At 33.6% G+C, this 44,666-nt stretch carries 31 protein-coding genes; 8 read left to right on the top strand and 23 right to left on the bottom strand.

Annotation, left to right across the window (positions count from 1 at the left end; genetic code table 11):
• Positions 1 to 1,196 precede the first annotated feature (1,196 nt).
• The 6 genes from KQI85_RS12190 to KQI85_RS12165 all read right to left on the bottom strand — a co-directional run bounded on the left by KQI85_RS12190 (position 1,197) and on the right by KQI85_RS12165 (position 9,977).
• On the bottom strand, positions 1,197 to 1,616 hold the full coding sequence (locus tag KQI85_RS12190) for an HIT family protein (protein ID WP_216576354.1): 420 nt from the start codon (positions 1,614 to 1,616) through the stop codon (positions 1,197 to 1,199).
• An 899-nt stretch (positions 1,617 to 2,515) separates the two neighbouring features.
• Positions 2,516 to 4,669, bottom strand: coding sequence for a 1,3-beta-galactosyl-N-acetylhexosamine phosphorylase (gene gnpA, locus KQI85_RS12185; protein ID WP_216576353.1), 2,154 nt, complete (start codon positions 4,667 to 4,669; stop codon positions 2,516 to 2,518).
• 12 nt (positions 4,670 to 4,681) lie between these two features.
• Positions 4,682 to 5,731: a glycoside hydrolase family 105 protein gene (locus tag KQI85_RS12180; protein WP_216576352.1), complete on the bottom strand. Its 1,050-nt coding sequence runs from the start codon at positions 5,729 to 5,731 to the stop codon at positions 4,682 to 4,684.
• Between the two features lie 594 nt (positions 5,732 to 6,325).
• The gene (locus KQI85_RS12175; RefSeq protein WP_216576351.1) at positions 6,326 to 8,029 is read right to left on the bottom strand and encodes an extracellular solute-binding protein; all 1,704 of its coding nucleotides are present in this window, start codon (positions 8,027 to 8,029) and stop codon (positions 6,326 to 6,328) included.
• Positions 8,030 to 8,075: 46 nt separating this feature from the next.
• The gene (locus tag KQI85_RS12170) at positions 8,076 to 9,005 is read right to left on the bottom strand and encodes a carbohydrate ABC transporter permease (protein WP_253293879.1); all 930 of its coding nucleotides are present in this window, start codon (positions 9,003 to 9,005) and stop codon (positions 8,076 to 8,078) included.
• Positions 9,006 to 9,020: 15 nt separating this feature from the next.
• Positions 9,021 to 9,977: a sugar ABC transporter permease gene (locus KQI85_RS12165; RefSeq protein ID WP_216576350.1), complete on the bottom strand. Its 957-nt coding sequence runs from the start codon at positions 9,975 to 9,977 to the stop codon at positions 9,021 to 9,023.
• 496 nt (positions 9,978 to 10,473) lie between these two features.
• Here KQI85_RS12165 and KQI85_RS12160 point away from each other — a divergent pair, with 496 nt between their 5' ends.
• Both KQI85_RS12160 and KQI85_RS12155 read left to right on the top strand, forming a co-directional pair.
• Positions 10,474 to 11,412, top strand: a complete 939-nt coding sequence (locus KQI85_RS12160) for an AraC family transcriptional regulator (protein WP_216576349.1) — start codon at positions 10,474 to 10,476, stop codon at positions 11,410 to 11,412.
• Positions 11,413 to 11,441: 29 nt separating this feature from the next.
• Complete coding sequence (locus tag KQI85_RS12155; RefSeq protein ID WP_216576348.1) at positions 11,442 to 13,259, top strand: GDSL-type esterase/lipase family protein; 1,818 nt, start codon at positions 11,442 to 11,444, stop codon at positions 13,257 to 13,259.
• 155 nt (positions 13,260 to 13,414) lie between these two features.
• Here the strand turns inward: KQI85_RS12155 and KQI85_RS12150 are convergent, their stop codons facing one another.
• Positions 13,415 to 13,810 carry a transcriptional repressor gene (locus tag KQI85_RS12150; protein ID WP_216576347.1) on the bottom strand — a complete coding sequence of 132 codons (396 nt, stop codon included), beginning with the start codon at positions 13,808 to 13,810 and terminating at the stop codon, positions 13,415 to 13,417.
• A 459-nt stretch (positions 13,811 to 14,269) separates the two neighbouring features.
• On the opposite strand from KQI85_RS12150, the gene KQI85_RS12145 reads away from it, so the two are divergent.
• On the top strand, positions 14,270 to 14,812 hold the full coding sequence (locus tag KQI85_RS12145) for a rubredoxin-like domain-containing protein (protein ID WP_216576346.1): 543 nt from the start codon (positions 14,270 to 14,272) through the stop codon (positions 14,810 to 14,812).
• Positions 14,813 to 15,057: 245 nt separating this feature from the next.
• Here KQI85_RS12145 and KQI85_RS12140 read toward each other — a convergent pair whose 3' ends face one another.
• The 3 genes from KQI85_RS12140 to KQI85_RS12130 all read right to left on the bottom strand — a co-directional run bounded on the left by KQI85_RS12140 (position 15,058) and on the right by KQI85_RS12130 (position 20,104).
• On the bottom strand, positions 15,058 to 16,917 hold the full coding sequence (locus tag KQI85_RS12140; RefSeq protein WP_216576345.1) for a zinc ribbon domain-containing protein: 1,860 nt from the start codon (positions 16,915 to 16,917) through the stop codon (positions 15,058 to 15,060).
• Positions 16,918 to 17,439: 522 nt separating this feature from the next.
• On the bottom strand, positions 17,440 to 18,201 hold the full coding sequence (locus KQI85_RS12135; RefSeq protein WP_216576344.1) for an AIM24 family protein: 762 nt from the start codon (positions 18,199 to 18,201) through the stop codon (positions 17,440 to 17,442).
• A gap of 313 nt (positions 18,202 to 18,514) precedes the next feature.
• Positions 18,515 to 20,104 carry a DEAD/DEAH box helicase gene (locus KQI85_RS12130; protein ID WP_216576343.1) on the bottom strand — a complete coding sequence of 530 codons (1,590 nt, stop codon included), beginning with the start codon at positions 20,102 to 20,104 and terminating at the stop codon, positions 18,515 to 18,517.
• A 397-nt stretch (positions 20,105 to 20,501) separates the two neighbouring features.
• Here KQI85_RS12130 and KQI85_RS12125 point away from each other — a divergent pair, with 397 nt between their 5' ends.
• Positions 20,502 to 21,170 (top strand): hemolysin III family protein, encoded by a 669-nt coding sequence (locus KQI85_RS12125; protein ID WP_216576342.1) that lies wholly within the window; start codon positions 20,502 to 20,504, stop codon positions 21,168 to 21,170.
• A 659-nt stretch (positions 21,171 to 21,829) separates the two neighbouring features.
• Here the strand turns inward: KQI85_RS12125 and KQI85_RS17000 are convergent.
• From KQI85_RS17000 to KQI85_RS12100, 5 genes are all read right to left on the bottom strand, one after another.
• Positions 21,830 to 22,696: a peptidoglycan DD-metalloendopeptidase family protein gene (locus KQI85_RS17000; protein WP_216576341.1), complete on the bottom strand. Its 867-nt coding sequence runs from the start codon at positions 22,694 to 22,696 to the stop codon at positions 21,830 to 21,832.
• Positions 22,697 to 22,798: 102 nt separating this feature from the next.
• Positions 22,799 to 23,857, bottom strand: a complete 1,059-nt coding sequence (locus KQI85_RS12115) for a SpoIID/LytB domain-containing protein (protein ID WP_216576340.1) — start codon at positions 23,855 to 23,857, stop codon at positions 22,799 to 22,801.
• A 258-nt stretch (positions 23,858 to 24,115) separates the two neighbouring features.
• Positions 24,116 to 26,578, bottom strand: a complete 2,463-nt coding sequence (locus tag KQI85_RS12110) for a glycogen/starch/alpha-glucan phosphorylase (protein ID WP_216576339.1) — start codon at positions 26,576 to 26,578, stop codon at positions 24,116 to 24,118.
• A gap of 142 nt (positions 26,579 to 26,720) precedes the next feature.
• Positions 26,721 to 29,876, bottom strand: coding sequence for an isoleucine--tRNA ligase (gene ileS / locus KQI85_RS12105; protein WP_216576338.1), 3,156 nt, complete (start codon positions 29,874 to 29,876; stop codon positions 26,721 to 26,723).
• A gap of 389 nt (positions 29,877 to 30,265) precedes the next feature.
• Complete coding sequence (locus KQI85_RS12100; RefSeq protein WP_216576337.1) at positions 30,266 to 32,260, bottom strand: class I tRNA ligase family protein; 1,995 nt, start codon at positions 32,258 to 32,260, stop codon at positions 30,266 to 30,268.
• Between the two features lie 296 nt (positions 32,261 to 32,556).
• Between KQI85_RS12100 and cls the strand changes: the two genes are divergently transcribed.
• Positions 32,557 to 34,026, top strand: coding sequence for a cardiolipin synthase (gene cls, locus KQI85_RS12095; protein WP_216576336.1), 1,470 nt, complete (start codon positions 32,557 to 32,559; stop codon positions 34,024 to 34,026).
• 194 nt (positions 34,027 to 34,220) lie between these two features.
• Here the strand turns inward: cls and KQI85_RS12090 are convergent, their stop codons facing one another.
• The 3 genes from KQI85_RS12090 to KQI85_RS12080 are packed head-to-tail and all read right to left on the bottom strand — an operon-like array spanning position 34,221 to position 37,092.
• Positions 34,221 to 34,955: a 1-acyl-sn-glycerol-3-phosphate acyltransferase gene (locus KQI85_RS12090; RefSeq protein ID WP_216576335.1), complete on the bottom strand. Its 735-nt coding sequence runs from the start codon at positions 34,953 to 34,955 to the stop codon at positions 34,221 to 34,223.
• A 53-nt stretch (positions 34,956 to 35,008) separates the two neighbouring features.
• The gene (locus KQI85_RS12085) at positions 35,009 to 35,575 is read right to left on the bottom strand and encodes a D-alanyl-D-alanine carboxypeptidase family protein (RefSeq protein ID WP_216576334.1); all 567 of its coding nucleotides are present in this window, start codon (positions 35,573 to 35,575) and stop codon (positions 35,009 to 35,011) included.
• Positions 35,576 to 35,634: 59 nt separating this feature from the next.
• On the bottom strand, positions 35,635 to 37,092 hold the full coding sequence (locus tag KQI85_RS12080; protein WP_216576333.1) for a nicotinate phosphoribosyltransferase: 1,458 nt from the start codon (positions 37,090 to 37,092) through the stop codon (positions 35,635 to 35,637).
• Between the two features lie 427 nt (positions 37,093 to 37,519).
• Here KQI85_RS12080 and KQI85_RS12075 point away from each other — a divergent pair, with 427 nt between their 5' ends.
• From KQI85_RS12075 to KQI85_RS12065, 3 genes are all read left to right on the top strand, one after another.
• Complete coding sequence (locus KQI85_RS12075; RefSeq protein WP_216576332.1) at positions 37,520 to 38,164, top strand: ECF transporter S component; 645 nt, start codon at positions 37,520 to 37,522, stop codon at positions 38,162 to 38,164.
• A 107-nt stretch (positions 38,165 to 38,271) separates the two neighbouring features.
• Entirely contained in the window at positions 38,272 to 39,462 is a 1,191-nt protein-coding gene (coaBC, locus tag KQI85_RS12070) for a bifunctional phosphopantothenoylcysteine decarboxylase/phosphopantothenate--cysteine ligase CoaBC (protein ID WP_216576331.1), read from the top strand.
• Positions 39,463 to 39,603: 141 nt separating this feature from the next.
• Entirely contained in the window at positions 39,604 to 40,095 is a 492-nt protein-coding gene (locus tag KQI85_RS12065; protein WP_216576330.1) for a hypothetical protein, read from the top strand.
• 257 nt (positions 40,096 to 40,352) lie between these two features.
• On the opposite strand, the gene KQI85_RS12060 is transcribed toward KQI85_RS12065, so the two are convergent.
• The 5 genes from KQI85_RS12060 to KQI85_RS12040 form a co-directional block, all read right to left on the bottom strand.
• Complete coding sequence (locus tag KQI85_RS12060) at positions 40,353 to 40,802, bottom strand: DUF1934 domain-containing protein (RefSeq protein ID WP_216576329.1); 450 nt, start codon at positions 40,800 to 40,802, stop codon at positions 40,353 to 40,355.
• 21 nt (positions 40,803 to 40,823) lie between these two features.
• Positions 40,824 to 41,642 carry a glutamate racemase gene (murI, locus tag KQI85_RS12055; RefSeq protein WP_216576328.1) on the bottom strand — a complete coding sequence of 273 codons (819 nt, stop codon included), beginning with the start codon at positions 41,640 to 41,642 and terminating at the stop codon, positions 40,824 to 40,826.
• A gap of 13 nt (positions 41,643 to 41,655) precedes the next feature.
• Positions 41,656 to 42,723, bottom strand: coding sequence for a D-alanine--D-alanine ligase family protein (locus KQI85_RS12050; RefSeq protein ID WP_216576327.1), 1,068 nt, complete (start codon positions 42,721 to 42,723; stop codon positions 41,656 to 41,658).
• 183 nt (positions 42,724 to 42,906) lie between these two features.
• The gene (locus KQI85_RS12045) at positions 42,907 to 43,629 is read right to left on the bottom strand and encodes a stage II sporulation protein R (protein WP_216576326.1); all 723 of its coding nucleotides are present in this window, start codon (positions 43,627 to 43,629) and stop codon (positions 42,907 to 42,909) included.
• A gap of 225 nt (positions 43,630 to 43,854) precedes the next feature.
• Positions 43,855 to 44,529, bottom strand: a complete 675-nt coding sequence (locus KQI85_RS12040; RefSeq protein ID WP_216576358.1) for a GntR family transcriptional regulator — start codon at positions 44,527 to 44,529, stop codon at positions 43,855 to 43,857.
• Positions 44,530 to 44,666 lie beyond the last annotated feature (137 nt).

Genomic DNA, 44,666 nt, shown 5'->3' with positions numbered 1-44,666 from the left:
ATGTGAAAATCAATTCCCCAGTTAATTTTATATATTAAGTTCTTCGTTTTGCCTTATTTTCTAAGGCTTTGCCTCAACAGCAAGATAGATGATATCATACCATACAAGTTATGTCAACCTCTTTTTTAACTTTTTTTATTTATTTTTTAATATTCTATTTTTAAGATGATTAATTGACAAGACATCTGAGAAAAAACAGTATCGAAAGATACAACACAAAAAAGATGTAACACTATACTATGTATATAATTTTTCATTTTTCCCTGTTCACTCTCATAGACAATCCTGCATGATTTTTACTGTCAGGTTTAGTTTGTAATCATACATTATTCTCAGGCTTTCAACTACAGATATATATAAATTTTTTTAACTAAGAGCTTTTATTACCAAGCAATCCAACGTTCTCATTATTATATTCAAATTCTAGGTGTGCTTTGGTAAATTTCTGTCTTTCAACCTAGAAGTATAGCCAACCTTTCTAAAATATTATTATTATAAGATTCATTCCTGATTACAAATCATCACTGTAGAATTTGTGTATAATATTGAAGTTCCAGGCGAAACTCTAACTGATAATGGAAATAACAAAAATAAAAATAAAAATTCTCTATGAATAAGAACGTAAAACAATCGTTTATAGGAATTTCACCTATGAGATTATTCATTGAAATGATGCAATATAAAGCTCAGAATGTTGGACTTAATGTTATTCTAACCGAGGAATATTTGACTTGTTGTTGTTCTAACTTAAGAATATTTGACTTGTTGCTATTCTAACTTAAGAATATTTGGCTTGTTGTCATTCTAACTGTGGAATATTTGACTTGTTGTTATTCTAACTGTGGAATGTTATGCAAGTGGAAGAAGGTTTTTAGAGAATAATGAGAGCCAGTTAAAGCTATACAAGACATGTACGATAATAGATAGCTAGAAAGTTTTTAGAGAATGATGATCCGGTTAAAGCTAATTACAATAAGGTTTGCATAATATATAGAAGTTTGTTTGTAACAAAAGGATAAAGATAAATGTCTATGTTAATGGTTCTTATCGGATTATTCAGTTTCTTATATTACAGATAGTTGCAAAATACTAATTAGGCATAGTCTTTTACAACTATCTGTTTAGAATTTATATTATGTGGTAGGGCTTATTGTGAGCTACCCATCACCTAAAGGTAGTGGGTTTTACGCTCTAGCTTATAAATTTTCTTTTATCTTTGCAATAATCTCGTCATATTCTTCATCTTTAAGATATACTCGATCTGGATTCATTAAGAATACTCCTCCCCATTCAAATTCATCTTTGTATTTTGGTGTAAGATGAAAATGAAGATGATGTCCTGTATCTCCATATGCTCCATAGTTGACTTTGTCTGGATTGAAAGCTTTCATAATAGCTCTTGCTACTCTTGCTACATCTTCAAAGTATGCACTTCTCTCCTCGGCTGTAAGTTCATTCATATCGCCTACATGTTTCTTGTGTGCAACGATACATCTGCCTTTGTGGCTCTGTTCTTTGAATAAATATACTTTTGAAGTCTCCAATTCACAAATTTTAATTCCAAACTTTGCTACAAGTTCACCTTCAACGCAATATGCGCAATTGTTATCTACCATAATGTTTTTTCCTTTCAAGAAAATTATTTTACAATTACATTGTAAGTGCTTACATTATAATTATATACATTCTGCCATTACAATTCAACTATTTTTATCATTTCTTATATTACAAGTTAACCTGTCTGTTCATATCATGCTCGTACTATCTCTGTTGTATCTGTGTCATGTATTGATATGTTTATTTATCAATATCAACTTACTGTTCATGTCTTTTCGACACTATTTTTGTCACTCACAAACAAACTTCTATATCTTCCGCGAACCTTATTGTAATTAACTTTAACCAGCTCTTTCTTGTCTAAGCAAGAAAATTTGCATGGTTGTAGAAATTCTTTGATTTATTTGAAATCAAGAATTTTTTAGTAACTGTACCTAGTTTTCAAGTTTTTTCTTTTGCTTAGATGTTGAAACTCTGATGTAAAGATACTTTTTTCTCTAGATATCTTTATTTAGCATTTTGTAAGCATTATTGGTATCATAATCATATCAAAGAATTAGTATAGTGTCCTTTTTCTATGCTAATGCGATACATATTCTTAAAAAATAAATCCCAGGCTTCAAAAAACCTGGGATTTACGGTAAAATATTAGTATGCTACTACGTAATAAATTACAAAAAGTTTATAATTCAAATCAGTCACTGCCTGTTCATAACGAGCTATTCGTTTCTGTAGTGAACTACCCATCACCTAAAGGTAATGGACTTTTAAGGAGCTGTGCTCCTATTTAAGAAATTACAAAAGGTTATAATTCAAATCAGTCACTGTCTGTTCATAACGAACCATTCGTTTCTGTAATAACTCACAAAAAGGTTATAATTTAAACCAAAGTGGATATCAACTAAATTTTGTCTTTATTATCGCTTTTACAATTCTATTATCTTTGTATCATAAGCTTTTACAATTCTATTATCTTTGTATCATAGGCTTCTACTTCTACTGTAACTTTTCCACCCTCTGTATCTATGCTTGTGTTCTGTGTTGTGTTACTGTTATTGATTACTACAAGCATATTACTTGCCGGATAATATGCACATTCTGTATTGCTGTTATCTGTTAAGTATCTGCCATTAAGTCCTTCTCCTGATGCAAGTAGTATTGTATTAAGAAGCATTCTTGTATTGGCAAGGTTTATTTCATAGGTAGAGAGATATACTCCTTTTCCTTTTCCAAATTCATTTATTGTGAATGTCGGGATTCCTTTTTCTTCTTTTAATACTTTGGCTTTTCCATCTGTAAGATACATTTTTTTGTTGTTAGTCTTTACATAAGCTCCTGTTGGGAAAAGTCCTGTTTCTTCTTCGATGTCATAATCCCATCTTCCATGGCATACTCTCTCTCCTGTATCTTCATCAACTCCAAGAACGTGTGCCATTCTAAAGTATGTATCATAGCCTTCTACTGCTGATGGTTCGTTTACACCGATGAATGCACCGCCTTCATATACCCATTGTGTAAGTATTGTGACTGCTTCATCATCTTTCCACATGTCTCCGCCGCTCCATGCACTTTTTGCATAACCTGCGTTGATTACTACATCTACATCTTTTAACGCACCTTTTTTGATGTCTTCCATATTAATGAATCTGACTGATACAGGTAGTCCTGACAATGATTCGTTGATATGAATAAGATCGTGCATATATGTCTCATGGAAGTGTCCCGAAAGTGTCCATGAGCGTAACTTGCCCCAACTGTGAAGTACTGCTACTTTTGTCTTAATCTCGTATGGTGCGCCTTTTTTGTGGAAGTCTTTTACTGTTCTGAATTCATCTGCCACTTTCTCAATGTAATCGCAAAAATCTGGAAATGGTTCTACAAGGTGAAGATATCCTCCAAGTCCTATTCTGTCTACCGGCTGGCGTAAAAGTGCTCGCCTTATACTATTCCAGAACTTTTTAGCTTCAAGTGTAGGATCTCCTCCTTCCATAAATGTTGGTGCACCTCCAAGTCCTACTGGAAAGAGGTATGGATGAAGCCTTAATTCGTGGGTTGCAACTTTTGCTCCGGCACAGAGTCTCGCTTCGTATCCGGAAAATACACATTTTATCAACCCGTCAAATCCAAAATCTGTAAATCTATCGCTGTATGGTTCTACACCTACCCAGCTGTCATCATAGAATACATAGGCTTTTTTGCCATACTTGTGAACTATGTCTATTAATTTTTTACCAAATGTTACTACGAAGTCATTAATGAACTCCATCCAGTCTGTTTTTTTCTTATTGCCCGGCATATGTGTTACATGTAACTTGCCCTGATTTATAAAATCTTCTGCGGTAAGGGTATAGCCGTATTTTTGTGAAAATTCATCAAGAGCTTTCGGACTTACTGTAAAATCATACGATGCCCAATCTGAAAAAAGATTTCTGTTGCGTTCACTGCTGCCCCATATCCATACAAAATTATAAAACATTGATGTGAATCTTACTACAGTTGTCGCAGGATGTGTCTTACACCATTCTTCCATCCATTCTGTCATATATTGCTGTGTTTCTATATATCTTGGATCAATCTGCATAAGATGTTCTTTGTCCCAGTTATTGGTTGTATGGTTGTACATTGATATCTCTTCCCATATTCTATATGCAAGGAAACTTACTGTATATTTATGGAAAGGTGTTATATCCTTAATTGTTACTGTGCCTTTTTCTGTGTCTACTGTATAATTGGCTGATGAGATCAGCTTATTGGATGTTCTGTCATATACTTGCATATAGCGTAGTGCTTCTTCTGTATAATTGATGCTAAACTGCTCTGCGAAAAAATCTTTCATAAGTTCTATGGTAAGTTCTCTTTCTGTGCTTACCTGTGGGCTTGTCATAAGGAATGTCTGCTGAAGTTTGTCCATATTCTTCTTAGCCCATTCATTATGATCTCTTATTATGCAGATCGTTGAGTATATTCCGTACCCTGCATTGATTATCTCATCCGAGAGTACTGTGCCATCGCTGTCTCTTATTACATCTGCTCCCCATTTTTTTGCCATCTTTAATGTTAAATCTTCATATCCGGATTCACCTGGTAAAGTGAAACTGCCTTTCATTCCCATTGCCTCTTCCTCCTATAATGCACCGTCTCTTACAAACTGGTCTGCGCCAAGTGCTCCTGCAAATAATGCAAGTGCAAGTCCCTGTCCCCAGCCCTGGATCCAGTCTCTTGATATGTTTCTGTATCCGTCTCTGTCTTTCATTACTGCTGTTCCACCAGATACATTCATTACTTTTCCGTCAGAATTAACATTATCTAGCACTCCTCTTATAGCTTTATTGATATATTTGCTATGAAGTGGATTACCTCTTGTTAACATTCCGGCTGCAATTCCGGCTGATGCTGATACTTCTTCATAGGATTCTTCATCATCAAGAATTGTTCTCCATAATCCATTTTCTGTCTGCAATGTCTTGATTGTTGATAACTGTTCTCCGAGACTTCCTGCTACATCCATATATTTTGGATAGAGATAACATTCAGGTAATCTTCTTCCTACCTGTGACATTGTATATGTTGCCCATGCATTGGCTCTTCCCCAATAGAATCCTGACATATGATCTTTATTTATGTTGTTATATCCATGATACCAAAGTCCTGTTTCAGGATCCTGAAGATATTTGATATGCCAATAATACTGGTTAAGTGCATCATCTATAATGTCTTTATCATCCTTCATAACACCAACTCTTAATAAGAAAAATGCTGCCATAAATAATGTATCTGCCCACGCCTGTTCCGGAAAATCATTATTAGCTGATACTGTATGTTGAAGAACATTGTCACCAAAACGTAGTGCTTTTGTTCTTAAGTATTCTACTTTGCTATCTATAATATCCATGTACTTCTGATCTTTTGTTGCCTCATATAATGTTATAAGGCAATGTCCCATTGAACATGTATTGACTGTCCATGTTGGAAGTCCAAGTTCTATAAGTTCATCTACTCTATCTTTTAATAATTTGAGATATTCTTCGTTCTTAGTAAGGTCATATACTTCACATATTCCATAGTATGCAACGCCACATGGCCAGTCCCATACCATATCCATCTTCATTGTTTTTCTTACTATTCTATCTACTGCTTCTTCTACTTCTTTTCTGTCAAATTCCAGTTTTAACATAATATTCCCTCCTGATTTTTATATATTTATTTCTTCGTGTTAAATATATCCTGTCTATATTATCAATATAAAATTGGTAATATTATAGTTTTAGTTTTGTTAGTTCTTGTTTTATTAGTTCTCGCTTTGTTAGTTCTTGCTTTTACTAATTTTTATTACCTTGTATTTTTCAATTTGTTATTCTCTTATATTTCTTTTTTTCTTTATAGCTGCAGTATTTCATATTAATATTGTTCTATTAATATTCTTCTATTAATATTTTCTATTAGTTTTTTTGTTAGTTTTTTCTATTAGTATTTTCTGTTAGTTTTCATATATTATTTTTACTATTTTTCTTTTGTATTTTCTTTTATAAAAAGCCCCTGGCACAGATGCAAGGGGCTTTTTATTTTTAACATATCGCTCTGTATTTACCCCAGACGATATTGTCTATTTTGATTTAGTTGTTTAACTATTTCTTTTGATTTAGTTTTTTAACCATTTCTTTTAATTTAGTTTTTTACTATTTCTTTTGATTTGGTTTTTTAACTATTTCTTTTAATTTAGTATTTTAACTTAGTTTGTCAAATTGTTTGAGCATTTGCAATTAATATACTAGTTTGGTTTGTTTGCTACATTACCATCTTTTAATGCTTCAAGTCTCTCATCAATGATCTCTTTGTAACCTGCGTCTAAGTATTCTTTGCTATATTTCTCATATAAGCTATCGAATTCTGATGGATCACATTTTACAAGTTCTGCATAGTATTCCTGATATAAGCTTAATAATGTTGCATTGTATTCACTTTCTGAATCAATTACTACTGTAAAGATTGGATCTGTATAAGCTCTTCCTGAATCAGCAATATCTTTTAATTCATAGTAATTATCAATGATGTCCTGTGTAAAGTCCTGAGGAAGTCCCTTAGGTGAGATTGCTTTGATTGCATCTTCAATTGTGTTACCAATTGTCTTTGAAGCATGTACGATACATGTCATATCAATGTTACAGTTGTGGTTAAGCATGTCATCGCCTCTGTATGAAGCATCTACTTCTGGAATTCCATCAACCATTGTATATGTCTTGCCTTCGATACCATTTTCAAGTGTGAATAATACATCGTCCTGGCTCATCCATTCCATGTACATCCAAGCTGCTTTTAACTGATCTTCTGTTGCAAGTGAGCTGAAACCAACAATCATACCAAATGGGTTATCTGCTCTAAGTGTTGCTTCTGCTACACCTTTTTCATTAACTACATAGTTGCTTGCAAGTGCAAGTTCTGCACCTGGGTTGTTCTCATAGAATGCTGTTAACCAATCTACCTGTGCTGACATATATCCAGCATAGCTGAATGATTTACCATTAACGAAATCTGATTTTACATCTTCGTCTTTTGCAAGGTCGAATTCTTTTGATGTATATCCTTTGTGATATTCATCATTAGCTCTCTTAATCATTGCTTTTGTTGCATCCCATGTAAAGCAAGGTGTACCAAGTGATGAGTACTGTGCCCATTCTTCTTCATCTACAGGATAATCTCTGAATGAGAAGTTATTAACATAAGCTGCTGTTGGTAATGCTGTACTTACTGGTGCTTTGTCTGTAAGTCCTGCTGCAATAATTGCATCTAAGCAGTCACAATATTCTTCGTATGTTGTAGGTACTTCTTTACCTATTTTGTCTAACCAGTCTTTTCTTACGAATGTACAGTATGTATAACTTGTTTCATTATATGCTCTTTCTGATAATACAAAATATGATTTTCCATTTAAATCTGTATACTGTAACTGATCATTTTCTACCATCTTGTTATAGTATGTAGGTGCTACTTTTGCGAATTCATCAAGGTCGATTTCCTGCATTGCACCATCATTAGCCCACTGAGCTACTTTTGGGAAGTCATATTCCATAAGGATTGTTGGTGTCTGCTCAGCTGCGATTAACATTGAGTATTTTGTCATAACATCTCCACGAGGAATTGCTACATAATCTACTTCGATATTATATTTATCACCAAATTCTGACTGTACCCATTTTGTCCAATAGTTATCATCGACTGCTGGATAACCGTCTTTACTTCTGTCATAAACTGGAACTGTGATAGTTACTTTATCTGAGAATGGTTCCCATGAATCCATTCCTGTTGCACTATCATCTTTTTTGTCATCGGCTTTTGACTCTTCAGCTTTTGACTCTTCTTTTGTGTCTTTTTTGTCATCTGTCTTAGTCTCTTTGCTTCCACATCCTGCGAAACTACCAAGAATCATAGCTCCTGTCAATGCTAAAGCTACAGTTTTTGTGATTTTCTTTCTCATAAAAATATCCTCCTTTAATATGCCATACCCTTTTATATACTAAAGATTAGCCCTTAACGGCACCAATCATAGCACCTTTAACAAAATATTTCTGTAAAAATGGATAAATACAAATAATTGGTATTGTTGCGAACATTACTGATGCTGCCTGTAATACTTCCGGTGTACTTACAACTTCTGCTGCCTCACTAAAACTTACTGCATCTGATCCACTATTAAGTACCATATTTGAAAGTAATAACTGTATTGGCTGTAATGCTTTTTTAGTTATGTAGTATTTTGCATCTGCATATGCATTCCAACGACCTACTGCATAGAACAATGAAAGTGTTGCTATGATAGGTTTTGAAAGCGGAAGTACAATTCTTGTAAGTATCTGGAAGTTAGTTGCTCCATCAAGGAATGCGGATTCTTCCAAACTGTCAGGAATTGATGACTGTAAGTAACTCTTCATAATAAGCATGTTATATGGAGAGAAGATAAGTGGTAAAATAAGTACCCACATATTATCAAGTAAATGTAAGTCTTTCATAAGTAAGTACTCTGGAATAAGACCTGCACTAAAATACATTGTGAACATAAGAGCAAGTGAGAAAAAGTTTCTTCCTTTTAATCTCTTCTTTGATAATGGATATGCCGCACATATTGTAACTACCATACCAAGTATTGTGAATATTATTGTTACAAGTACTGAGTACCACATTGAATGTACAAGCTGTCCGTCTTTAAATACTGTATTATAGGCATCCCAGTTAAATCCTTTTGGCCATAAGTAAACTGATTTTGCAAGTACTGCCGAGTTACTGCTGACTGATTTGGCTGCTAAGTGTAAGAATGGAATAACACATGTCATACACAAAAGTGCTATAATTATCATAATTATAATGTCGCCAATTTTTATTTTATTAACGCCATGAGAATCTGAGCGTTCAACTTCTGCATCTCTGGCTACTGCTACTGTCTTTTTTGCCATCATCTTTTCACCCCCCGATTATATCAGTCCATCTTCACCAAGTGCTTTGGCAAATCTGTCTGCTGCGATTACAAGAACAAGTCCAACAAGTGACTGGAACAGACCAACTGCTGTTGCTCTTGAGAAATTCATTCCTGCAAGACCTTTTTCATAGATATATACAGCTAACTGATACTGAAAATCTTTAACCTGAACGTTACCGAATGAATCAAGTCTTTCGAAGTTACTTCCCATTACTCGTCCAAGATTCATAATAAGAAGAGTTACTGTTGTTGTTCTGATTCCAGGAAGTGTAATATGTTTTATCTTAGCCCATCTTCCTGCACCGTCTACTGTTGCTGCTTCATATAATTCTCCATTAATACCTGTGATTGCTGCTAAGTATATGATAGTTCCCCATCCCATTGACTGCCATACACCGATAAGCAGATAACTTATTGCCCAGTGCCATTTTTCTGTAAGGAATGGAATACCTGAATCTATAATGCCATTCTTTACTAATAAGATATTAACAAGACCACTTTCAGGTTTGAATAGTGTATATCCTACACTTGCTACGATAACCCATGATAAGAAATGTGGTAAGTATAATATTGTCTGTGTTACTTTTTTGAACTTTGGAAATCTAAGTTCATTTAAAAGAATTGCCAGTATGATAGGTACTGGGAATCCAATGAATAAATCTAAGAAATTAAAGATAATTGAATTTTTAAGTGCTCTTAAGAAGTCTTTATCTTTGAATATCTTCTTAAAGATTTCAAATCCTACGAATTCGCTTCCTGCATATCCCTTAGCAGGTTTGTAATTGTAAAATGCCATTCTCAATCCCGGATAAGATGCATACTTGAATACCACTACAAGTAATACCGGTACAATAAGCAGTAAGTATAACTGCCAGTCCCTTTTCAGTGCAACTTTCCAGGATGTTGTTGTTTTTGCCTGAACTGCTGCCTGATTGTTTTTGTTCTTTCCCATACTTTGCCTCCTCGAATTTTATCGTCCCGAAAACTATTGGTAATTTTTGCTAATTACTTTTTTTGTTTTCCGTTTCATTACATATATATTACACAATTTTTTAAAATATTTCTATGCAATTTTGTTAAAAAACTATGCAAAAATAACCATCTTTTTAAAAAAGGCAGAAAAACAACGACTTTTTTTGTTGTTTTTTATGTTTTTCTTTGTCAATGTCTTGGATTGTTTCGCTTTTTTGCATAATTTGTTGTATTTTTTTTGCAATCCTATGGTTGAAATTACTATTTTTTCGTATTATAATATGGTTACAATTGAATACAGACAACAAAACAAACACAAACGCAGATTTTAATACTTATATTGTGGTTTTGTAATCTTTCATAGGATTATGGTTTCTTTAAGCTTCATCAAAAGCACCAGTCCTAAGTCTTTGAATGTTATTAATATGAAATGATTACTTGTTTTTATATTCTTTTGGTTATAGGGAGGGAAAAATATGCCAAAACAGAAAATCATAACTGAGTATCGCCACTATACACTGCCAATAAGCTTTCCTGTTCTTATATTAGATGAGGATCGCTTAAAGATCTCTGATGAAAAAGCAGAATATCTGCATTTTCATAATTGTCTTGAAATTGGTATATGTCATTCTGACAGCGGATATCTTGAAGTTAATGGGAAGGTCTTCGAGTTTAACGCAGGTGATATGATATGTATTCCAAGAAACTTTGTTCACACAACTTATAGTAAACCTGGTGTAAGAAGCGAATGGTCATATATATTCCTTGATACAGATGAGTTATTCAAGGGATTATTAGCTAATTCTGACTTTTTTGATCAGTTTACTACTATGGCTTCCAATTTTAAATGTATTATATATAGAGATGAATATCCTGAACTTCATTATCTTGTTCATTCTATTTTAAAAGAGAATAAGCATCAAAAAACCGGATATCTTAGTAATATCAGGGCTTTTCTCTTAGCTACATGCATAGAGATAATGCGAATTCAGGAAACATATACAAAAGAAAATATTAATAATGATGTTGTACATAATGATAACTTACTTGTTATCTCGCCTGCACTTAATTACATATATAGAAATTATAATCAACAGTTTCATGTAGAACTTCTATCTGATATGTGCCACTTAAGTGCCACACACTTTAGAAGACTTTTTAATCAGATGGTAGGAACTACTCCTCTTGATTTTATCAACAGCATAAGGATTAACAAAGCATGTCAGTATCTTCGTGGTACTGAGTATTCTATTATAGCTGTCTCAGAGCAGGTTGGTTTTCATTCAGTATCAAGTTTTAACAGATATTTTATCAAAGTGATGGGGATATCTCCAAGAGAATGGCGACACAGAGCTAAGCAAAGTGATGCTAAACCAGATAAATTAACTGTTCTTGAACTTGCAGGATGGCAATAATTACTAATAATTATCAGGAGGATATTTCTATGTATTGCAAAACTTTTGCGTTTAGCTCTGCTCTAAACGGATATGATCATCTTGTAAAACCAGATGAACTATATAATGATGAGACCGGTTATGGTTTTTATACCGAAGAATTACGAAAAAAAGATGAAAAATTCACTTACCCGGAGATAAATAGTGGATTTGAGCCTTATTATTGGTATACCGGTGAAAAACTTACTTATATTAAAGAATATGCACATGGTGTAACTATAACTAATGAGAAAGCAAGAGAGGGGATGATTCCCCTCTCTTTCAAAGTTAAAGTTCCTCATGCCGGTAACTACCTTGTCGAAGTCACTATTCATAATGACGATAAAGCTATAAATTCGCCTATGCTTTTCTTAGGAAGAAGAAAATTATATGACTGCAAAGATATTATAAAAGAAAACGAAAATTATACCTTTCGTTCACTTATGAATGTATGCAGTATAATCCCAAGGAATCAGACTAAAGCTTATGCTGATGACACAATAGATATTACACTTACAGGCAATCTTCCTAAACTTACTTCTGTTACAATCAGGGAAGTTAAGTGTAATACTATATATATCGCCGGTGACTCTACTGTTACTGATCAACCGGCTTCATATCCTTATATTCCTGTAAAAAGTTATTGTGGATGGGCACAGATGCTTGGTATGTATCTACATGACGGATATTCTATATCAAACCACTCACATTCAGGACTTACAACCGAATCTTTTCGTTCTGAAGGTCACTACCAGATTATTAAAGATAATATAAAAGCAGGTGATTATGTTCTATTCCAGTTTGGTCATAATGATCAAAAACTGCCAAAACTTGCTGCATATACAGGTTATTATTCTAATCTGAAAAAATATATAGAGGAGATTCTCTCCTATGGTGCTAATCCAATTATCGTGACGCCTATCGGAAGAAATACCTGGAAAGGCATTGATAATAGTTACAATGATCTTCTAGAAAACCATGCCAATGCCTGCATTAGTGTAGCAAAAGAAATGAAAGTGCCACTTATAGATCTTCACAAACGCAGTATTGATTTTATCAAAACTCATGGACTTGATGACTCTAAACGTTATTTCTTCTATAATGATTTTACACATACTAATGATTATGGTGCTTATGTAATGGCAGGTTTTGTCGCCAAAGAACTAAAAGGAGATGGGCTTCCATTCTCAGATTATATTGATACTTCTGTATATGAATTAACGCCACCACCTTGTAACGAAACTGCACATCCACCAAAAGGATATGAAAATATAACCCTTCCATCTGATATGGAGCCATTCAAGCCTCATTTTACTGATATAGATAATATACCAGAAAAAGAAGATATTATAAGACTTGCCAAATCAGGAATTATACCTTGCGATGACGTCTTTCGTCCTAATGATATAATCACAAGAGTTGAAGTCTTATCAATGGTTACTAAATGTGTCAATTTCGTTCCTGTCAATGTCTATAATGATATGTATAGTGATGTTGTAGGACATGAATGGTATGCCGGCACTGTTGAATGTGCATATATGAATGGTATCGTTGATAAAGCACTTATTGATGGCGATAAATTTCTTCCTCTGTCAGATACTACTAACGAGATGCTTATATCATATATAATTAATGGACTTAAGAGCCGAAAGACTTTTGATTTTGCTAGTAGCTGCGATACATCTTATAACTGCAGCAAATGGAGTGAGCAATATATATATACTGCCAAAAAGCTCGGCTTAATTAATAAGACTTTTGAACCACTTAAAAAAACAGATAGAAAGACTGCTGCTTCCTATCTGTGTAAACTTCGTGATATGATATTATAATAGTAAGATATCCATATCAAGCATTTGCTATATAAAACACTAACTTAATATCAAGCATTTGCTATGTAAAGCACTAACCTAATACCAAACTTATTACATATTTGAATTATGGATTGTTAGACAACCTGTTCAAATATGAAGTTAAGCATTATAGTCTAATTATCAGCTTTATTCATACATTCCGGGCACAGTCCATAGAAAAATGTACTGTGTCCTTCTATTTTGCCTAAAAAATTCTTAGCTGCTACTTCATTAATATAATCTATATCTTCCATCTCAAGATCTATTACGCTATTACATCTTGTGCATACAAAATGATAATGTGGCATAACATTGCCATCAAAATGTTCTGCGCCATCACTTGTTGGCACTTTAATCGCTTCACCAATATCTACAAGAAGAGAGAGATTCCTGTATACCGTACCAAGACTTATATTAGGATATTCTTTTCTAATATTATTGTAGACTACATCTGCAGTCGGGTGATCTTTTCTTGTCATAAGAAAAGTTTTAATTGCTTCACGCTGTCTGCTATATTTTAAATTTGCCATATATTACCTCCTATTAAATAGATATACTCTCGGAATCTTCTTTAAGCAAATAATTCTAGCTATATTTGCGATATGCTGCTTCCATTTTCTCGTCGTACACACTGCGAAAATGTTATTGCATATCAAAAATTTATCTCAGAATTCTTCATTTAGAAGATTCCGAGAGTACATATAGCTTATTAATAAGTAATTACTAAATACCTTTTTATAATAGTATTTCCTAATAAAAACATACAATCTTAGGAATACTAATATCGTATATTAGATTTCCACTCAATAATAGTAACTGTTATCATTATATTACATTACATTTGCTTTTATGTCAATCAGATTTGTTCCGATAATTATTACAAATACTGTTGACAAATGATTTTATTTGTGATATTTTAATATCAGTAACAATTACTATTATTATTTTAAAGGAAATAAAAATTTATATAAGAAAAGGAGATATAACGTATGAGTAAATTTGTATGTCAGGTATGTGGTTATGTATATGAAGGAGAAGAAGCACCAGATTTTTGCCCACAGTGTAAAGCTCCAAAGTCAAAATTCACTGAGCAGTCAGGTGACAGAACATGGGCTGCAGAACATGTTGTAGGTGTTGCCAAAGGTGTAAGTGAAGATATTATTGAAGATCTTCGTGCTAACTTCCAGGGTGAATGCAGCGAAGTTGGTATGTACCTTGCAATGGCAAGAGTAGCTTACAGAGAAGGATATCCTGAAGTTGGTATGTATTATGAAAAAGCTGCTTATGAAGAAGCTGAACATGCTGCTAAATTTGCTGAATTACTTGGAGAAGTTGTAACTGATTCAACTAAGAAAAATCTCGAATTAAGAGTTGAAGCTGAGAATGGTGCAACTGCTGGTAAAACTGATCTGGCTAAACGTGCTAAAGCTGCTAATCTTGATGCAATCCACGATACAGTTCATGAGATGGCAAGAGATGAAGCAAGACATGGTAAAGCTTTTGAAGGTCTATTAAAAAGATATTTTGGCTAAAAGATTCTTTGACTAAGAGTGGCTTTGGCTAATCATAAGAAGTAATCCCTGTGATTCTCTTATAATCGGCTGTGGCTCTAGGCCTATAATAACGCAATATAACATAGATAGATATGTTATTAATAATTATGGTTACTATTAACAATTGTATACTTAGATTAAAAAGAGAAGGATAGCAACATTAAGTCTGCTATCCTTCTTCTTTTGGGCTCTTTGTCAAGAGCGGGGGAAATTATGTCTATTTACTATTCGATTGTCTCAATTCCATCAAACTTAAGAACACTTCCATCTTCAAGACTTATTCCCGGTTCAAATTGAATCACTTTATCTTTATATCTTATTTTTACTCTTACTGATGGTACTATATCACTTGTATTACAACATATACTCACTGGTTTTTGTGATGCAGTTAAAAGTTCTGTCTCTCTAAGGTTGCCATTATCATCAAGTTCAACATGGTATACTTCAATAATTGTATCCTGATATTTTGGAATAACTACATACCATTCTTCATTATATGCATCCTCAACTTTATCAAAATCTACATCTTTCATATTGTATTTTTCACAAAAAGCTACCATATTACTTGCCTTCTCATCATCACCATAACCTGCAAAATACAGACTTGCATATATGTCATCCTTATTACTGTCAATTGTTGTATAATAATCATTTACTGTTTTAACATCGTCTGTCTTCTCTTCTATATTGTCATCATATTCATAGCGTTCATAGTTATATCCTATTATCGCATTAAATGCTTCTGCAATATCATTATATCCATCAAATGTATATGTTGTATATTCTGAATTTTCTTCATAGTAATTAAAAGTTGCATTTTTTATAGGCAGCTTGATATCATCACAATCAACCGTTGCTTTTCCTTCACTATCAATCAATACATCTTTAAACTCAACTGATGTATAATATACTTCTGTCTTATTAAGGTTCTCATCAGGATTATTAATATTAGCAGTTACAGCATATATCATATATACAAGATTATTATCATAATAATTGCTCTTTTCTTTCAGACGAAAGAAGTAATTGCCTTCATAAGTTGCTGATACATATGAAGTATGCTCACCATATTTTGCTACATTCTCTCTTATCTTATTAATACTTGCATCAAGCATCTTCTCTTTGGTACTCTCTGGTATCTCATCATAAGTCTTAGCATAATATGAAAGTCCTTCGACTTTGAATTCCTTAGTTGTCTCCTTTGGTGTACCACCAATCAACTCTACAATATCATCTCTGCCTGCGTTATTAAATGTCACAGTAACAGTATCACCATTAGATAAATCTGTATCTTTGTCAATAGAATATTGCATATTATAGAGTCTTGATGATGAACTATTCTCATTAACAACTCTTGCTTTTCCAAAAGGTTCTGTTCCGGCATACTCTACTTTTATATTCTCGAATACATCTATATCCTTAGTATCTGGCAAGTCTTTAACTTCGTACTCAATATCACTATATTTGAGTGTATATCCAAAAATGTGCTTTACAAGTTTATCATCACACTTCCAGCTATATTTTACTTTATCTCCATTTGACAGATTATCATTTTTATCAAATGAACCTGATATACACAACTCAAATATCATATCTGTTGCATCTACATATGAATACTCTTTAAGTTTTTTCTTATTATCAAGCTTTTTACCATAATCTTTTTCAAACTTAGCTAAATCATAAGAATAAGTTACTGTTCCATAATGTTCACTACCTTCAAGCTTAATCTCAACATAATCATTAAGATTAATAACCCTGTTTTTTTTTAGATATGCTTTTGTTCCTACAAAACCTGCTGCAATAATCGCTAATAATGCTATCACTGCCAGTATAATCTTGCCTTTCTTTAATGGTTTTTTCTTATTAGTATTCTGATTGTTATTATTAAAAGGAGGTTCAACTCCCATATTCCCCTGATAAAATGAAGGATCTGTCTGCATATTATTAAAATTAGCCCCATTATTAGTCGTGTTAAATTGTACCTGTTTATTCTGATTACTTGGCTCATTACTTATTCTACTTCCACATTTAGTGCAGAATAATGACCCTTGTGCAACTTCTGCATTGCAATTTCTACATCTCATTGATTATTCCTCCTGCATGAATACTCATTTTTGTATTCAATTTTCTTAATTGGTATGATACAAGAATTGATTTCTTTTTCTAGTTATCATTCGTGTTGATTATGTTCTTACTAACTAAATTATTAAATCTGATTTGATAAAAATGTTATACTTATACTTCTTATAATAAATCTGATTTTTATTCTATCATAGTTTTATTTTTTATACAATAGACTAATTAGTGTATACAATATTTTTTATATTTTGGATTATTTGTGATTAGATATTTCATCTATATACATCAACAAGTCAGAGTTTATATTCTTTATTATTACGAGTATAAACTCTGGCTTTGTATATAGCTATTGATATGTGTATGCCAATGTATGATTTATGATTATATATTTTGATGCTAGCTTAAATTGTTGTATGTCAGTGTTTGTTTTTCTTATTTGTTTTATATTACAATTTATTAATTCTATTATGTCTGAACTATCTATATCTTATTTACTTACTAAGTATCTTTTAATATGTTTTTATCTGCTAAAATCTTACAGGTGCCATAAGAATTCTTCCTGTTCCTCTGTATACATTAACAAGTCCTTCACCTGAAACTGCTGAACCGATAAGGCTCTTAGTTGAACGTTCAACTGTGAAGCTAAGTGTCTGTGACCAGCATACTGCCATGCTTCCGTCAATCTTAATCTCATCATTTTCAAGATTAATCTCTATAAGTTCTTCTCTTGGTACAGGACTTTCAAGAACTACAACACCCTGACCATTCATACATAAGTTAAATAATCCTTCACCACCGGCTACTGCTGATGAGAAATTAGCTCTTGATACAATATTATGATTAACTGTTGCTGCACTTGCGAGGAACATTCCGTCTTCTATAACAAGACCATTCCAGTTAGCTGCATTCTCAAGAAGTATATACTTAGTTGTTGGCTCTAACATTAAAAGACCATTACCTGAATATTTTGGTTTTACAGCTGATTCATTAGTTACTCTTCCTTTTATAGCTTTTGAGAAAAGATCTCCAACACCTTTTACATCTGAAGTTGCTGTTACATTACCAGCCATCCACTGCATTGCTCCTGCACTAAGAATGTATGAATCACCTTTTAATTCAATAAGAACCTGACGTACTCTGTGATTCATCTTCTCTGCAAAGTATGCTGCCATCGCTTCGCCTGGTGAATGAACACTCATATCTTTCTTGTATTCATATACTCTTACATTTCCCATTCCTGCAACTTGCTCTACATTTGGATTGTCAAAAAAATTCTTGATAGATATCATATTTATCTCTCCTTATATTTATATATTTATTGTACCCTTTTAATTATTTATACCGATTGTTTATATTTTATATCGGCTTTGTTAACATCTTCATGTCGAGGCTGCAACCTAAGCTGCAGCCTACCCCTTATTAATTATTTACAATAGCTGTTACCCTATCAGCTATTATGCCTTAGACATATCCCCATATATCTAAGACCGTTCCCCTTCGAACTTCCTTAATTATATCAGAACTGATTTTTCTTTCCATAGCAAAAAATGCACGATATTTTTTAATATCGTGCATCCATACAAAGACATTTGACTTTTAGAATTATTTATGATTAGCAGGTTCTATATTAACTGATTTACCTTTTATCTTAACATTCTTCATCGCTTTAAGTACGTCTCTTGCATATTCTCCAGGAACTTCAACAAATGTATACTTATCATACATATCTATGCTTCCAACTAACTTACCTGGCATACCTGATTCTCCGGCTATCGCTCCAAGAATGTCTCCCGGGCGTATATTCTGCTTCTTACCAATGTTAATGAATAATCTTACCATTCCAGGTTCTGCACCTGTATCTCCAAAGTCTTCATTCGCTTCAACATCAGAATCACTATTATCGACTCCTAATTCCATCTTTAAGAATGCAGCAGCAAGATCAAGTGATGTATAATCTTCAACATCAAGTTTGTTCTGAATGTATTCTACCATCTTTGATAAATCTTCTTCTTTAATTATATTACTTACTTTTTCAAAAATATTCTCTATCTTTGTATTGGCTACATCATCCATTGATGGAACCGGCATAAGTTTAATCTTTGTCTTACAATAACGCTGAATATCTTTTAACTTATACATCTCTTTTCCATATACGAATGAGAATGCCATACCTGTACGGCCTGCACGACCTGTTCTTCCTATTCTGTGTACATAATATTCTTCATCCTGAGGCAAATCATAGTTGAAAACTGCTTCAACATCATCAACGTCAATTCCTCTGGCTGCAACGTCTGTTGCTACAAGAATCTCTGTTTTGCCATTTCTAAAGCTGTTCATTACTCTGTCTCTTTGTGACTGCTTAAGATCTCCATGAAGACCTTCTGCAAAATATCCACGTCCCTGAAGTGCTGATACAAGTTCATCAACCATTCTCTTTGTATTACAAAATACAAGTGAAAGTTTTGGTGCATATATATCAAGCAATCTTGAAAGAACTTCTTCCTTATTCTTTTGTTTTACTTCAAAGTAAAACTGATCTATCTTTGGAACTGTAAGTTCTTTTTTTACTACTTTTATTGTCTCTGCATCATGCTGATATTTTCTTGCTATCTCAAGTATTGCTTTTGGCATCGTTGCTGAGAATAATATTGTCTGTCTTTCCTGTGGTATCTGTTCAAGAATTGTCTCTATGTCTTCTCTAAATCCCATATTAAGCATCTCATCTGCTTCGTCTAGAATAATTGTCTTTACTGTATCAAATTTAACAGTCTTTCTTCTCATATGATCCATTACTCGACCTGGTGTACCGATAACAATCTGTGTACCAGCTTTAAGTGAACGAATCTGTTTTACGATATCCTGACCACCATAGATTGGAAGAATCTTAATTCCATGCATAAATTTTGATAATTTTCTGAATTCGTCTGCTACCTGAATGGCAAGCTCTCTTGTTGGACATAAAACTAATGCCTGTAATTTTTTTTCTTTAGGATCTATTTTCTCAAGAAGTGGAATACCAAATGCGGCTGTCTTACCTGTACCTGTCTGTGCCTGTCCAATAACATCTCTTCCTGTAAGTTCAACAGGAATTGCTTTTGACTGAATTGGTGAGGCCTCCTCAAATCCCATCTCTGTTACTGCTCTTAATATCTGAGGTGATAAATTTAACTCATCAAATCTAATTGTATCCATCTAAAATGTCCTTTCTATTCTTTTTTTATTATAAAAACTATACTAATAATAACTAGTAAATCTCTAACCCACCTTTGACCATATGCAAAGTTTTCCTACAAAAAAAATAGCTCCATAAACTTTAAAAGTTTAGAGCCTTGTTCTAAATCAGTAATCCATATAAAGTCACAGTAGCTAGAATAACAGATTTGAGAACTTATGTCAACAAATCTATGTATTAAACGTCTTAATTTTTTATTAAATGTATTGATTTTTATTGATCACTGGTGTAATATAGCTATATCAATACGTAGTATTTAATACTACATACTGAATTATTTGCATGTTATGATATGAGTTTAATGTATTCATATCTAGTTTTTATATTGTAATATTAATATTTGAGGAGGTCTATATTATGAATTTTAAAGTTAAAGAACCTGGTAGTGCAATTACTCATTTTATCGGAATGTTGATGGCAATATTCGCTGCAACTCCACTGTTAATTAAAGCTGCAACTGCACCTGATACTGTTCATCTTGTATCTCTTTCCATATTCATCGGAAGTATGATTCTTCTATATGGAGCAAGTACAATTTATCATACTTTTAATTTTTCCGAAAAGACCAATCAGATCTTAAAGAAGCTTGATCACTGTATGATCTTCATAATGATTGCCGGATCTTATACTCCTGTATGTCTTATCGTACTTGGTGGTAAAACAGGACTTATGTTACTTTCTCTCGTATGGGGTGTAGCTATTATGGGAATTATCTTCAAGTTGTTCTGGGTTAACTGTCCAAAGTGGGTATCATCTGTACTATATATCGCAATGGGCTGGATATGCGTACTTGCTTTTTCACAGATAATTGAAGCTTTAAGAGGTCCTGCTTTCTTATGGCTGCTTACCGGTGGTATCATATATACTCTTGGCGGTATCATATATGCTCTTAAATTACCTGTTTTTGATGCTCTTCACAAGAATTTTGGTACACATGAGATATTTCACCTGTTCGTAATGGCCGGAAGTGTATGTCACTTTGTTTTTATGTTTAAATATGTTGCTCTAATGCCACTTGTTCATTAAAACTTAGCAACATGCTTTTAATTACAATCATTCGCATTGTGATTATCAATATTAAGTAGTGTCAGTTATTTTGGCTCTTTGTCAAGAGCGAGGGGAATCCTCTATTGGAAACCTGGTGCATAGGTATCAGGTTTCTTTGATATAATTTGACACATTTAAAAAGGGAAACGGTATTTCTATCGTTTCCCTTTTTATGATTCTATTTGGAGATTTATTAAAAAAGCTTCCGGGGGATTAGTTATTGAACGCTATGCGTCGTAAAATTCCGGATTTGCTTATTTTTCATAATGCCATATATAATATATGATGCCAGGGTCAAAAGGTCTAAGCTAACATGAGCTTGCTCATATGTGAGTTAAAGACCTTGGGACCCGCCCCGATATGAGCATAAAAGTGGGATGACAATCCCATGATATGCGAATATGGGGGAGAATTGTGGGAGTGCATAGCACGGAGCAATTCGTAGGCATCAAAGTCGTGGCTTTTGCCCCCTACATCATAATATAGATGCCATACCTTATTATACTCATTTTTTTAATAGTTGTTCCTGTTGTCCTATGCATCTTATATATCTCATATTATGCACATAGCATTACTTTTACATATTTTATATTATATAAAACATTAATGTAATTACTTATATCCTTAACTTACATATTCTATTCAAAATATACTACAGGATCTTCTGGTTCATTATCTTTAAGTAATTGGAAGTAGAGATTATCTCCTTCTATTTTATAATATTTGGTTGGAGTAGCTATTGTTCCTATTGACTGCCCTTTACTTATAACATCGCCGGTACCTGCTGTAACTTCACTAAGCTGTCCATATTTGACTGTATATCCATCTCCTATATTAACTGTCATTGTTATTCCTGTCTCATCTAGTGTCTCAATGTTCTCAACAACTCCAGAAGCTGCTGCACATACACTGCTTCCATGTTCCGCTGATATAATAACTGCCGGATTGCATTTATATACTTTGAGTGTAGGAAAATATACTGTTTTATCCATACTATAATCAAGAACTATATTACCTATAACTGGCCATGACAGTGTCTTTTCTTCCGGGAATGTATAACTTATCGTCTGATTTATTGGAACTGCACTGTTGTTATCAACTGCTGCAATCTCCATATCCTGTTTTATCTGCTCATCATCTGATATGTCATCTGATTCTGTACCATCTGTAGTTTCTGCTATACTATCGCCTGCTTTTGCTAATTCTTTTTTCTCATCATCAGCATCACCGGTTCTGTCTGGCGATTTAAGATTTGTTGTATCGCCATCTTCATCTATAAGTGAATCTGCTGTATCTTTTTTTATATTGCTATTATTACTCTTATCCTCTGTATTATTCGCATATTCATCAGTTTCGTTAAGATTAATATAATTCTTATTATCACCTGTTTTTTGTCTGTTATAGACTGTCACTCCTCCAATTCCAATCACCCCGGCAAGTACAAGTGAGACAACACCCGATAACACTTTTTCTCTTGTTCCACTTTTCTTTTTTAAATTCTTCACTATAATCACCTCTCGTAATTATAGAGTTCCCACCTTATACTAATGTTATACTACTTATAATATAATTTTTGTCACTAATATGTTTTTGAATTGCTATAATCTTTATAATGTAACAAAGACTATTGACTGATAGAAATAGTTGATAATCTCTTCATACGTCTTATTATCTCTTGACATCATCTCAGCTCCATACAGGCTCATTCCAAATCCATGTCCTCTGCCTTTTGATACAATTCGTATTCCACCATTAAAGTCTTCTATGTAAAAACATTGTGATGGCAAATCAAATGTTTTTGCAAACTGTTCTCCACTTACAGTTTTATATCTCTTATCGCTCTCTTTATTACTCATAATTGCTTTGTCATCTGTATCTGCTGTCTTAATCATTACATTTCTTATATATCCGGCACTATATGTATCTGTTATATCAAAATCTGCTGCTGTATAGTTATCATTAAGTGTAATTTCAAATTCTTTGCTGATAATTTCTCTAAATTCATCATTTTTGTAATAACATAGTGTAAGAAATTCCGGTGCATTATAATCTTCTTTTACTGTAACGCTCTTTAGATATGCATAATCTTCTCCTTCCAAATCTGTTGCTCCATCTCTTGTCATTCCACCAGAACTCATACAGTAGAAACAGTCTACTGCTTTACCATTATATTCAATTATAATATTATCAGTCGCATCAACCGCCATATCAGCCTGTTTATCATAATCTGATGTATATTCATATCCACATTTTTCTTCGGTAATAATGTTTTCTTCCACATTTTCCTCTATTTTATATACATGTGTACGAATAATCACCGCTAGAGCTTTAGCTGTCTCATCACTTATCTCAAATTCAGTTCTTATCTTATTAAGTTCACAGCTAAGCGCTCCTTTTACATATTCATCTATTGCGATACAGCTCTTTTTTCCATCATCACTTAGATCTGCAACTTCAATCATTATGTTACTGTCTGTAACTTTGACTTTATTAATATCGCTTTCTTCTCTATCATTATATAATGTTACAAAAAAATATGGCAAAAACAATGTACATACTGCTAATAACGTACCAAAAAATATTTTCTTATATATATTTTTTCTTATTATATTGCTCACCTCATACTTAAGAGAATATATTCTCCAAACTCTTTTATTATTATTCATAATGTAAAATATACATTCATATTTATTCTACATCATATAATTATATGCTTATATTCTAATACTATTCCTGTTGTCTATATGCTTTTATCATATTTTTAGTTTAATATATATGAATATATATTTTTAGTACATGTATAGTATATTTCTATTATCTGTTTTGACTCCCACTTGACAAAAGCCTTGATTTTATCCGTACTCTTAATAAAAAGCAAAAAAAATAAGCTTAGACTAGTAAATAATCTAAGCTTATCTTGTATATTATCTGTTAATATTAATCTTATCAAGATGCCATACTTCATCAACATATTCCTGTATTGTTCTATCTGATGAGAACTTACCTGCACATGCTGTATTAAGCATTGCCATCTTACTCCATCTGTCTTTATCTTTATATAGATCATTAATCTTATTCTGTGCATCAATATATGATCTGAAGTCTTTAAGAATGAAATATGTGTCTGCTCTGTCCGAACTCTGAGTATTAAGCAGTGAATTATAGATATCTCTAAATAATTCTGGTTCATCAGGTGAATAAGTTCCATTAATTAACTGCATTAAAACTTTTCTTATATCCTGATCATTGTTAAAGATATCCATCGGATTATAACCGCCTTCATTCTCATACTTAATAACTTCATCAGCACTAAGTCCGAATATAACTGCATTCTCAGCTCCAACTTCTTCTACAATCTCAACATTTGCACCATCCATTGTTCCAAGTGTAATCGCACCGTTAAGCATAAACTTCATATTACCTGTTCCTGAAGCTTCCTTACTGGCTGTTGAGATCTGTTCACTTACATCACTTCCTGCAAATATTATCTCGGCATTAGATACTCTGTAATTCTCAATAAATACAACTTTTATCTTGCCGCCTATGGACTGATCATTATTTATAACGTCTGCAACACTGTTAATAAGTTTAATTGTAAGTTTGGCTCTCTTATATCCTGCTGCTGCTTTTGCACCAAATATGAATGTTCTTGGAACCATATCAATGTTTGGATTTTCCTTAATCTTATTATACAGATACATAACATGCAAAATATTAAGAAGCTGTCTTTTATATTCATGCAGACGTTTTACCTGTACATCAAATATTGAGTTAGGATCTACATCAATATTGTTATATTTTTTAATATATCTTGCAAGTCTTACTTTGTTCTGATGTTTGATATTCATAAATACTTTACGGCACTCCGGATCGTCAACATATGCTTTTAACTTACCAATCTCTGATAAGTCTGTAATCCATCCATCGCCAATAAGTGTTGTAATCCAATCAGCAAGGAGTGGATTGGCATGAAGAAGAAATCTTCTTTGTGTAATACCATTAGTCTTATTATTGAATTTTTCCGGCATCATCTCATAGAAATCTTTAAGTTCCTGTTTTTTAAGAATCTCTGTATGAAGTCTTGCAACACCATTGACTGAATATCCGGCAACAATTGCCATATTAGCCATTCTTACCTGACCGTCATATAGAATTGCCATCTTTCTAATCTTCTCTTCATTGCCAGGATATCTCTCAGCTACCTCACATACGAATCTTCTGTTAATCTCTTCAACAATCTGGTAGATTCTTGGCAATAGTCTTGAGAATAAGTCAATTGGCCATTTTTCAAGTGCTTCTGCCATTATTGTATGATTAGTATATGCACATGTTCTGTGTGTTATATCCCATGCATCATCCCATTCAAGTCCATAATCATCAAGAAGTACTCTCATAAGTTCTGCAACTGCAACTGTTGGATGAGTATCATTTAACTGGAATGTATAAGCATCCGGAAATTCCTTAAGATTATTATTATTTGCAAAAAACTTCTTGACTGCAAGCTGTACACTGGCTGATATGAAGAAATATTGCTGTTTTAATCTTAATTCTTTACCGGCATAGTGATTATCATTAGGATATAATACTTCTACTATATTCTTAGCAAGGTTCTCTTCTTCTACTGCTTTTTTGTAATCACCTCTGTCAAAAGAAGCCAGATTGAACTTCTGCATTGGTTCTGCATCCCATATTCTAAGTGTATTAACTACATGATTGCCATAACCTACTACCGGAATATCATAAGGGATTGCTATTACTGACTGATAATTCTCCTGAACATATCTGTCTCTTCCTGTGTCATCTCTATAACATCTTACATATCCGCCGAATTTTACTTCTGTTGCATACTCCGGACGTTTCATCTCGAATGGGTTACCATGAACAAGCCAGTTATCTGGTACTTCTACCTGATATCCATCTTCTATCTTCTGTGCAAACATACCATATTTGTACCTTATTCCACAACCGTAAGCTCCATATCCAAGTGTTGATAATGAATCAAGAAAACATGCTGCAAGTCTTCCAAGACCACCATTACCAAGGGCTGGATCTGGTTCTTCATCCTCGATAACATTAATATCAAGTCCGAGTTCATCAAGAGCTTCTTTCATCTTGTCATAATAGGTAAGGTTAATCATTGTATTGCCTAATGCTCTTCCCATCAAAAATTCCATTGACATATAAAGTACTTTTTTGCATTTTTGCTCTTCAAATGCTTTCTGTGTCTCGATCCATTCATCAATTACATAATCCTTAACCGAATATGCAACAGCCTGGAATATCTGCTGTTTATCGGCTTCATCAATTGTACGTCTAAAAAGTGTCTTCACATTATTACAGACGTCCTTTTTGAATTCTTCCTTATCAAAAACATTCTTTTCTGCCATAAAACTTTACCTCCCTTAAATTCTACCAATCATCCACAGTAGACATTTGCAAAATATAAGTGCGATTGTAAATACCTCTGTTTCATAAACATAAAGGGTATAACCATCTGATTATACCCTTAATTGAATTTGCGAAAATTACTTAATTCTTTTCTACACCTATGGCTACGTTTTCACCATTAATATTCCATTCTTTTACATAGCCCTTAGGAGCTTCATGGAGTATATCGGTTGCAAGTACTTCTGACTTAATCACTTCAGCATTTTTCTCAAAAAGCTGTGCAATCTTATCATTCTTGTCATTGTATACAGTAATCTTATCCATTACTTCAAAATCTGCTTCTTTTCGCATTGTCTGTATTTTACTTATAAGTTCTCTTACGAATCCTTCTTCGATAAGTTCTTCTGTAAGATTAGTATCAAGAACAACTGTAACTTCGTTATCACCTTCTGATACATAGCCTTCCATCTGAGCCATATCTATTAAAAGATCTTCTTTAAGAAGAACAATCTCTTCTTCACCAAGTCTTAACTTAAGTTCACCTGTTGCATTAATCTCATCCATTGCTTCATTACCATTAAGTTCTGTAAGTGCTGTACGAATCTGATTAAGCTGTTTACCAAACTTAGGTCCAACTGTCTTAAGCTGTGGTTTGAAGCTGTATGATGTGAAGTTTCTTACATCATCTGTGAATACAACTTCTTTTACATTTAATTCATCTTCAATAATCTCTTTGTAGAATTCATCAAGTTCCCAAGGAGCTTTGATATACATAGTTCCGATTGGCTGTCTGTTCTTGATATTAGCACCATTACGACATGCACGACCCATAACTACTACTTTTAGTACTTTTTCCATGCAATCTTCAAGTTCTGTATCAATCCATGCTTCATTAGCTACAGGGAAATCACACAGATGAATACTCTCTGGTGCATCTTTGTCTACACTTCTTACAAGATTCTGATAGATGTCTTCTGTCATAAATGGAATCATAGGAGCTGCTGTCTTACATAATGTAACAAGTGTTGTATAAAGTGTCATATAAGCATTAATCTTATCCTGTTCCATTCCTTTTGCCCAGAAACGTTCACGGCTTCTTCTTACATACCAGTTACTGAGTTCATCAACAAAATCTTCAAGTACTCTTGCTGTCTCTGTAATCTTATAGTTAGCAAGATTATTATCTACAGTTTTTACAAGAGTATTCAATTTAGAAAGAATCCATTTATCCATTACTGGAAGTTTATCATAATCAAGTTCGTATTTAGTAGGATCAAATTCATCTATATTAGCATATAGAACATAAAATGCATAAGTATTCCAAATTGTTCCCATAAATTTACGCTGTCCTTCTTTTACAGCTTTGTCATGGAATCTGTTAGGAAGCCATGGAGCACTATTCTCATAGAAATACCATCTAATTGCATCTGCACCATGTTCTTTTAATGCATCAAAAGGATCTACTGCATTACCTTTTGACTTAGACATCTTCTGTCCATTCTCATCCTGAACATGTCCAAGTACGATTACATTCTCATAAGGAGCTTTGTTAAACAGAAGTGTTGATTCTGCAAGTAATGAATGGAACCATCCACGAGTCTGGTCAACTGCTTCTGAGATAAACTGTGCCGGGAACTGTTTTTCAAATACTTCTTTGTTCTCAAAAGGATAATGATGCTGTGCAAATGGCATTGCACCTGAATCGAACCAGCAGTCAAGAACTTCAGGAACTCTTCTCATTGTCTTACCACATTCTGGACACTTGCATGTAATCTCATCAATATATGGTCTATGAAGTTCTACTGTTAAAGCTTCCTTGTTATTACTCTTCTCTTCAAGTTCTGCACGACTTCCGATACATTCCTGATGTCCACAGCCTTCACATTCCCAGATGTTAAGTGGAGTACCCCAGTAACGGTTTCTTGAGATTGCCCAGTCCTGAATATTCTCAAGCCAGTTACCAAAACGGCCTTTACCAATTGATTCAGGAATCCAGTTAACTGTATTATTGTTACGGATTAAATCTTCCTTAACTGCTGTCTCACGGATGTACCATGATTCTCTTGCATAGTAGATAAGAGGTGTATCACATCTCCAACAATGTGGATATTCATGTTCAAATTTAGGTGCATCGAATAACTTACCTTCTGCATCAAGATCTTTAAGTACAAGTGGATCTGCTTTTTTAACAAATACGCCTGCATAAGGTGTCTCTTTAGTAAGTTCACCTTTACCATCAACAAACTGTACGAATGGAAGATCATAATTCTTACCAACTCGTGAATCATCTTCACCAAAAGCAGGAGCGATATGAACGATACCAGTACCATCTGACATTGTAACGTATCCGTCACATGTTACGAAATGAGCTTTTTTATTCTGTTTTTTCGCAGCTTCGCCTGCACATTCAAATAATGGCTCATATTCTTTATATTCAAGATCTTTACCCTTATATGTCTCTAATACTTCATATGCTTTTTCGCCTTCTTCTGCAAGTTTTCCTAAAACTTTGTCAAGAAGTTCTTCTGCCATATAATAAGTATATCCATCTTTTGCTTTTACTTTTACATAAGTATCATCAGGGTTAACACAAAGTGCAACGTTACTTGGAAGTGTCCAAGGTGTTGTTGTCCATGCAAGGAAGTATGCGTCTTCACCTACAACTTTAAAACGAACTACTGCTGAACGCTCTTTAACTGTCTTATATCCCTGTGCAACTTCCTGTGCTGAAAGTGGTGTACCACAACGAGGACAATAAGGAACTATCTTGAATCCTTTGTATAAAAGACCTTTGTTCCATATCTCTTTAAGTGCCCACCATTCTGACTCAATGAAGTTATTATCGTATGTTATATAAGGATGTTCCATATCTGCCCAGAAACCAACTGTTCCAGAGAAATCTTCCCACATTCCTTTGTACTTCCATACACTTTCTTTACAATTCTTGATGAATGGTTCAAGTCCATATTCTTCAATCTGATCTTTACCATCAAGACCAAGTTTCTTCTCTACTTCAATCTCAACAGGAAGTCCATGTGTATCCCATCCTGCTTTACGAGGAACCATATAACCTTTCATTGTTCTATATCTTGGAATCATATCTTTGATTACTCGTGTTAATACATGTCCGATATGAGGCTTTCCATTAGCTGTAGGTGGTCCATCATAGAATACATATGTTGGTCCTTCCTTACGATTTTCAATACTCTTTTCAAAAATATTATTGTCTTTCCAGAATTGTTCTACCTTTTTCTCTCTGTCTACGAAATTAAGGTCACTGTTAACTTTCTTATACACAAAAATTTCCTCCTTATAATAATTAACTAAAAAAGGCTTCTACTGTCTTACGCAAACAATAGAAGCCCAAATATTTCAATATTCATAACATTATGTAATTATAACATTACTATTAATATTCTTACAACATACTATCATATGCGTCCCACATAACGAGGGGAATTCGTCAGCTACTACTTACATGTGTGTTCGAAGCTGCGACTTAAGAGTGATATTCGTCTGTCCTTACTTGTACCGCCTTCCAGCTTACAGCGGCTCTCTGTAACTTTCCAAACAGATTACTGTCTCCGTCATAGTCTTTATTAGATTATTCTATTAACTACAATAGATTGTAGCTCACATAAAAAATATTGTCAATGTCATTTTTTAAACGTATATTTTTAAATCGTCTATTTGGCATATTGATGTTCAAGCTTCTTAAAGAAGTCAATCTTAGGCTCTAAGAACTTGAATTCATGATTAGCAACCTTATCTGTATAGAATGAAATAGGTTCAAATATGTAATCCCAGTTCCATAGTTCTTCACCAACATTAAGATACTCTCTAAACATCTCACATCCATCAGGTGCAATTGGATGTACAAGAATTGACATAACTTTACATGCATAAAAGCAGTCATATAATACCTGTGCTTTAAGTTCAGTATTATTCTCTTTTTCTGCAACTCTTATATTATTAGCCCAATACTTATTAATCTCACGAATGTATTCATCAAGAACATAAGATATTCTGTGAAGATCCTGATTATACATGTGACGCTCGTATTCAAATACCTTAGTCTCAGTAAGTTCCTTAATCTTATCACTTACTGTAAGTTCAGGCATTCCGCCCATCTCCTGCATAGTATAGAAGCATGAACGTATAAGTCTGTTAAATACATTGGTTAAAAGATTACCATCTTTAAGTACAGGATCAACTCCCTGCTTCTCTTTTTCTTCATCAGATAAGAATATCTGTGGTTTGAAGCTTGCACTCTTCTGTGAAAGTCCAAGACTCATAAAATGCATTCTTAACTGGTCTGCTGTATAATATTCAAGTAGTTCATCAGCCATAGGTGGCTTAATATCTGAACTTGAGCTTGCTTTTTTATCCATAAAAAGGACGTGACGGTTAGCTACAATATGTGGAAGATTAATTGTTGTCATATCAATCTTCTCGCCTTTCTTAGCTAAGAAACCAGCGAACATCGCCATCTCTGCTATTGCATAGAAGTAGATGTTATCTTCACCTATAAACTGATATACACAGGCGTCATCTGACTGCCAGTAATCTCTCCATTCTTCCTTATCATGTCCAATCTCTTCAAGATATGTTTTTGTAAAAGATATTGGTGCCCAAAGTGATTCTGGCCATACCCAGAATGTAAGATCCTTAAGATCTGCCTTGTCAGGAACAGGAACACCCCATTCAATATTACCTGAAAGTCTGAATGGAACTAAAGTCTTACCTGATCTATATCTTATATTCATCTTATCAAGAGCTGCTTTTGCTTCATCTCTTAACGCAAGCTTTTCAAATACGAATGTTACAGACGCTTTCTTCTCTTCATCAATTGTCTCATGTGCAGGAAGTGCTTCTTCAACTGCTGCCATATCTTCTATATATTTTCTCTGAACATAAAGAACCGGTTTCTTAAGGAATTCATCAATTGTCTGAAGTTCATATTTTCTTGTATTAGAATTCTTCATAAGGAAGTCATTACGTTCCTTCATCATATCCATACATTCATCAAGGCAGAAATACCAATTAGTTACTTTTTTAAGAACCGGCTTCTTACCTGAAAGCGCACTTATAGGATCAATTAATTCCGATGGCATATATTGATGTCCAAGTGCACATTCATCTGCGTATGCCTTATCTGAACAACATCCATCAATAGGACACTTACCAATTACCTGACGTCCATTTAAGAAAGTCTGCTTCTCTTCATCAAAAAATTGGTAATCTGACATCTCTGTTATATATCCATTATCATAAAGTGTATTAAATACCCATTCAGATGTCTCATTATGCATCTTGCCTGACTTACCAAGTGCAGATGCTCCAAAGAGATTAGGTGATATCTTGTAACCTTCAAGTGTCTTCTTCTGATTAAGATGATTAGTAGTTACATAATCTTCCATTGTACCTTCATAGCCTGATTCTTTAAGCTTTCTATAACTCTCAAGAATCGGTGAACCATAACAGTCAGTTCCTGATACAAATATTACATTATCCTTGCCAATTCTGTCTCTTAAGAATCTTGCAAAAATATCAGCATGAATAAACATACCTCCAACATGTCCAAAATGCAGATTCTTATTACCGTATGGCATACCGCCTGTAACAACCGCACGTTTTGGGAATACAGGTCTCTCATCTCTGCCTAACTTCTTATTATACATATAATATATCCTCATTCCTTTTTGAATTCTCTCAACAGTTATAGCCAAAGATACAATTTTATATATCTTTGGCTATACCATCCTATATTCTTTGCATACGCACATTATATATCATTATCTTATAATTGTAAACCAACTAAAAAATAAAACAATGTATTATACAATATACTACCATATAATATATTATCAAAATTGTTCATTTGACATTGTACCAAGATTATGTTAAATTACCGATTATCAATATGTAGATATTCGTGTAATATATACATTCTTAATACATTAACGGGAGGTAGCATATGGTTAGTAATATATGGCATGGCATTGTAGCTGCCAACACATGGGTTATGAATAATATTCTCTGGATTAATATTATTCTTTCTATAATAATTGTATTCTTTCAACGCCGTGATCCAAACACTGTCTGGGCATGGCTTTTAGTCCTTAACTGTATTCCAATAGTAGGTTTCTTCCTCTATCTGTTAATCGGTCAGGATATGCATAAAAGTCATATGTTCAGAGTAAAAGGAATAGAAGACGAAGTAAACCTTGCAATTAAGACACAGACTGATACCATCGAACATCATAACTTCAGTTTTCAGGATGAACACCTTAATGACTTTAGAGATCTTGTTCTTCATAATGTAAAATATGGCGGTTTCTACTCTGATAACAATGAAGTTGACATCTATACTGATGGCAATAAAAAATTCGAACAGTTACTTACTGATATTAATAATGCAAAAAAATATATTCACATTCAATATTATATAATAAAACCCGGAGAACCTTTTGACAGAATCCTTGAAGCTCTTAGAAAAAAAGCTGCTGAAGGTGTCGAAGTGCGAGTACTTGTCGATGCCATGGGTGGAAGATTCATGAACAAGAGATATATAAAGAAGATAAAATCCTATGGAATCAAAGTAGGAGTATTCTTCCCTGCATTCCTTGGTAAATTCCAGCTTCGAATTAATTATCGTAATCACCGTAAGATTGTAATTATTGATGGTAAATATTCTTATGTAGGCGGTTTCAATGTAGGCAGTGAATATATCGGACTTGATCCCAAATTCGGATATTGGAGAGATACCCACCTTAGAATAAGAGGTAATGCTTCAAGAGAACTTCAGTCACGATTTGCACTTGATTGGAATTATGCGACAAGAGAGAATCTTCTCATTGATGAAAAATACTTTGAAGTTGATGCTTCTAATGGTCATGTTCCAATGCAGATTATAAGCAGCGGACCAGACTCTTCAAAAGCACTTATAAGAGATAACTATTTACGACTTCTTAGTAAAGCCAACAAAAGTATCTATATCCAGACACCTTACTTCGTACCTGACGATACTTTTCTTGATACGATAAAAATAGTAGCGGAATCAGGCGTTGATGTACGAATTATGATTCCATGTAAACCAGACCATCCTTTCGTCTATTGGGCAACATATTCATTCATAGGAGAGATGCTTGAGTCAGGTGTAAGATGTTATACTTACGACAATGGATTTCTTCATGCAAAAGGCATAATGATTGATGGTCTTGTAAGCAGTTATGGAAGTGCCAACATGGACTGTAGAAGTTTCAAATTAAACTTTGAAGTCAACGCTGTAATATACGATGCAAAAGTAACTTCACATCTTGAAGAGATATTCTTAACAGACTTAAGTGAACATTGTACAGAGATAACACAAAGTGCATATGCCAAACGTTCACTTCTAATCAAATTTAAAGAACAGATCTCAAGACTTCTTACACCTGTATTGTAAGACTAGAACATTGTGGCAATATTTAAATACTTTAAACGACTCACCGGGAGTTCTTCACCAGTTAATAAATATCATGGAGAATATGGTGTCACTATATATGATTTACAAAGTAAAAGTGTCCATACAATAATTTTCAAAAATAGAAAGGCATTTATTAACATAATCATAGTCAATAAATGCCTTCTTACAATATTTTACTTAACTTCCTTATTCTTCTCATACATCGCAAGTATCTTATCTCTTGTATATGCACCAAGGAATTTCTTCTCTTCTTTTGTCAATTCTTTTATATCTATTGGCTCTCCGAATTCTATAACAGTCTTAGTTGACTTTATAAAAGGAAAGTGAGCTTCAAATACATCTCTTGTATTGTTCTGAGCTACAGGAATTATCTTACATCCTGATTTCTCTGCGAACTTTAAGCTGCCTTCCTTGAATGGAAGTATTCCTTCTTCCTTATTTCTCGTTCCTTCCGGGAATATGAATATCGAGATTCCATCATTCTTAATATAATCAATTCCCTGAAGTATTGTCTTAAGTCCTTCTTTTATATTCTCTCTGTCAAGGAAAAGACAATACAGATATCTCATCCATACTCTTAAAAGAGGTACTTTTCCAATCTCTTTTTTTGCCACAAAGCCTGTTATATCAGGCAACATTGAATAAGCAATAACTATATCAAAATAACTTCTGTGATTGCCAACATATAATACCGGCTCATCTTTTGGTATGTTCTCTTTGCCTATTACTGTTGTACGCACTCCTGCAAGAAACAGAATACACTTAAATGCTCCCTGCACGAATCTTAGCGAACTTATGTCTTTCGCTCTTTTGTTAATCTTACCTATCAGATATTCAATCGCAAACATTGGTATGCTGATTATAATATATATCAGTAAAAATATCGCTATTAATATCAGTCTAATCATTATCTCACATGCCTTTCATCATATAATCAGTTAATGTAACTGTTATCTATATTCTACACTAACTGGCAGTATTCTTCCAATACCATTTTTTTATCGTATATATTCTTTGCATGTTCAACTGTTACATATCTAAAATGCCATGATTCATAACCATATCCTGTTATGTTCTCGCTTCCTTCTGGATATCTTAATATGAATCCATATCTGTATGAGTTATTAAGAAGCCACTCATATTCTTTTGTATCCTTAAAATCCTGTGTTACTTCATTATTACATATTGGTGTTGACAGATCAACTGCAAGTCCTGTCTGATGTTCACTTGTTCCCGGAAATGCTATATACATTCTTGTATGAGTAAGTCCCTGTTTTACTATTGATTCTGTATATATCTCTTTCTGTGTCTCAAATGATCTATATCCTGCTACACCACAGATTGAGAGTCCTTCCTTCTTAGCATCGTTTACCATTCGCTCTAACGCTTCCTTAGCTTCCATTCTAAGTTCGAACTCTTCTCCTTCATCAGCTGATGGAATATCAACTACTGCAAGATCTTCTGGTGCGTACTCCTCTGTTACAGGATGGTTACGATTGATTAAAATTAAAAGATTATTCATGTTCATATTTGTTTTCCCTTTTCTACAAAAAAATAGTAAGTGGGCAATTACGCCCACCTACTATATTATTTTGTAGAATCGAATGTGTCAAGTAATGCTTTTTTAATTTTGTATAAATTATCTGATAAATCGACATAAACTTCATGAGGATTGACAAGTCTTCTAGTCTCTTCCCATAGTGTATCCTGTTCTCTAAGACAATAATCTCTTATATCCATTACAGCAGGTGATTCATATACACACTCACCTTTATCAAATACTTTTACAAGAAGTTCTCTCATAGTATATTCGCCTGCTTTTAATGTTGTCTTCTTCCATGTCTCGATTGGATCGAATATCCTTAAGTCTTTTGTCTCATCAAACTTATCATCAACAAGTGATATAAGATCTGCTTTTATCTTACCTGATTCTTTCTCATATATACGATATACTGTCTTATTACCAGGATTAGTTATCTTCTCTGTATTCTCTGAGAGTTTTATCTTAGGAATAAATTCCCCAGTCTCTTCGTTCATAACAGCTGCAAGCTTATATACACCACCAAAAGCCGGACAGTCTTTAGAAGTTATAAGATTAGTTCCAACACCCCATGATGTAATGGCTGCTCCCTGTGATTTTAAGCTGTCTATAAGATATTCATCAAGATCACTTGATGCTGATATAACTGCATCTGTGAATCCTTCTGCATCTAACATCTTTCTTGCTTTCTTAGAGAGATATGCAAGGTCACCACTGTCAAGTCTTATTCCATAGAATGTAAGTGGTATTCCGGCTGCTCTCATCTCCTTGAATACTTTGATAGCATTTGGCACACCTGATTTTAATGTATCATATGTATCTACAAGAAGTATACATGCCTGTGGATAAAGTTCTGAATACTTCTTGAATGCTGTATATTCATCAGGGAAGCTCATTATCCAGCTATGTGCATGTGTTCCCTTAACCGGTACATTGTATAATTGTCCTGTAAGAACACAACTTGTTCCAATACATCCGCCGATTACAGCAGCTCTTGCACCAAGAACACCTGCATCAGGTCCTTGTGCTCTTCTAAGTCCGAATTCCATAATTCCATCACCCTTAGCTGCATAACATACTCTTGCAGCTTTAGTAGCGATAAGGCTCTGATGATTAATTATATTAAGAATAGCTGTCTCTACAAGCTGTGCTTCCATTATAGGTGCAACAACTTTAACAAGTGGTTCTCTTGGAAATACAACTGTTCCTTCAGGTATTGCATATATATCTCCTGAGAATCTAAAGTTAGCAAGATAATCTAAGAAATCCTCTTCAAATAAACCTACACTTCTAAGATAATCTATATCTTCCTTCTCAAAATGAAGATTCTTAATATAATCAATCACCTGATCAAGTCCACATGCGATTGCATATCCACCTCCTGATGGATTCTTTCTGTAGAATGCATCGAATACAACCATCTCATTGGTCTTATTCTTAAAATATCCCTGCATCATTGTCAATTCATATAAATCTGTTAATAATGTTAAATTTCTCTCGCTCATACTATATAACTCCTTTGCTCTTCTTATTAATTATTATTATATTCCCTTATGCATCTTATACTTCCTGATAGTTCTAGCTTAAAGATACTTATCTTTTACCAGATTTTTATCACTTCTTAAATACATGGGCTTAGTATAGCAGAATGATAATTTTTTGGCAATATTTTCGTTAAATTTTTATCAATCTTTTTATTATTTTTTTTCATACATATACTATTTTTAATCCGATATTATTGTTAGGTTAAGTCTATTCTGTTATAATAGCTGTGATGTCTGATATTTGGCAATAGGTTCTTACAGTATAGGCTTTATGGCATGGTATGCGGGCCAGAGGTACTATTAATTACAAAAGAACAAAAGCTTATCTCATCATAACTATATGTATTATATCTGCGAAAGGCAGAGTAGTAACAGGAGGAATTATAAAATGAAAAATCAGTCACTAAAAACAAGCAAACTTGTAATGGCAGCCATGTTCACAGCCATTATCTTAATCATGTCATTCACACCTTATCTTGGATATATTCCACTCGGTTTTATGAATGCAACAATTATACACATTCCGGTCATTATCGGTGCCATTATTCTTGGTCCTGTATATGGTGGATTCTTAGGTGGTATATTTGGTCTTACAAGCCTTATTAATAATACTGTTAATCCTAACCTTACATCATTCGTATTTTCACCATTCTATACAGCAGCAGGTGTCCATGGTGGAATTAAGAGTCTTATTGTATGCTTTGTTCCACGAATACTCATTGGTATAGTTGCTTACTATGTATTTGTACTTATAAAAAAGCTTTTTAACAGCAAAAAAGGTGGCGAAGCTACAGCTCTTGTAATTGCAGGCGTTGCAGGTTCTCTTACCAATACACTACTTGTAATGAATGGTATATTTGTCTTATTTGGTTCTTCTTACGCAAGTGCCAGAGGACTCGCATATAACACACTATATGGTGTAATTCTCACAGTAATCGGAACTCAGGGTGTTCCAGAAGCTATTGTTGCCGGTATTCTTACCTGTGCAATAGGCAAAGTTCTTCTTAAAATTAACAGACAACATAAGAACTAATAATAGTGAATTGCAACACAATATTAAACAGTAAATAGTTGTATGATTTCACTATTAATAAAATGGTATAGATTCTACTATTAAATAAAAAAAGGAATGATTAATCTATGTTAAAAGGAAAGACTATTGTACTTGCTGTAACAGGAAGTATAGCAGCTTATAAGATTGCTAACCTTGCAAGTATGTTAAAAAAACTACAATGTGATGTGCAGGTATTAATGACTAAAAACGCTACCAACTTCATTAATCCTATCACTTTTGAGACTCTTACAGGCAATAAATGTCTGGTTGACACATTCGACCGTAACTTTCAATATAGCGTTGAGCATGTTGCACTTGCAAAGCGTGCTGATGTAGTTCTTGTAGCTCCGGCATCAGCTAATGTCATTGGTAAGATTGCCAATGGAATTGCTGATGATATGCTTACAACAACTATTATGGCATGTCCATGCAAGAAGATTATCTCACCGGCAATGAATACTAATATGTATTATAATCCTATCGTTCAGGATAATATCGCTAAGTTAAAAAGATTTGACATGGAAGTTATTGAACCAGACAATGGCTATCTCGCATGTGGTGATATAGGTGCCGGCAAGATGCCTTCTGAGACAGTACTTCTTGATTATATACTAAGAGAAGTTCAATATGACAAAGACCTTGCCGGTAAAAAGGTTCTTGTAACAGCCGGTCCTACAAGAGAAGCTATTGATCCTGTAAGATATATAACTAATCATTCAACAGGCAAGATGGGATATGCTATCGCAAGAGACTGTATGTTACGAGGTGCAGATGTCACTCTTGTAAGCGGCAAAACTTCTATTACACCACCACCATTTGTCAAAGTTGTTGATGTAGTATCTGCAGCAGATATGTTTGAAGCTGTAAAAGATTCTTACAAAGACATGGATTATATCATTAAGACAGCTGCTGTTGCTGATTATACACCTGCCATCACTTATGATAACAAAGTCAAAAAATCAGATGACGATATGTCTATTGCACTTAAGCGTACTACTGATATTCTAAAATATCTTGGTGAACACAAGTCAGATTCTCAGATTCTTGTCGGATTCTCAATGGAAACCGAGAATATGATCGAGAATTCAAGAACAAAACTTGAAAAGAAAAACCTTGATATGATATTAGCCAACAATGTTAAAGATGAAGGTGCAGGATTTGGCATCGATACTAACAAAGTAACGTTAATAACCAAAGATACTCTCACTCCATTACCTGTAATGACTAAGAGTGAAGTTGCGCATACACTTATGGATACGATTAAGAATCTAAAGTAATCTGCATAAGCAAAAAATACTATTTCTTTTTTGTAAGATTAATGTTAAAATGAATAATATCAGTTATACTTTAGAGTAAGTATGCAATAATAATTTAAGAAAGGAAAGCTGTTATGTATCTAATAACAGCGGGGTTTATTCATGGTTTGGAAAATAATTCTAGGAATAATAATCGTGTTATTAATCATTCTTGGAGTTCTGTATTTCTTTGGACGCAAAGCTATGAAAAAAGCAGATGCGCAGAAAGAGGCTATTGAAGCTGCTGCACAGACTGTTAATATGTTGATTATTGACAAGAAAAAAATGAAGATGTCGGAAGCCAACCTTCCAAAAGTTGTGCTTGAACAGACACCAAAATATTTAAGAAAGGCCAAACTTCCTATTGTCAAAGCCAAGATTGGTCCTCAGATTATGACACTTATAGCAGACGAGAAGATATTTGATGCTCTTCCAGTTAAGACAGAAGGAAGAGGTACAATAAGTGGTATGTACCTTACTAACTTCAAATCTTTTAAACCTGTTAAAGTAGCTAACCAGCCACCTAAGAAGAAGAAATTCTTCGACAGATTTAAAAAATCTTCTAAAACAGAAGAAGCAAAAGATACAACTTCAAAGAAGTCAAAGAAAAACTAATTACTAATAATATAATCTCAGTTCATTATTAGTTCATTTTAACAACATATAAAAACCGGTTGCGATTTATAATCGTAACCGGTTTTTATATGTTGTTATCTTTTAAGTTTATATATAGTCTTTTATATCTTACATATTGCTATCTTTTAAATTTATATATAGTCTTTTATATCTTATATATTGTTATCTTTTAAGTTTATATACAACATCTCATAGATATTACTATGTAGACTTTATCAAAGTCAGCTCTCCTGCTTCTATTTTCTCAACCGAAACTCTTTACCTTGTGGAACTATCTTAATTATAACGTTACATCTTCCGGCATCTTCTTCATTAAGTTCAAGATTGTAATCAAGTCTTATCTCTATAAGCTCTTCTTCTTCATGAATCTCGATCTCATTAGTAGCAAATCCTATTGTAATATCACCATAATCTGTATGATAACATGTTACATATTTAACGCCTGCTTCAAATTCCATCTGGGCACTAAGTCCGCCGTATCGCTTTAACTCTACTTTTTCATCAGTAAATTTTAGCATAGAACTTGTGACTTTATTCTGTTTTTCTTTAACTTCTTCATATTTTACATAATGTTTTCCATTCTTCAGATAATAGTTACCAAAACTTATCACTTCAACAGCTTCACAGTCGTCTTCATCCATATCTGTCGGAAGTCCTGAAATGGATATAATTACTTCTTTTGTCATCTCTCACCTCTAATAATCTTTCTAATATTCGTCAATATTAATCTGCTGTGTTGTAAGAATATCAAATGGTAATATTGAATTGGCAAAGTCCTTAAACTTCTTTGCTGCATCACTTACATAGAATTTGTACATCTGACTTGGTGAATCATATTCCTTAATATTAGCTATATGCTTCTTGTCAAGAAGATGTCTAAGTTCTATTGCAGTCTCATAAGCCGGATTAACAAGTGTAACTTTATCTCCAACTGTTCTTCTTACAGTTGATCTTATAAGTGGATAATGTGTACATCCAAGTACAAGCGTATCAATATCCTTATCTTTGAATTCACTAAGATATCTTGACGCAATCTCATCTGTCACAGGGTCATTAAGAAGCCCTTCTTCTACAAGTGGAACAAATAAAGGACATGGTTTTCCAAATACCTTGATGTCAGGATTAATCTCATGGATGAATTCCGAATATATCTTAGAATTAATTGTTCCTTCTGTTCCAATAATTCCAATTCTTCCATTATTAGTTGCTTCTGATGCAACTTTCGCACCAGGCTTTACAACACCAATAATCGGTATATCAAATTCCTTCTTACATTCTTCAAGTGCAAAAGCACTGGCTGTATTACATGCAATAACAATCGCTTTTACATTCTGTGTAAGAAGAAATCTTATTATCTGTTTTGAGTATCTTATAATAGTATCTTTTGACTTACTTCCATAAGGTACTCTTGCTGTATCACCAAAATAGACAATTCTCTCATTTGGAATCTGTCTCATAATCTCTCTTGCGACTGTCAGTCCGCCAACTCCTGAGTCAAATACTCCTATTGGTGAATCATTACTCATAACCCGTTTTCTCCTATCCTTCGAATCTTACCAACGCACTCTGTATTAACTTCTCAACAAGCTGTGGCTTGCCAATTCCTTTTGCTTCCCATAACATTGGATACATGCTGATTGCTGTAAATCCTGGAAGTGTATTAATCTCATTAAATACAACTTCATTAGTATCCCTTGTAACAAAGAAGTCAACTCGTGATAATCCATAACCATCTACTGCTTTGAATATCTCAACTGCATCTGTTCTAACTTTTTCAACTGTCTCAGCTGGAAGATCCGGTGATATAACTGTCTTAGAATCAGCATTATTATATTTGGCATCAAAATCATAGAATGTCGCATCTGATGCTGCAAGAATCTCGCCTACTCCTGACGCTCTTACTTCACCACTTCCAAGGACTGCACATTCTATCTCACGACCGATAATAGTCTCTTCGACAAGAATCTTTCTGTCATGCTTTGCTGCTTCATAAAGTCCATCAATAAGAGCTTCTCTGTTCTCTGCTTTTGATACACCTCTTGATGAACCTGCATTAGATGGTTTTATAAATACAGGATATGCTATCTTAGCTTCTATCTTAGCTACAACACTATCCATATCATTAAGATCATTCTTTCTTACTATTACATAATCTGCCTGACGTATTCCAAGTGTATCTACGATTATCTTAGTATATATCTTATCCATTGATACACTTGAAGCAAGAACGCCACAACCTACATATGGAATTCTTGCAAGTTCAAGAACACCCTGAACTGTTCCGTCTTCACCATATAATCCATGAAGAACAGGGAATACAACATCTATCTTCTCAACAGTTGTCTTATTGCCATCAATAAGGATAACGCCTCTCATTGTAGCATCCGGTGATATAACTGCTGATACTTTACCATTAACCCATTCGCCTGACTTGATATCATCAACTGAATCAACTTTTAACCATTTACCTTCTTTTGTAATACCTATAATCAATATATTGTAATTATCCTGATTTATATTAGCAATTACAGTCTGAACAGATACACATGAAACTTCGTGTTCTGATGACTGTCCACCAAACAAAACTGCTATATTCTTCTTGCTCATTATCTTACCCTCTTTCTGTCTCACAATATGTAAGACAATTATTGCCCGGTGCTTTATACACCTTATTTAATTTTAACCTTATTCTTAAAAATATTCAACTATATTTTATTATCTCATCTAATTCCTACAAAACAAAAGTATTACTAACAATTATCTTTTAAATCTAATATCCGATATATTATATCACTCTATATCAAACAGTTCATTTAAAAAAGTAAGATATTTGAAATGTACTTTTATCTTTTTGTCCTTAGCTTTAGTTAATATTATATCATATTCTTCATTTGTTAAAACGTCTTTTAATTTTTGTCTTGAATCATCACTTTCTTCCGGATGAATAGCATCAGCATAACATAGTGGTGGATATAATACACACCACCAGTTTCTGCCATCACCTGCACCTATATCTACTATAAGAGCCTCATATTCACCTTGTGGAAATGTATATTCCCCATATATTTTTACTGGAAAATACTCCCGTCCTATGTATACACTGGCTCTATGTTCACTAATATAATCTTCATAGCTTATCGCATTATCAGATTCCATATATACATTATCAAGATAATATTCCTCTATTGCTCTGTCTGCGACATTCTCTATATCATCAATTTTTGCACTAAGTGTTTCTCTTGCCACAGCTACGTTCTCACAATCTTTAGTAAGCTCACCCATATAGCTTAAAACATAATCTTTAACATACAATTTTAACTGCTGCTCACTGTCTGAATCGTCCTTGGCTCTTATATGAAATCTTAATATCTTCTGTGCCATCGTCTCAACACATACACTAGTCTGTTTTGTCTGTTTGCTATCATAAGACATCTCTCTTGCTTTCATCATAAAAAATACTATAAGTATAAATACTATAAGAAAGGCTCCTATTATACGTCTCACATTTCCCATAACTCTACGTCCTCCTGATATTATTATGTATTCTAATATCATTATTGACGTTTCTCTAATTTGTATACATCTAACTTATAATATACGCAAAGCAGTCATCATTAGATTCCTTTATCCTCATATGACTGCCTTACTATCTGTTTTTATACATTTGTATATGCTCTGCAAGATATACTCACTACCATAAAATCTTCATGAATATTCTCTAAATCTATTAACTTATAGCTACTTAGTTGTGTTAATAGCTTTAATTACATTCTTCTCCTGATTCTCGATATGCTGTCTTACTGCTTTTTTAACTGCTTCTATATCTTTGTTTGCAAGTGCTTCTATTATTATCTTATGTTCTTCTACAAGTGTCTTTCTCTTATCTGAGTCCTTAATATATTCAAATCTGTATCTGTACATCTGCTCTCTGAGATTATTAAGAATCTGAATAAGTCTTGCATTATCAGTAAGTGCATATATCGCATCATGGAAGTTAACATCTGCTTCTGCCATCTCAACAACATTATCTCTTCCAATCGATTCGATAAATTCATTATTCTTCTCTTCAAGTACTGCTACATCTTCTTTTTTGATATTGCATGCTGCAAGTGATACAGCTAACTCTTCAAGTGTGCATCTTACTTCAAGAACATCTCTTAGATCCTTCTCTGTAATCTTGGCTACTTCTGCACCTTTTCTTGGAATCATAACTACAAGTCCCTCAAGTTCAAGCTTTCTTATAGCTTCTCTTATAGGTGTACGGCTTACTCCAAGACGTTTTGCAAGCTGAATCTCCATAAGTCTCTCGCCCGGCTTTAACTCACCTTTTAGAATTGCCTGCCTTAATGTATTGAATACTACATCCCTAAGTGGCAGATATTCATTAATTGTTACTTTTAAACTGTCTTCCATCATAATATTTTTCCTCTTGTTATTATAATATTTATATGATGTCGGGGACAAAAACCCCGACTTTGATGCCTACGAATTGTTCCGTGCTACGCACTCCCACAATTCTACTGGGTATTCGCATATCGTGGGATTATCAT

It is taken from the genome of Falcatimonas sp. MSJ-15 (assembly GCF_018918265.1).
Lineage (GTDB): Bacteria > Bacillota > Clostridia > Lachnospirales > Lachnospiraceae > Falcatimonas.
The sequence above is the reverse complement of the archived record's forward strand: the minus strand, read 5'-3'. Positions and strand labels throughout refer to the sequence as shown.

Coding starts and splice junctions, on each gene's coding strand:
- KQI85_RS12190 (WP_216576354.1), bottom strand. CDS start 1,616: ATGGTAGATAACAATTGCGCATATTGCGTTGAAGGTGAACTTGTAGCA.
- gnpA (WP_216576353.1), bottom strand. CDS start 4,669: ATGGGAATGAAAGGCAGTTTCACTTTACCAGGTGAATCCGGATATGAA.
- KQI85_RS12180 (WP_216576352.1), bottom strand. CDS start 5,731: ATGTTAAAACTGGAATTTGACAGAAAAGAAGTAGAAGAAGCAGTAGAT.
- KQI85_RS12175 (WP_216576351.1), bottom strand. CDS start 8,029: ATGAGAAAGAAAATCACAAAAACTGTAGCTTTAGCATTGACAGGAGCT.
- KQI85_RS12170 (WP_253293879.1), bottom strand. CDS start 9,005: ATGATGGCAAAAAAGACAGTAGCAGTAGCCAGAGATGCAGAAGTTGAA.
- KQI85_RS12165 (WP_216576350.1), bottom strand. CDS start 9,977: ATGGGAAAGAACAAAAACAATCAGGCAGCAGTTCAGGCAAAAACAACA.
- KQI85_RS12160 (WP_216576349.1), top strand. CDS start 10,474: ATGCCAAAACAGAAAATCATAACTGAGTATCGCCACTATACACTGCCA.
- KQI85_RS12155 (WP_216576348.1), top strand. CDS start 11,442: ATGTATTGCAAAACTTTTGCGTTTAGCTCTGCTCTAAACGGATATGAT.
- KQI85_RS12150 (WP_216576347.1), bottom strand. CDS start 13,810: ATGGCAAATTTAAAATATAGCAGACAGCGTGAAGCAATTAAAACTTTT.
- KQI85_RS12145 (WP_216576346.1), top strand. CDS start 14,270: ATGAGTAAATTTGTATGTCAGGTATGTGGTTATGTATATGAAGGAGAA.
- KQI85_RS12140 (WP_216576345.1), bottom strand. CDS start 16,917: ATGAGATGTAGAAATTGCAATGCAGAAGTTGCACAAGGGTCATTATTC.
- KQI85_RS12135 (WP_216576344.1), bottom strand. CDS start 18,201: ATGATATCTATCAAGAATTTTTTTGACAATCCAAATGTAGAGCAAGTT.
- KQI85_RS12130 (WP_216576343.1), bottom strand. CDS start 20,104: ATGGATACAATTAGATTTGATGAGTTAAATTTATCACCTCAGATATTA.
- KQI85_RS12125 (WP_216576342.1), top strand. CDS start 20,502: ATGAATTTTAAAGTTAAAGAACCTGGTAGTGCAATTACTCATTTTATC.
- KQI85_RS12115 (WP_216576340.1), bottom strand. CDS start 23,857: ATGAATAATAATAAAAGAGTTTGGAGAATATATTCTCTTAAGTATGAG.
- KQI85_RS12110 (WP_216576339.1), bottom strand. CDS start 26,578: ATGGCAGAAAAGAATGTTTTTGATAAGGAAGAATTCAAAAAGGACGTC.
- KQI85_RS12100 (WP_216576337.1), bottom strand. CDS start 32,260: ATGTATAATAAGAAGTTAGGCAGAGATGAGAGACCTGTATTCCCAAAA.
- cls (WP_216576336.1), top strand. CDS start 32,557: ATGGTTAGTAATATATGGCATGGCATTGTAGCTGCCAACACATGGGTT.
- KQI85_RS12090 (WP_216576335.1), bottom strand. CDS start 34,955: ATGATTAGACTGATATTAATAGCGATATTTTTACTGATATATATTATA.
- KQI85_RS12085 (WP_216576334.1), bottom strand. CDS start 35,575: ATGAACATGAATAATCTTTTAATTTTAATCAATCGTAACCATCCTGTA.
- KQI85_RS12080 (WP_216576333.1), bottom strand. CDS start 37,092: ATGAGCGAGAGAAATTTAACATTATTAACAGATTTATATGAATTGACA.
- KQI85_RS12075 (WP_216576332.1), top strand. CDS start 37,520: ATGAAAAATCAGTCACTAAAAACAAGCAAACTTGTAATGGCAGCCATG.
- coaBC (WP_216576331.1), top strand. CDS start 38,272: ATGTTAAAAGGAAAGACTATTGTACTTGCTGTAACAGGAAGTATAGCA.
- KQI85_RS12065 (WP_216576330.1), top strand. CDS start 39,604: ATGGTTTGGAAAATAATTCTAGGAATAATAATCGTGTTATTAATCATT.
- KQI85_RS12060 (WP_216576329.1), bottom strand. CDS start 40,802: ATGACAAAAGAAGTAATTATATCCATTTCAGGACTTCCGACAGATATG.
- murI (WP_216576328.1), bottom strand. CDS start 41,642: ATGAGTAATGATTCACCAATAGGAGTATTTGACTCAGGAGTTGGCGGA.
- KQI85_RS12050 (WP_216576327.1), bottom strand. CDS start 42,723: ATGAGCAAGAAGAATATAGCAGTTTTGTTTGGTGGACAGTCATCAGAA.
- KQI85_RS12045 (WP_216576326.1), bottom strand. CDS start 43,629: ATGGGAAATGTGAGACGTATAATAGGAGCCTTTCTTATAGTATTTATA.
- KQI85_RS12040 (WP_216576358.1), bottom strand. CDS start 44,529: ATGGAAGACAGTTTAAAAGTAACAATTAATGAATATCTGCCACTTAGG.